Origin of the sequence: Pseudomonas putida, assembly GCF_050990305.1 — a bacterium.
Classification (GTDB): domain Bacteria; phylum Pseudomonadota; class Gammaproteobacteria; order Pseudomonadales; family Pseudomonadaceae; genus Aquipseudomonas; species Aquipseudomonas putida_AH.
This window is the reverse complement of the sequence record NZ_CP158817.1, coordinates 3,437,964-3,493,031: the sequence shown is the minus strand read 5'-3', so window position 1 is coordinate 3,493,031 and position 55,068 is coordinate 3,437,964. Positions and strand designations below refer to the sequence as shown.

The 55,068-nt window shown below is 58.6% G+C and carries 56 protein-coding genes, 3 tRNA genes and 1 pseudogene (2 of these 60 running past the window's edge); 27 read left to right on the top strand and 33 right to left on the bottom strand.

Annotated elements, in window-relative coordinates:
* From ABTV22_RS15750 to ABTV22_RS15715, 8 genes are all read left to right on the top strand, one after another.
* On the top strand, positions 1-318 hold the 3' portion of the coding sequence (locus ABTV22_RS15750) for a transporter substrate-binding domain-containing protein (protein ID WP_433735430.1). It extends 531 nt beyond the left edge of the window; only the last 318 of its 849 coding nucleotides appear in the window; its start codon lies beyond the left edge, outside the window; it ends in the stop codon at positions 316-318.
* A gap of 51 nt (positions 319-369) precedes the next feature.
* Positions 370-1,032: an amino acid ABC transporter permease gene (locus ABTV22_RS15745; RefSeq protein WP_007941741.1), complete on the top strand. Its 663-nt coding sequence runs from the start codon at positions 370-372 to the stop codon at positions 1,030-1,032.
* An 8-nt stretch (positions 1,033-1,040) separates the two neighbouring features.
* Complete coding sequence (locus tag ABTV22_RS15740) at positions 1,041-1,703, top strand: amino acid ABC transporter permease (RefSeq protein WP_433735429.1); 663 nt, start codon at positions 1,041-1,043, stop codon at positions 1,701-1,703.
* On the top strand, positions 1,700-2,494 hold the full coding sequence (locus ABTV22_RS15735) for an amino acid ABC transporter ATP-binding protein (RefSeq protein ID WP_433735428.1): 795 nt from the start codon (positions 1,700-1,702) through the stop codon (positions 2,492-2,494). Before ABTV22_RS15740 ends, ABTV22_RS15735 begins: the two co-directional genes overlap by 4 nt.
* 30 nt (positions 2,495-2,524) lie before the next feature.
* Complete coding sequence (locus ABTV22_RS15730) at positions 2,525-2,914, top strand: RidA family protein (protein ID WP_433735427.1); 390 nt, start codon at positions 2,525-2,527, stop codon at positions 2,912-2,914.
* 146 nt (positions 2,915-3,060) lie between these two features.
* Complete coding sequence (locus tag ABTV22_RS15725) at positions 3,061-3,825, top strand: IclR family transcriptional regulator (RefSeq protein ID WP_433735426.1); 765 nt, start codon at positions 3,061-3,063, stop codon at positions 3,823-3,825.
* Positions 3,826-3,864: 39 nt separating this feature from the next.
* Entirely contained in the window at positions 3,865-5,082 is a 1,218-nt protein-coding gene (locus ABTV22_RS15720; protein ID WP_433735425.1) for an amino acid deaminase, read from the top strand.
* Positions 5,083-5,214: 132 nt separating this feature from the next.
* The gene (locus ABTV22_RS15715; protein WP_433735424.1) at positions 5,215-6,150 is read left to right on the top strand and encodes a sugar kinase; all 936 of its coding nucleotides are present in this window, start codon (positions 5,215-5,217) and stop codon (positions 6,148-6,150) included.
* Between the two features lie 104 nt (positions 6,151-6,254).
* Here ABTV22_RS15715 and ABTV22_RS15710 read toward each other — a convergent pair whose 3' ends face one another.
* Positions 6,255-6,530: a peptidylprolyl isomerase gene (locus ABTV22_RS15710; protein WP_368558263.1), complete on the bottom strand. Its 276-nt coding sequence runs from the start codon at positions 6,528-6,530 to the stop codon at positions 6,255-6,257.
* A 67-nt stretch (positions 6,531-6,597) separates the two neighbouring features.
* Positions 6,598-9,135 (bottom strand): PAS domain S-box protein, encoded by a 2,538-nt coding sequence (locus ABTV22_RS15705; protein ID WP_433735423.1) that lies wholly within the window; start codon positions 9,133-9,135, stop codon positions 6,598-6,600.
* A 119-nt stretch (positions 9,136-9,254) separates the two neighbouring features.
* Between ABTV22_RS15705 and ABTV22_RS15700 the strand changes: the two genes are divergently transcribed.
* Entirely contained in the window at positions 9,255-10,346 is a 1,092-nt protein-coding gene (locus ABTV22_RS15700) for a PilT/PilU family type 4a pilus ATPase (protein ID WP_433735422.1), read from the top strand.
* A gap of 118 nt (positions 10,347-10,464) precedes the next feature.
* Here the strand turns inward: ABTV22_RS15700 and ABTV22_RS15695 are convergent, their stop codons facing one another.
* From ABTV22_RS15695 to ABTV22_RS15660, 8 genes are all read right to left on the bottom strand, one after another.
* A complete protein-coding gene (locus tag ABTV22_RS15695) occupies positions 10,465-12,420 on the bottom strand; it encodes an acetoacetate--CoA ligase (RefSeq protein ID WP_433735421.1) in 1,956 nt (651 codons plus the stop codon).
* Positions 12,421-12,585: 165 nt separating this feature from the next.
* Entirely contained in the window at positions 12,586-13,359 is a 774-nt protein-coding gene (gene hbdH / locus ABTV22_RS15690; protein WP_433735420.1) for a 3-hydroxybutyrate dehydrogenase, read from the bottom strand.
* 7 nt (positions 13,360-13,366) lie between these two features.
* Complete coding sequence (locus ABTV22_RS15685) at positions 13,367-14,758, bottom strand: GntP family permease (RefSeq protein ID WP_433735419.1); 1,392 nt, start codon at positions 14,756-14,758, stop codon at positions 13,367-13,369.
* Positions 14,759-15,043: 285 nt separating this feature from the next.
* Positions 15,044-16,459, bottom strand: coding sequence for a sigma-54 interaction domain-containing protein (locus ABTV22_RS15680; protein ID WP_433735418.1), 1,416 nt, complete (start codon positions 16,457-16,459; stop codon positions 15,044-15,046).
* Between the two features lie 124 nt (positions 16,460-16,583).
* Positions 16,584-18,161 carry an ABC transporter ATP-binding protein gene (locus ABTV22_RS15675; protein WP_433735417.1) on the bottom strand — a complete coding sequence of 526 codons (1,578 nt, stop codon included), beginning with the start codon at positions 18,159-18,161 and terminating at the stop codon, positions 16,584-16,586.
* Positions 18,162-18,175: 14 nt separating this feature from the next.
* A complete protein-coding gene (locus ABTV22_RS15670) occupies positions 18,176-19,198 on the bottom strand; it encodes an ABC transporter permease (protein WP_433735416.1) in 1,023 nt (340 codons plus the stop codon).
* Complete coding sequence (locus ABTV22_RS15665; protein WP_433735415.1) at positions 19,198-20,259, bottom strand: microcin C ABC transporter permease YejB; 1,062 nt, start codon at positions 20,257-20,259, stop codon at positions 19,198-19,200. Before ABTV22_RS15665 ends, ABTV22_RS15670 begins: the two co-directional genes overlap by 1 nt.
* The gene (locus ABTV22_RS15660) at positions 20,259-22,124 is read right to left on the bottom strand and encodes an extracellular solute-binding protein (RefSeq protein ID WP_433735414.1); all 1,866 of its coding nucleotides are present in this window, start codon (positions 22,122-22,124) and stop codon (positions 20,259-20,261) included. Before ABTV22_RS15660 ends, ABTV22_RS15665 begins: the two co-directional genes overlap by 1 nt.
* Positions 22,125-22,346: 222 nt before the next feature.
* Between ABTV22_RS15660 and ABTV22_RS15655 the strand changes: the two genes are divergently transcribed.
* Entirely contained in the window at positions 22,347-23,237 is an 891-nt protein-coding gene (locus ABTV22_RS15655; RefSeq protein WP_433735413.1) for a hypothetical protein, read from the top strand.
* Positions 23,238-23,324: 87 nt separating this feature from the next.
* Here the strand turns inward: ABTV22_RS15655 and ABTV22_RS15650 are convergent, their stop codons facing one another.
* The 3 genes from ABTV22_RS15650 to ABTV22_RS15640 all read right to left on the bottom strand — a co-directional run bounded on the left by ABTV22_RS15650 (position 23,325) and on the right by ABTV22_RS15640 (position 26,009).
* Positions 23,325-23,606: a peptidylprolyl isomerase gene (locus tag ABTV22_RS15650; protein ID WP_175388553.1), complete on the bottom strand. Its 282-nt coding sequence runs from the start codon at positions 23,604-23,606 to the stop codon at positions 23,325-23,327.
* A gap of 183 nt (positions 23,607-23,789) precedes the next feature.
* Complete coding sequence (locus ABTV22_RS15645; RefSeq protein WP_433735412.1) at positions 23,790-24,671, bottom strand: lipase family alpha/beta hydrolase; 882 nt, start codon at positions 24,669-24,671, stop codon at positions 23,790-23,792.
* A 264-nt stretch (positions 24,672-24,935) separates the two neighbouring features.
* Entirely contained in the window at positions 24,936-26,009 is a 1,074-nt protein-coding gene (locus ABTV22_RS15640; RefSeq protein WP_433735411.1) for a 3-deoxy-7-phosphoheptulonate synthase, read from the bottom strand.
* A gap of 622 nt (positions 26,010-26,631) precedes the next feature.
* Between ABTV22_RS15640 and ABTV22_RS15635 the strand changes: the two genes are divergently transcribed.
* From ABTV22_RS15635 to ABTV22_RS15600, 8 genes are all read left to right on the top strand, one after another.
* Positions 26,632-27,075, top strand: coding sequence for a GNAT family N-acetyltransferase (locus ABTV22_RS15635; protein WP_433735410.1), 444 nt, complete (start codon positions 26,632-26,634; stop codon positions 27,073-27,075).
* A gap of 127 nt (positions 27,076-27,202) precedes the next feature.
* The gene (gacA, locus tag ABTV22_RS15630; protein WP_008015884.1) at positions 27,203-27,844 is read left to right on the top strand and encodes a response regulator transcription factor GacA; all 642 of its coding nucleotides are present in this window, start codon (positions 27,203-27,205) and stop codon (positions 27,842-27,844) included.
* Positions 27,845-27,846: 2 nt separating this feature from the next.
* Positions 27,847-29,670, top strand: coding sequence for an excinuclease ABC subunit UvrC (gene uvrC / locus ABTV22_RS15625; RefSeq protein ID WP_433735409.1), 1,824 nt, complete (start codon positions 27,847-27,849; stop codon positions 29,668-29,670).
* Positions 29,671-29,702: 32 nt separating this feature from the next.
* Positions 29,703-30,263 carry a CDP-diacylglycerol--glycerol-3-phosphate 3-phosphatidyltransferase gene (pgsA, locus tag ABTV22_RS15620; RefSeq protein ID WP_433741414.1) on the top strand — a complete coding sequence of 187 codons (561 nt, stop codon included), beginning with the start codon at positions 29,703-29,705 and terminating at the stop codon, positions 30,261-30,263.
* A gap of 63 nt (positions 30,264-30,326) precedes the next feature.
* Positions 30,327-30,402 (top strand) — tRNA-Gly (locus ABTV22_RS15615).
* 46 nt (positions 30,403-30,448) lie between these two features.
* A tRNA-Cys gene (locus ABTV22_RS15610) sits at positions 30,449-30,522 on the top strand.
* 184 nt (positions 30,523-30,706) lie between these two features.
* Positions 30,707-31,183, top strand: a complete 477-nt coding sequence (locus tag ABTV22_RS15605) for a hypothetical protein (RefSeq protein ID WP_433735408.1) — start codon at positions 30,707-30,709, stop codon at positions 31,181-31,183.
* A gap of 393 nt (positions 31,184-31,576) precedes the next feature.
* A tRNA-Leu gene (locus ABTV22_RS15600) sits at positions 31,577-31,663 on the top strand.
* 250 nt (positions 31,664-31,913) lie between these two features.
* On the opposite strand, the gene ABTV22_RS15595 is transcribed toward ABTV22_RS15600, so the two are convergent.
* Positions 31,914-32,834 (bottom strand): universal stress protein, encoded by a 921-nt coding sequence (locus ABTV22_RS15595; protein WP_433735407.1) that lies wholly within the window; start codon positions 32,832-32,834, stop codon positions 31,914-31,916.
* Between the two features lie 271 nt (positions 32,835-33,105).
* On the opposite strand from ABTV22_RS15595, the gene ABTV22_RS15590 reads away from it, so the two are divergent.
* The 3 genes from ABTV22_RS15590 (at position 33,106) to ABTV22_RS15580 (ending at position 35,683) form a co-directional block, all read left to right on the top strand.
* The gene (locus tag ABTV22_RS15590) at positions 33,106-34,179 is read left to right on the top strand and encodes an NAD(P)-dependent alcohol dehydrogenase (protein WP_433735406.1); all 1,074 of its coding nucleotides are present in this window, start codon (positions 33,106-33,108) and stop codon (positions 34,177-34,179) included.
* A 39-nt stretch (positions 34,180-34,218) separates the two neighbouring features.
* On the top strand, positions 34,219-34,461 hold the full coding sequence (locus ABTV22_RS15585) for a hypothetical protein (RefSeq protein WP_433735405.1): 243 nt from the start codon (positions 34,219-34,221) through the stop codon (positions 34,459-34,461).
* Between the two features lie 298 nt (positions 34,462-34,759).
* Positions 34,760-35,683 (top strand): universal stress protein, encoded by a 924-nt coding sequence (locus ABTV22_RS15580; RefSeq protein WP_433735404.1) that lies wholly within the window; start codon positions 34,760-34,762, stop codon positions 35,681-35,683.
* A 53-nt stretch (positions 35,684-35,736) separates the two neighbouring features.
* Here ABTV22_RS15580 and ABTV22_RS15575 read toward each other — a convergent pair whose 3' ends face one another.
* On the bottom strand, positions 35,737-36,300 hold the full coding sequence (locus ABTV22_RS15575) for an N-acetyltransferase family protein (RefSeq protein ID WP_433735403.1): 564 nt from the start codon (positions 36,298-36,300) through the stop codon (positions 35,737-35,739).
* A 222-nt stretch (positions 36,301-36,522) separates the two neighbouring features.
* Between ABTV22_RS15575 and ABTV22_RS15570 the strand changes: the two genes are divergently transcribed.
* Positions 36,523-37,434, top strand: a complete 912-nt coding sequence (locus ABTV22_RS15570; protein WP_433735402.1) for a universal stress protein — start codon at positions 36,523-36,525, stop codon at positions 37,432-37,434.
* Between the two features lie 204 nt (positions 37,435-37,638).
* Here the strand turns inward: ABTV22_RS15570 and ABTV22_RS15565 are convergent, their stop codons facing one another.
* Complete coding sequence (locus ABTV22_RS15565) at positions 37,639-38,382, bottom strand: cyclic nucleotide-binding domain-containing protein (RefSeq protein WP_433735401.1); 744 nt, start codon at positions 38,380-38,382, stop codon at positions 37,639-37,641.
* Positions 38,383-38,643: 261 nt separating this feature from the next.
* Between ABTV22_RS15565 and ABTV22_RS15560 the strand changes: the two genes are divergently transcribed.
* The gene (locus ABTV22_RS15560; protein ID WP_433735400.1) at positions 38,644-39,528 is read left to right on the top strand and encodes a universal stress protein; all 885 of its coding nucleotides are present in this window, start codon (positions 38,644-38,646) and stop codon (positions 39,526-39,528) included.
* Positions 39,529-39,595: 67 nt separating this feature from the next.
* Here ABTV22_RS15560 and ABTV22_RS15555 read toward each other — a convergent pair whose 3' ends face one another.
* Positions 39,596-40,021 carry a potassium channel family protein gene (locus tag ABTV22_RS15555; RefSeq protein ID WP_433735399.1) on the bottom strand — a complete coding sequence of 142 codons (426 nt, stop codon included), beginning with the start codon at positions 40,019-40,021 and terminating at the stop codon, positions 39,596-39,598.
* A 259-nt stretch (positions 40,022-40,280) separates the two neighbouring features.
* On the opposite strand from ABTV22_RS15555, the gene ABTV22_RS15550 reads away from it, so the two are divergent.
* On the top strand, positions 40,281-41,201 hold the full coding sequence (locus ABTV22_RS15550) for a universal stress protein (protein ID WP_433735398.1): 921 nt from the start codon (positions 40,281-40,283) through the stop codon (positions 41,199-41,201).
* 15 nt (positions 41,202-41,216) lie between these two features.
* Here ABTV22_RS15550 and ABTV22_RS15545 read toward each other — a convergent pair whose 3' ends face one another.
* From ABTV22_RS15545 to ABTV22_RS15535, 3 genes and pseudogenes are all read right to left on the bottom strand, one after another.
* Positions 41,217-41,660, bottom strand: a complete 444-nt coding sequence (locus ABTV22_RS15545; protein WP_433735397.1) for a hypothetical protein — start codon at positions 41,658-41,660, stop codon at positions 41,217-41,219.
* Between the two features lie 325 nt (positions 41,661-41,985).
* A pseudogene (locus tag ABTV22_RS15540) lies at positions 41,986-42,187 on the bottom strand (hypothetical protein).
* Between the two features lie 104 nt (positions 42,188-42,291).
* Complete coding sequence (locus ABTV22_RS15535; protein WP_433735396.1) at positions 42,292-43,128, bottom strand: NAD(P)H-binding protein; 837 nt, start codon at positions 43,126-43,128, stop codon at positions 42,292-42,294.
* Positions 43,129-43,306: 178 nt separating this feature from the next.
* On the opposite strand from ABTV22_RS15535, the gene ABTV22_RS15530 reads away from it, so the two are divergent.
* Complete coding sequence (locus tag ABTV22_RS15530; RefSeq protein ID WP_433735395.1) at positions 43,307-43,972, top strand: TetR/AcrR family transcriptional regulator; 666 nt, start codon at positions 43,307-43,309, stop codon at positions 43,970-43,972.
* Positions 43,973-44,037: 65 nt separating this feature from the next.
* On the opposite strand, the gene ABTV22_RS15525 is transcribed toward ABTV22_RS15530, so the two are convergent.
* The 8 genes from ABTV22_RS15525 to ABTV22_RS15490 form a co-directional block, all read right to left on the bottom strand.
* On the bottom strand, positions 44,038-44,322 hold the full coding sequence (locus ABTV22_RS15525; RefSeq protein ID WP_433735394.1) for a hypothetical protein: 285 nt from the start codon (positions 44,320-44,322) through the stop codon (positions 44,038-44,040).
* 207 nt (positions 44,323-44,529) lie between these two features.
* Positions 44,530-44,763: a hypothetical protein gene (locus ABTV22_RS15520; protein ID WP_433735393.1), complete on the bottom strand. Its 234-nt coding sequence runs from the start codon at positions 44,761-44,763 to the stop codon at positions 44,530-44,532.
* Positions 44,764-44,977: 214 nt separating this feature from the next.
* Positions 44,978-45,199, bottom strand: a complete 222-nt coding sequence (locus ABTV22_RS15515; RefSeq protein ID WP_433735392.1) for a hypothetical protein — start codon at positions 45,197-45,199, stop codon at positions 44,978-44,980.
* Positions 45,200-45,271: 72 nt separating this feature from the next.
* On the bottom strand, positions 45,272-46,291 hold the full coding sequence (locus ABTV22_RS15510) for a DNA topoisomerase IB (protein ID WP_433735391.1): 1,020 nt from the start codon (positions 46,289-46,291) through the stop codon (positions 45,272-45,274).
* Positions 46,292-46,365: 74 nt separating this feature from the next.
* A complete protein-coding gene (gene modC, locus ABTV22_RS15505) occupies positions 46,366-47,445 on the bottom strand; it encodes a molybdenum ABC transporter ATP-binding protein (protein ID WP_433735390.1) in 1,080 nt (359 codons plus the stop codon).
* Between the two features lie 3 nt (positions 47,446-47,448).
* The gene (modB, locus tag ABTV22_RS15500; RefSeq protein WP_433735389.1) at positions 47,449-48,129 is read right to left on the bottom strand and encodes a molybdate ABC transporter permease subunit; all 681 of its coding nucleotides are present in this window, start codon (positions 48,127-48,129) and stop codon (positions 47,449-47,451) included.
* On the bottom strand, positions 48,130-48,897 hold the full coding sequence (gene modA / locus ABTV22_RS15495; protein ID WP_433735388.1) for a molybdate ABC transporter substrate-binding protein: 768 nt from the start codon (positions 48,895-48,897) through the stop codon (positions 48,130-48,132).
* Positions 48,898-49,188: 291 nt separating this feature from the next.
* Entirely contained in the window at positions 49,189-50,253 is a 1,065-nt protein-coding gene (locus tag ABTV22_RS15490; RefSeq protein WP_433735387.1) for an NAD(P)H-dependent flavin oxidoreductase, read from the bottom strand.
* Positions 50,254-50,454: 201 nt separating this feature from the next.
* On the opposite strand from ABTV22_RS15490, the gene acuI reads away from it, so the two are divergent.
* The gene (gene acuI, locus ABTV22_RS15485; RefSeq protein ID WP_433735386.1) at positions 50,455-51,438 is read left to right on the top strand and encodes an acrylyl-CoA reductase (NADPH); all 984 of its coding nucleotides are present in this window, start codon (positions 50,455-50,457) and stop codon (positions 51,436-51,438) included.
* Positions 51,439-51,565: 127 nt separating this feature from the next.
* Here the strand turns inward: acuI and ada are convergent, their stop codons facing one another.
* From ada to ABTV22_RS15460, 5 genes are all read right to left on the bottom strand, one after another.
* Complete coding sequence (gene ada, locus ABTV22_RS15480) at positions 51,566-52,642, bottom strand: bifunctional DNA-binding transcriptional regulator/O6-methylguanine-DNA methyltransferase Ada (protein ID WP_433735385.1); 1,077 nt, start codon at positions 52,640-52,642, stop codon at positions 51,566-51,568.
* 87 nt (positions 52,643-52,729) lie between these two features.
* A complete protein-coding gene (gene alkB, locus ABTV22_RS15475; RefSeq protein ID WP_433735384.1) occupies positions 52,730-53,395 on the bottom strand; it encodes a DNA oxidative demethylase AlkB in 666 nt (221 codons plus the stop codon).
* A gap of 5 nt (positions 53,396-53,400) precedes the next feature.
* Entirely contained in the window at positions 53,401-54,105 is a 705-nt protein-coding gene (locus ABTV22_RS15470; protein WP_433735383.1) for a 2OG-Fe(II) oxygenase, read from the bottom strand.
* A 154-nt stretch (positions 54,106-54,259) separates the two neighbouring features.
* A complete protein-coding gene (locus ABTV22_RS15465) occupies positions 54,260-54,430 on the bottom strand; it encodes a hypothetical protein (protein ID WP_433741545.1) in 171 nt (56 codons plus the stop codon).
* Positions 54,431-54,474: 44 nt separating this feature from the next.
* The gene (locus ABTV22_RS15460; RefSeq protein WP_039768744.1) at positions 54,475-54,777 is read right to left on the bottom strand and encodes a DUF1883 domain-containing protein; all 303 of its coding nucleotides are present in this window, start codon (positions 54,775-54,777) and stop codon (positions 54,475-54,477) included.
* Positions 54,778-54,991: 214 nt separating this feature from the next.
* Here ABTV22_RS15460 and ABTV22_RS15455 point away from each other — a divergent pair, with 214 nt between their 5' ends.
* Positions 54,992-55,068 carry the start of a hypothetical protein gene (locus tag ABTV22_RS15455; RefSeq protein WP_433735382.1) on the top strand. Its footprint extends 280 nt past the window's final position, so the window shows 77 of its 357 coding nt (coding positions 1-77); its start codon is at positions 54,992-54,994; the stop codon falls past the right edge of the window.

Here is a 55,068-nt window from a genome sequence, read left to right as displayed (position 1 = left end):
CAGTACGACAGCGTCGACTTGATGTATCAGGCGGTGAACTCGGGACGCGCTGACGCGGCGGCCACCGATCAGTCGTCGGTCAAATACCTGATGGTGCAGAACGCTGGCCGCTATCGCAGCCCGGCCTACGCCTGGAGCCCGCAAACCTACGCCTGTGCGGTCAAGCGCGGCGATCAGGACTGGTTGAACTTCGTCAATACCACGCTGCATGAGGCCATGACTGGCGTTGAGTTCCCGACCTATGCCGCGTCCTTCAAGCAGTGGTTCGGTGTCGATTTGCCTACACCGAAAATCGGTTTCCCTGTCGAATTCCAATGATCCCGTGAGAGCGGGGCGCTGTAATGCGCCCCGCTCAAGGTACTGCCGACCATGAACTATCAGTTGAACTTTGCCGCCGTATGGCGCGATTTCGACACCTTGCTGGCGGGGCTCGGTCTGGGGCTTGAGCTGGCACTGGTGTCGATCGCCATCGGCTGCGTCATCGGCCTGCTGATGGCGTTTGCTTTGTTATCAAAGCATCGCGCGTTGCGGGTGCTGGCATCGGTGTACGTCACGGTGATCCGTAATACGCCGATCCTGGTGTTGATTCTGTTGATCTATTTCGCCTTGCCGAGCTTGGGGATACGTCTGGACAAGATTCCCTCGTTCATCATCACCCTGTCGCTGTATGCCGGGGCGTACTTGACCGAAGTGTTCCGCGGCGGACTGCTGAGCATTCCCAAGGGCCAGCGTGAAGCCGGCCTGGCCATCGGGCTGGGGGAATGGCAGGTCAAGGCCTACGTCACCGTCCCGGTGATGCTGCGCAATGTGTTGCCGGCCTTGTCGAACAACTTCATTTCGCTGTTCAAGGACACCTCGCTGGCGGCCGCCATTGCCGTGCCGGAGCTGACCTACTACGCGCGCAAGATCAATGTCGAGAGCTACCGGGTGATTGAGACCTGGCTGGTGACCACGGCGCTCTATGTGGCGGCCTGTTACCTCATTGCCATGATGCTGCGTTACCTCGAGCAGCGTCTGGCGATCCGCCGATAGGAGGCCCCATGTACGAATCCCCCAGTTGGTTGCATGAGTTGTGGGTCGCGCGCGAGCCCTTGTGGCAAGGCTTTCTCACCAGTGTGCAGGTGTCGGCGCTGGCGATTTTGCTTGGCACGCTGGTCGGTATGTTCGCCGGGCTGGTGCTGACCTACGGCCGGTTCTGGATGCGCGCACCGTTTCGTTTCTATGTCGATGTAATCCGCGGCACGCCGGTGTTCGTGCTGGTGCTGGCCTGCTTCTATATGGCGCCAGCGTTGGGCTGGCAGATCAGCGCATTTCAGGCCGGTGCCTTGGGCTTGACGCTGTTTTGCGGCTCCCACGTCGCCGAGATCGTGCGCGGTGCGTTGCAAGCGTTGCCGCGCGGGCAGATGGAAGCGAGCAAGGCCATTGGCCTGACCTTTTATCAGGCCCTGGGCTACGTGCTGTTACCCCAGGCATTGCGGCAGATCCTGCCGACCTGGGTCAACTCGTCCACCGAGATCGTCAAGGCTTCGACGCTACTGTCGGTGATCGGCGTCGCCGAGTTGCTGCTCAGTTCCCAGCAGATCATCGCGCGGACCTTCATGACCCTGGAGTTTTACCTGTTCGCCGGATTTCTGTTTTTCGTCATCAACTACGGCATCGAGTTACTCGGCCGGCACATTGAAAAGCGGGTGGCCTTGCCATGACACAGACTCAAACCAATGCACAAAACGGCCAACCCTTGCTGGACATTCGCGGCCTGCACAAACGCTATGACCAACTCGAAGTGCTCAAGGGCGTCGACCTGACCATGCAGCGCGGCAACGTGGTGACGCTGATCGGCTCCAGCGGCTCGGGCAAGACCACGCTATTACGCTGTGTCAACATGCTCGAAGAGTTCCAGGGCGGGCAGATCCTGCTCGACGGCGAATCCATCGGTTATGACGAGGTCAACGGCAAACGCATTCGCCACCCGGAAAAGGTTATCGCCCGTCATCGCGCCATGACCGGCATGGCGTTTCAACAGTTCAACCTGTTCCCGCACCTGACTGCCTTGCAGAACGTCACCCTGGGGTTGCTCAAGGTGAAAAAACTGCACAAGGACGAGGCCGTGGCCCTGGCGGAAAAATGGCTGGAGCGGGTCGGATTGCTGGAGCGTCGCGATCACTACCCGGGCCAACTGTCCGGCGGTCAGCAGCAGCGCGTGGCGATTGCCCGCGCGATTGCGATGAACCCCAGCCTGATGCTGTTCGACGAAGTCACCTCGGCGCTCGACCCGGAGTTGGTCAGCGAAGTGCTCAACGTGATCAAGGGCCTGGCCGACGACGGCATGACCATGCTGCTGGTGACCCACGAAATGCGTTTCGCTTTTGAGGTCTCGGACAAGATCGTTTTCATGAACAAGGGGCGCATTGAGGAGCAGGGGCCACCCAAGGAACTCTTCGAGCGCCCGCAATCGCCGCGTCTGGCTGAATTTCTCAAAAGCACGCGGTTTTAAACACTCAAATTTCAATCAGGAGAAACACTCATGAGCATCACTCGTTATGGCACCGGCAGTTCCGCCGCGGGCGGCACGCCTCGTCCTTTCGCCCGCGCCGTTGAAGCCGATGGTTGGCTGCACGTCTCTGGCCAGGTGCCGGCAGTGGATGGCGAGATCATTGTGGGCGGCATCGTCGAACAGACACACCAGACCATGAAGAACCTGATCGCGATTCTCCAGGAGGCCGGTTATGGCCTGGAGGATGTGGTGCGTGCGGGGGTGTGGCTGGAAGATCCACGGGATTTCACCAGTTTCAACAAGGTGTTCGCCGAGTACTTCAAACCTGAACATGCACCGGCGCGGGCCTGTGTGCAGGCGAACATGATGGTCGACTGCAAGGTCGAGATCGACTGCATTGCGTACAAGAAAAAGGCCTGAGACCGCGGTGAGTGCATCGCCAGCAAGCAGGCTCCTACATGGGAACGCGAACATCTGTAGGAGCCGGCTTGCTGGCGATGGCGGCCCGACAGTCGCCGCAGCACTCTGGGGTAAACTCCCGGCGAATTTGAATGGGAACCACTGACATGACCGAAGACACCATCAAGCGCCGGGCACGCGGCCTGGACCGGGCGTTCGATATCCTCGATTTCCTCAAGGAAGTCGGTCAGCCCTTGCGTCCGAACGACATCGCCAACGGCATCGGCAGCCCCAAGTCCACGGTCTACGAACTGGTGGCCTCGCTGCTGGAGCGACGAATCCTGGAGCCGGTGGGCAAGGACGGCCACGTGTACCTGGGCCGGCAGCTGTACTTCCTCGGCCAGGCGCACTTGCGCCATTTCGACCTGACCCGCGAGGCCGATCATGCCCTGCAGGACATCGTCAGCCAGACCCGCGAAACCGCGCAGATGTGCCTGCTCAATGGGCGTAAATACACCGTGGCCTTGATGAAAGAGGGCGAGCGGCATTTCCGTATTTCCTCGGACATCGGCGAGAACGCCCCCATTCCCTGGACCGCGTCCGGGCGTCTGCTGCTGGCGCATTTGAGCGATCAGGACATTGTCGACCTGATCGACCACGACGACTTCATCCTGCCTAACGGCGAACGCCTGCCCCTGGAGCAGTTTCTGCAGGAAATCCGCCAGGCCGGCATCGACGGCTTTTTCTCGTTCGACAGCGTGGCCGACACCTTTACCCATTGCTTCGCCGCCCCGGTCAAAGACCCCAACGGCGTGGCCATATGCACGCTGTGCATCGTCGCCCCGCGCGCCGATGCCAAAACCCATTACGACGACTACCGCCGGGTGCTGATCGACAGTGCGAACAGCCTGGCCCGTCGCATCAACGAATAACAGCGGCTGCCCGCAGCCGCGAATGTGAGGAGTTCAACCATGTCTTCTGCCCCCAATACCGGCAACGTGGATAAGGGCGCTGCCCAGATCGGCGCCAACCTGGCCCGTGACGTCAGCCTGCCGGCCCTTGTGCTGCATCGCGAAGCGCTGGAGCACAACATTCGCTGGATGCAGGCCTTTGTCAGCAACAGCGGCGCGGAACTGGCGCCCCACGGTAAAACCAGCATGACCCCAGCCCTGTTTCGCCGGCAACTGGACGCGGGCGCCTGGGGCATTACGCTGGCCAGCGCCACGCAAACCCGTGCGGCTTACGCCCATGGTGTGCGCCGCGTGTTGATGGCCAACCAATTGGTGGGCACGCCGAACATGGCGTTGATTGCCGACTTGCTGGCCGATCCGACCTTCGACTTCTATTGCATGGTCGATCACCCGGACAACGTGGCCGATCTGGGGGCCTACTTCGCCTCCCGTGGCGTGCGCTTGAACGTGATGATCGAGTACGGCGTGGTTGGTGGGCGATGCGGTTGCCGCAGCGAGCAGGAAGTGCTCGACCTGGCCAAAGCCATCGCCGCGCAACCGGCATTGGCCCTGACCGGCATCGAAGGTTACGAAGGGGTGATCCACGGCGATCACGCCATCAGTGGCATTCGCGCGTTCGCCCAGTCGCTGGTGCGCCTGGCGGTGCAGTTGCAGGACAGTGGAGCGTTTGCGATCCCGAAACCGATCATCACTGCTTCCGGTTCGGCCTGGTACGACCTGATCGCCGAGGAGTTCGAGGCACAGAACGCCGCCGGACGTTTCCTCAGCGTGCTGCGTCCCGGCAGTTATGTGGCCCACGACCATGGCATCTACAAAGAGGCGCAGTGCTGCGTGCTTGACCGTCGCAGCGACTTGCACGAAGGCTTGCGTCCGGCGCTGGAAGTCTGGGCTCACGTGCAGTCGTTGCCCGAGCCGGGGTTTGCCGTGATCGCCCTGGGCAAGCGCGACGTGGCCTACGACGCGGGTCTGCCAGTGCCGTTGCTGCGTTACAAGGCCGGTGTGGTCCCGGCCAAGGGTGATGATGTCGGTGCCTGCAAAGTGACGGCGGTGATGGATCAGCATGCGTTCATGACCGTGGCCCCGGGGATTGATCTGCGGGTGGGCGACATCATTTCGTTCGGCACCTCGCACCCGTGCCTGACGTTCGACAAATGGCGCACGGGGTGTCTGGTGGATGAGCAACTGAACGTCATCGAGACCATGGAAACCTGTTTCTAAGTCCGGAACCGAGGTGCGGCCATCGCGGGCAAGCCTCGCTCCTACGGGGCTTGCGTGATCCCTTGTAGGAGCGAGGCTTGCCCGCGAAGGCGGCCCCCCAGACACCATCGAAACACCAGAGACTCCACACCTATGAGTACCCTAAATCCCCTGGGCCCCAACACCCCGCGCATCGCCCTGATCGGCGAATGCATGATCGAATTGCAGCACCGCGCCGACGGCAGCCTGCAACAATGCTTCGGCGGCGACACCTTGAACACCGCGGTCTATCTGTCCCGGGAACTGGGCACCGCCGGCACCGTGGACTACGTCACCGCCCTGGGCGATGACAGTTTCAGCGATGCCATGTGCCAGAGCTGGGCTGCCGAAAACATCGGCCTGGACATGGTCCAGCGCTTGCCGGGTCGTCTGCCGGGGCTGTACTGCATCCAGACCGACGCCGCCGGTGAGCGACGTTTTCTGTACTGGCGCAATGAAGCGGCAGTGCGCGATTGCTTCACCACGCCGGCCGCCGAACCCATCCTGGCGGCGCTGCCGGATTACGACGTGCTGTATTTCAGCGGCATCACCCTGGCGGTGCTCGGTGTGCAAGGTCGGGAAAAACTGCTGCAGATCCTGATCGAAGCCCGACAGCGCGATGCACGGATCGTCTTCGACAATAACTACCGGCCACGCCTGTGGGCCTCGGTCGAGGACGCGCGGGCCGCTTATCGTTGCGTGCTGCCTTATGTCGACATGGCGTTGCTGACCGTCGATGACGAACAGGCGCTGTTCGATTTTGCCGATTGCGCAGCCGTGTTTGCCGCGTATGAGCAGATCGGCACGCCAGAGGTGGTGCTCAAACGCGGTGCCGAGGCCTGTTTAATTCGTTGTGACGGCGAGTCATTTGACGTGCCAGCGCAGAAGGTCGAGCGTGTGGTGGACACCACGGCGGCGGGGGATTCGTTCAGCGCGGCGTACCTGGCCAGTCGGCTCAAGGGGGGCAGTCCTGTTGAAGCTGCTGAAGCCGGGCATCGATTGGCGAGCCGGGTGATTCAGGTGCCTGGGGCATTGATTCCCAAAACTTGAAATACAACCTCGTGTAGGAGCTGCCGCAGGCTGCGATCTTTTGATCTTGCTCTTAAAAAACAAAATCAAAAGATCGCAGCCTGCGGCAGCTCCTACAGGGGGGATCAATCCCGGAAGAAGACTTGCACCAGGTGATACCCGAACTTGCTTTTGATCGGCCCGTGCACTACCCGCAGCGGTTTCTTGAAGATCACCGCATCGATCGCTCCGACCATTTGCCCCGGACGCACTTCACCCAGATCGCCGCCACGCTTGCCGGACGGGCAGGTGGAGTACTTCTTGGCCAGCACGTCGAAGGCTTCGCCCTTGGCGATGCGTTGTTTGAGCTGCTCGGCTTCTTCCGAGGTTTTCACCAGAATGTGGCGGGCTTGAGCTTTCATGGGGCAGGTACCTGGTAACGGGGGTCAATGCGGGTGACAAAAAGTGCGCGCGCGATTATGCCCGAACTCACTCCGGTTGGCCGATCATCGTGCGAATCTTGTTGGCCAACAGATCAATGGAGAACGGTTTGGCCACCATGTCCATGCCTTCTTCAAGAAAACCCTGACGCTCGGCGGCCATCTGTGCGTACCCGGTCATGAACAGCACTTTCAACTGCGGACGATGCTGGCGGGCGATTTCCGCCAGTTGCCGCCCATTCATGCCCGGCAGGCCGACATCGGTGACCAGCAGATCGACCCGCAGATCGGATTCGAGCAAGGGCAGGGCGGTTTTCGCATCTTCGGCTTCGTGGGCGCGATAGCCCAGCTCCTTGAGCAGGTCCAGTACCAGCATGCGCACCGCCGGATCGTCCTCCACCAGCACCACGGTTTCCCCGGCAATCGCCGGTGGCGCCTCACCGATCACCGGTGGCAGCACATCGACCTGCTCAACGTTGAGCAGGCGTGGCAGGTACAGGCGCACGCTGGTGCCCTGGCCAGGTAGGCTGAACAGGCTAACGTGGCCGCCCGATTGCTGGGCAAAACCATAAATCATCGACAACCCCAGGCCCGTACCCTGGCCGATGGGTTTGGTGGTGAAGAAGGGGTCGAAGGCCTTGGCCAGGACTTTGGGGGTCATGCCGGTGCCGTTGTCACTGACGGCAATCATCAGGTAGTCCCCGGCTTTGACCGGTTCCAGGATATTGATGTCGCTGCCGTCGAGGTACACGTTGGCGGTTTCGATGCGCAGCTCACCGCCATCGGGCATGGCATCCCGGGCGTTGATCACCAGGTTGAGTAGGGCATTCTCCAGTTGGCTGACATCCGTGCTGACCGGCCACACATCCTCTGTCAGTTGCAGCTTGAGTTCGATGTGGTCGCCCTTGGTGCGGCTGAACAGCTCTTCCAGCGAATGGATCAGGTCGTTGGCGTTGAGCGGCTTGCGGTCCAGTGATTGGCGCCTTGAGAACGCCAGCAAGCGGTGGGTCAGGGCGGCGGCGCGGTTGGCCGAGGAGACGGCCGCCTCGGTGAAACGGGAGATTTCCGCGGTGCGGCCGTCAGCGATGTAGCGTTGCATCAGGTCCAGGCTGCCGATGATCCCGGTGAGCATGTTGTTGAAGTCATGGGCGATACCGCCGGTGAGCTGGCCGACCGCTTCCATTTTCTGCGCATGGCGCAAGGCGTCTTCGGCGCGCTCACGCTCGAACATCTCGTTTTGCAGGCGCTGGTTGGTTTCCGCCAACTGCTGGGTGCGGGCGGCGACCCGTTCTTCCAGGGTTTCGTTGAGGTTGCGCAGGGCTTCTTCGGTTTTCTTGCGCTCGGTTTCGTCGATCACGAAGATGTAAAAGCCGTTCACTGCGCCGTCCGAACCGTGGCGCGGCAAGTAGTTCATCAGGGCTTGGCGGATACTTCCGTCACGGTGTGGGGTGCTGATACTGAAACAGCAGGGCTTGCCCGACAGCGCCTGGGCAATGTACTCGGCGCGCAAGGCGTAGGCCTCATCGCCCAAAACCTCACGCACGGTCTTGCCGTAAAGCTCCTGCGGTGTCAGGCCATACCAGTCCAGGTACGCGGAATTGTTCAGGCGAAAACGTTCCTCGCGGTCGACGTAGCTGATCAGGATCGGCATGGCGTTGATGATCAACTGCAACTCGGTCTGGCTCTGGCGCAGCGCCTGCTCGGTGTTTTTGCGTTCGGTCAGGTCCAGGGCGGCGCCGAGGAAGCGGATCGGCCTGCCATGATGATCCTTGTAGCAACGCCCGCGAGCAAACACCCAGCGCAGCTGACCGTCGGGTTGCAACAGGCGATATTCCTCGGCGTATTCGCTGCCTTGGGTGATGCAGTGCTTGATGCTGCGGGCAATCAGTGCGCGATCTTCCGGGTGCACGCCATGCAGGTACTCGCTGATGGGCAGTTGGCCGGCCATGGCCGGATCGATGCCATGCAATTGGGCGAAATGCGCATCGGCAAGAAAGCGGTCCTCACTGATGTCCCAGTCCCAAGTCCCTACCGCATCGGTGGCGGCGAGGGCCAGTTGCAGGCGTTCCTCGGTTTCCTGCTGCGCCTTGAGGCTGGCGGCCGAGCGTTGTTCCAGTTCGAGTGCGATGCGTCGGCGCTCGTTGGTTTCGATGGCCGTGACCAGGATGCCGGCGACTTCGGCGTTTTCGTCGCGGATGGGGCTGTACGTAAGGTCCAGCCAGAAGTCGGAATCCTTGCCGTCGCGTTGCAGGGTGAAGCGCTGCTCGCTGTAGGTCCGCACTTGACCGTGTAGGACCGCGCTGTAAATCGGGTCGGTAAAGTCTTTGAGTTCTGGCCAGACCTGGTGTGTTGGCTGTCCGAAAGCGTGCGGATGCTTGCTGCCGGCCAGCAGGGCGAAGCCGTCGTTATAGATTTGCGTCAGTTGCGGGCCCCAGAGCAACAGCATCGGCATCGGCGAGTGAATCACGATGTCTACCGCGGTTCGTAGGCTCTGCGGCCAGGTGATGGCATCGCCCAAGGGACTGTTCGCCCAGTCCAGTCGGGCAATCAAGGCCTGGGCATCACTGCCGGTAGGTGATGCGTTCATCAAGGTGTCCTGCACATAAGTCGGTGTGGCGGTCTCTACTATGCTTGCTCAGCGCTCACTGCGCAGACCCTGCTGGGGTCATTTTCTGTCAATTGAAGGCTTCGCAGGTGCTTTTTGCCATGGAAATCGATGCGTTATTAAAACGCCTGGCCTGCCAGGATGGCTCTGATCTGTATCTGTCCCCCGGTGCGCCACCCAGCGCACGGTTCGACGGCGTGCTCACACCCCTGTCAGACCACGTGTTCAAACCGAGGGACATCGCGGCGATTGCCGGGTCCATCATGGACGCCGAACAGCGCCTGGAGTTCGACCGTGAACTGGAAATGAACCTGGCGATTTCCCTGGCGGGGATCGGTCGCTTTCGGGTCAATATCTTTAAACAGCGTAACGACGTGTCGATGGTGGTGCGCAACGTCAAGCTCGACATCCCGCGCTTCGAGGACCTCAAATTGCCCGCGGTGCTGCTGGAAACCGTCATGCTCAAACAGGGATTGCTGCTGTTCGTTGGCGCTACAGACTCGGGCAAGTCGACCTCGCTCGCGGCGTTGATCGACTACCGCAATCGTCACAGCCAGGGCCACATTGTCACGATCGAAGACCCGATCGAGTACATCCACCGGCACAAGAAATCGATCATCAACCAGCGTGAAGTCGGCGTCGATACCCGCAGTTTCCATGCCGCCTTGAAAAACACCCTGCGCCAGGCACCCGATGTGGTGCTGATCGGCGAAATCCGCGACCGCGAAACCATGGAGCATGCGCTGGCCTTCGCCGACACCGGGCATCTGGTGATCTCCACGTTGCATGCGCACAACGCCAATCAGGCGCTCGACCGCATCCTCAACTTCTTCCCCGAGGAGCGTCGGGGGCAATTGCTCAACGATCTGAGCAATAACCTCAAGGCGTTCGTTTCCCAGCGCCTGGTACGGACCCGTGACGGTCAGCGCCGGGTGGCTGTGGAGTTGATGCTGGGGACGCCGACCATTGGTGATTTGATCCGGCGCAACGAGCTATCTGAACTCAAGGGGGTGATGGAGAAGTCAGCGGCGCTGGGGATGCAGACGTTCGATGGAGCGTTGTTCGAGTTGGTGGTGGAGGGCGCGATCACGGAGGACGAGGCGTTGAAGCATGCCGATTCGATGAACAACTTGCGGTTACGGCTCAAACTTCACGCCGACGTCGCGCCGGGTGACTGGGGTCTGATGGACTGATACATCCGCCCTTGTAGGAGCCGAGCTTGCTCGCGATGGCGGTGGTTCAGTGGGTATCAATGTTGACTGATACACCGCCATCGCGAGCAAGCTCGGCTCCTACAGGTGACCTGTGTTTTCAGTCTTGCAGTTCGGGGCGGTTGCGGAATTGCTCCAGCGCCTGGGGATTGGCCAGCGCATCGGTATTCTTCACCGTTTGCCCATGCACCACATTGCGCACCGCCAATTCGACGATCTTGCCGCTGATGGTCCGGGGAATATCCGTCACCGCGACAATCTTTGCCGGCACATGGCGTGGTGTGGTGTTGGCGCGAATGACCTCGCGAATCTGCTGTTGCAGCGCCTCATCCAGTGTCACGCCATCGTGCAAACGCACGAACAGTACCACTCGCACATCGTCCTGCCATTGCTGACCGATGGCCACGCAGTCGAGCACCTGCGGGACTTTTTCCACCTGCCGGTAGATCTCCGCCGTGCCGATGCGCACACCACCGGGATTGAGCACCGCATCGGAACGACCGTGGATCATCATGCCGCCATGGGGCAGCTCTTCGGCGTAATCTCCCTGGGCCCAGACGCCAGGAAACTGGCTGAAATACGAGGCGCGCAACTTTTCACCGTCTGGGTCGTGCCAGAGACCGATGGGCATCGCCGGGAAATGCCGGATGCAGACCAGTTCACCCTTTTGGCCGATCACTGGTTGGCCGTTGTCGTTCCACACCTCGACCGCCATGCCCAGGCTTTTGCCCTGAATTTCACCACGGCGCACCGCTTGCCACGGATTGCCATTGACGAAGCAGGAGACGATATCGGTACCGCCCGACATCGACGCCAGGCACACATCCGCCTTGAAGTCGCGGTAAACGTAATCGTAGCTTTGAGGTGACAGCGCCGAACCCGTGCAGAGCAGGGTTTTCAGGCTACTCAGGTCATGGCTGTTCCTTGGTTTTACCCCATTGCTTTGCAACGTTGCCAGGTACTTGGGGCTGGTGCCGAAGACGCTGATACGTTCGTCGTCGATCAGGTCGATCAAGCGCTGCGGTTCCGGATGGAATGGCGAGCCGTCATACAGCACGACGGAACTGCCGACCGCCAGGGCCGAGACCAGCCAGTTCCACATCATCCAGCCGCAGGTGGTGTAGTAGAACAGCCGTTCGCCGGGGCCAAGGTCGCCGTGCAGGCCATGTTCCTTGACGTGTTGCAGCAGCACGCCGCCGGTGCTGTGGATGATGCACTTGGGCACGCCAGTGGTGCCGCTGGAGTAGAGGATATACAGCGGATGGGCGAAGGGCACGGCAACGAAGTCCGGCTCGCCGCCGGGAAGGTAGAAGTCGTCCCAGAGCGTGACATTGGCCTGGGTATTAAAGTCCTCGATGTGGGCTTTGGGCCGTGCGTAAGGCACGACGACTAGCTGTTGCAGCGACGGCAGGCGCGCGAGGATCTCGTTGACCTTGAGGGTCTGGTCAATGTCCTTACCGGCGTAGCGGTACCCGGCACAGCTAATCAGCACTTTCGGTTCGATCTGGCCGAAACGGTCGATCACCCCTTGAGTACCGAAGTCGGGCGAAGAGCAGGACCAGATCGCCCCCAGGCTGGTGGTGGCGAGCATGGCCACCAGGGTTTGCCAAGTGTTGGGCATGCAGGCAGCGACCCGGTCGCCGAGGCCAACACCGGCGGCGATCAAGCCGTTTTGAAAACCGGCAACATGCTCCGCCAACTCCGCCCAGGTCAAATGTTCGCGCTGGCCGTTTTCAGCCACGGCAATCACCGCAACGGCATCGTCGCGGCGCTGCAACAAGTGCTCGGCGAAGTTCAGTGTTGCGCCGGGGAACCACTGGGCGCTGGGCATCTGCGGGCCTTCGACCAGCACCGCATCGGGTTGCTGATGGAAGCGGATGTCGAAGAAATCAACGATCGCCTGCCAGAAATCCTGACGCTGATCGATGGACCATTGATGCAGGGCAGGGTAGTCGTCGAGGTGCAGGTGATGCCGCTTGATGACGAAGCGCCGAAAGGCCTCCATGCGGGTCTTGGCGATGCGTTCGGGGCTGGGTTGCCAGAGTATTTCGGACATGAGTTCGCCTCTTATTATTAATTCATTCAGTCGGCTTTCTGTGGTGAGGGGATTTATCCCCGTTGGGTTGCGAAGCAGCCCCCAAAAATGGGACTGCTGCGCAGTCCAACGGGGATAAATCCCCTCGCCACAGATAAATCCATTCATCACCGGACTCTTGGTTGATTATTGCGCCAACCACCCGCCATCCACATTCCACGCCGCGCCCCGCACTTGGCTACCGGCTTCGCTGCACAAAAACAACACCAGCTCACCCAGTTGCGGCGGGGTCACGAATTCCAGTGACGGTTGCTTCTCAGCGAGCAAATCATGCTGTGCCTGTTGCGGATCGATTCCGGTGGCGGCGCGGTCGTCGATCTGCTTTTGCACCAGCGGTGTCAGCACCCAGCCCGGACAAATCGCGTTGCAGGTGATATTGCTGGTGGCAGTTTCCAGGGCGACGACCTTGGTCAAGCCGATCACGCCGTGTTTGGCCGCGACATAAGCCGCCTTGCCGGTCGAACCGACCAGGCCATGCACCGAGGCGATGTTAATCACCCGACCCCAGCCCTTGGCGCGCATGCCGGGCAGGCTCAGGCGGGTACTGTGAAACACCGACGACAGGTTGATGGCAATGATCGAATCCCAACGCTCCACCGGGAACTCGTCCACCGGCGCCACGTGCTGGATGCCGGCATTGTTGACCAGAATGTCGACACCGCCGAATTCACGCTCGGCGTAGGCAATCATCTCGGCGATCTGCGCCGGGTCGCTGACGTCGGCAGGGTGATGGCCGACCTTGCCGCCGTACTGCGCAACCTCTGCAATAACCTTGGAGGCATCACCGAAGCCATTGAGGATCAAATTCGCGCCAGCCTTGGCCAGGCTCAGGGCGATGCCCAGGCCGATGCCGCTGGTGGAGCCGGTAACCAGTGCGGTTTTACCCGAAAGAGTCGTCATCAATACCTCACACAATGCCAGTGGCGTAGAAAGTGCCGATTACCACGAAGACCGCCAGGGTCTTGATCAGCGTAATACAGAATATGTCTTTGTAAGCTTCGCGGTGGGTCAGGCCGGTGACGGCAAGCAAGGTAATCACCGCGCCGTTGTGCGGCAGGGTGTCCATGCCGCCACTGGCCATCGCTGCCACGCGGTGCAGCACTTCCAGCGGAATGTTGGCAGCGTGAGCGGCACTGATGAACTGCTCGGACATCGCCGCCAGGGCGATGCTCATGCCGCCCGAGGCGGAACCGGTGATGCCCGCCAGCAAGGTCACGGTAATCGCTTCGTTGACCAGCGGGTTGGGAATGCTTTTGAGCCAGTCGGCCAGGACCAGGAAGCCTGGCAGCGAGGCGATCACCGCACCGAAGCCGTATTCCGACGCGGTGTTCATGGCCGCCAACAAGGCACCGCTGACCGCACTTTTACTGCCCTCGGCCAGTTTGCTGCGGATGGCCTGGAAGCCGAATGCCAGCACCATGAGGATGCCGACCAGCAGCGCCGCCTGAACCGCCCAGATCGCCGTGAGTTTGGCGATTTCGGTGGTGACCGGCGCGGCCATGCCCGGCAGGGCCAGGCTGTGAGTCTTGCCGTACCACTGGGGAATCCATTGGGTGAACAGCAAGTTCATGATGCCCACGGCCAGCAACGGCGAAAGGGCGATCCAAGGGTTGGGCAGCTTGATATCGGCGGCGGTTTCCGGCTCGTTGCGCAGATCGCTGCCATAACCTTCACCGGCGTGCTGGGCCTTGTTGCGTTGGCGCTGGAGAAACAGCATGCCGGCGCAGAACACGAAGATCGTGCCGATCACACCCAGCCAGGGCGCGGCCCACGCAGTGGTGTTGAAGAAGGTGCTGGGGATGATGTTCTGGATCTGTGGGGTGCCGGGCAAGGCGTCCATGGTGAACGAGAACGCGCCCAGGGCGATGGTCGCCGGGATCAGGCGCTTGGGGATGTTGCTCTGGCGGAACATCTCGGCGGCAAACGGATACACCGCGAACACCACCACGAACAACGACACGCCGCCATAGGTGAGCAAGGCGCAGACCAGCACGATCACCAGCATCGCCTGGCGGGTGCCGAGTAGGCGAATGGCCGCTGCGACGATGGAGCGGGAGAAACCCGATAGCTCGATCAGCTTGCCGAACACGGCGCCAAGCAGGAACACCGGGAAGTACAGCTTGATGAAACCGACCATTTTCTCCATGAACACGCCGGTGAAGGCGGGCGCGACGGCAGAAGGGTCGGTGAGCAGGACAGCGCCGAGGGCGGCGATGGGGGCAAAGAGGATAACGCTATAGCCGCGGTAGGCAGCCAGCATCAGCAGCGCGAGGGCTGCCAAGGCAATGATCACACTCATGGTGTGTCTCCCGGGATTGTTATTTTTGTATAGGTGAAAACTTGTAGGAAGGGGCTATAGCGAGTTTTGTGCCAAGCCTGTAACTATTTGAAATATAACGATTTAATTTATATTTCAGGGGTTATTAGGAGAGTTATGTCTCTTTTATGAGATTTTTTGCGGGCGAAAAGATCGCAGCCTGCGGCAGCTCCTACAGGGGGATGCATGTATCCGGTGTAGCAGCTGCCGCAGGCTGCGATCTTTTGATCTTGAATTAATTATCTACAAATAGAGAAATGTATCTCTTTATGGAGACTCGGCAATCCCCAACGCCACCATTTTCTTGTACAACGTCGAACGCCCCAGCCCCAACCGCGTCGCTGCCTCGATCACCTTGCCCTCGCATTGCGCCAAGGCGGTTTCGATCAATTGCCGGTCAAAGCGTTCCCGCGCCGCACTGAACGTCTCGTGTTCCACCGGTTCCACGACCAACGGAGCCACGCGTTCAACGGGGGTGAAAGTCCCGATCGCGCCACGGATATCCGCGACCGACAGCCGCAAATCATCGCTGAGCAACGCTGCCCGCTCCAATACGTTACGCAATTCGCGAATGTTTCCTGGCCAGGCGTGTTGGCCCAGCAATGCCAGCGCTTCGCTGTTCAGTTCGTGCTGGCTGCGCAGCTCTTCAAGGATCGCCTCACTGAGGGCGGGCAGGTCGTCGAGGCGATCGCGCAGCGGCGGTACGTGGATCGGCAGGACGTTGAGGCGGTAATACAGGTCGGCGCGAAACTCGCCGCGCTTGATCGCTGCTTCCAGGTCGGTGGAGGTCGCGGCGATCACCCGCACATCGCTTTGAATCACCTCGTTGGAACCCACCGGCTCGAACTCCTTTTCCTGCAGCACCCGCAACAATTTGCTTTGCAGCGGCAGCGGCATGTCGCCGATTTCATCGAGAAACAGCGTGCCGCCCTGGGCAATTTGCAATTTGCCAGCGCGGCCCTTGCGGTCGGCACCGGTAAAAGCGCCTGGGGCGGTGCCAAAAAATTCGGCTTCCAGCAGTGATTCGGGGATCGCCGCGCTGTTGATGCTGACAAACGCCTTGTGCGCACGCGGCGAGACATTGTGGATCGCCTGTGCCAGCAGTTCCTTGCCGGTGCCGGTTTCGCCGAGCAATAACACCGGCGATTCGGTACTGGCACTGCGGCGGGCACGTCGTTTGACTTCCAGGCTGGCGGCACTGGTGCCGATAAAGTGCGCGAAGTTGTACTTGGTCTGCCGCGCCCGCAACAACGAACGGGTTGAAGCCAACTCTTCCTGCATGCTCATGTAGCGTTTGAGCATCGGCGACAGGCTGCGCAGTTCATCGAACAAGGCAAAGCCGATGGCACCGATCACGTCCCCTGCATCGTCGTGAATCGGCAGGCGCATGACCACCAGCGGTTCTTTGGGGGTGTCTTGCATGTCGAGCAGAATGGGCCGACCGGTGCGCACCACTTCACGTAACAGGCTGCCGGGGATCACGCTTTCACAGGCCTTGCCGATGGCGCCTTCGGCCGATTCCAGGCCAAATCGCCGCGCGTAACGCTCGTTCATCCAGACGATATTGGCATCGCGGTCGACGATGACCGTGCCTTCACTCGACTGCTCGATGATCTCGAACAGTGAGCGGATCGCCAGCAGGCGAACGCGCTGGTAGTCCTTGAGGCTTTCGGTGGTGTTCATGAGCACTGATCCTGATTTTTGCGTTACCTGTTCCGGCCCTTCGCGGGCAAGCCTCGCTCCTACGGATTCTCTAATTGCCGTAGGAGCGAGGCTTGCCCGCGAAGGCCGCGCCGCGGTCTAAAAATTATGCCTGCCCCACATGCGCCGCCGCCAACAGCTCCTTGGTGTATGGGTGCTGCGGTGAGTCGAACACGTCGTGACTGGCACCGCTTTCAACCACTTTGCCGTCCTTGATCACGATCATGTCATGGGCCAACGCGCGAACCACTGACAGGTCATGGCTGATGAACAGATAGGTCAGGCCATGTTTTTCCTGAAGCTGGCGAAGCAGGGCGACCACTTGCTTTTGCACAGTGCGGTCCAGCGCCGAGGTGGGTTCGTCCAGCAAGATCAACGCCGGTTTGAGCACCAGTGCCCGGGCAATGGCGATGCGCTGACGCTGGCCGCCGGAGAATTCGTGGGGATAGCGATGGCGGCTTTGCGGGTCGAGGCCGACTTCTTGCAGCGCGCGAATCACCTCGGCGTTGCATTGCTCGGCGTTCAACTGGCTGTGCACTTCCAAGCCTTCGCAGATGATTTGCTCCACGGACATTCGCGGGCTCAAGCTACCAAACGGGTCCTGGAACACCACCTGCATCTGCTTGCGCCAAGGCCGCAACTGTTTCTGTGTCAGGCCATCCAGCGCCTCGCCCTGAAAGCGGATACCACCCTCGGAGTCGAGCAGGCGCAGGATCGCCTGGCCGAGGGTGGACTTGCCTGAACCGGACTCACCGACAATGCCCAGCGTCTTGCCGCGTTGAACGTTGAGGCTGATGCCGTCCACGGCGTTCAGATAAGTCTTGCGCTGAAACAATCCGCCTCCGACGGCAAACTGCACCCGCAGATCGTTTACTTCGAGCACGTTTTCCCGCTGGTCGCGAGGCAACGCTTCGCCTTCCGGTTCGGCATTGAGCAGCAAGCGGCTGTACGGGTGTTTCGGTTCGGTGAAAATGGTTTCGCAGGTCGCCTGCTCGACGATTTCCCCGGCCTTCATCACGCAGACGCGCTGGGCGATGCTGCGCACCAGGTTGAGGTCGTGGCTGATCAGCAGCAGTGACATGCCCAGCCGCTGTTGCAGCGACTTGAGCAACAGCAGGATCTTGCGTTGTACGGTGACATCCAGTGCGGTGGTGGGCTCGTCGGCAATCAGCAACTCCGGCTCGCAGGCCAGGGCCATGGCGATCATCACCCGCTGGCGTTGGCCACCGGACAATTGGTGGGGGTAAGCCTTGAGTCGTTCCTTGGGTTTCTGGATGCCTACCAGCTGCAGCAATTCAAGAATCCGCGCCTGCGCCGCTTTACCCGCCATGCCTTTATGGACCAGCAAGGTTTCGCCGATTTGCTTTTCGATGCTGTGCAATGGATTGAGGGAGGTCATGGGCTCCTGGAAAATCATGGCGATGCGGTTGCCGCGCAATTGACGCAAGCGCTTGGTATCGGCACCGACGAGCTCCTGGCCGCGATAACGGATGCTGCCGGTGGTTTCAGTACCGACTTCGGGCAGCAGTTGCAGGACCGAATGGGCGGTCACCGATTTACCCGAGCCCGATTCGCCCACCAAGGCCAGGCATTCGCCGGGGCGGATGTCCAGGCACAGATTGCGCACCACGGTCTGGCCGCTGAAGGCCACGCTGAGGTCACGGATTTCGATCAGGTTACTCATGTCGGCCGTCCGCATCAGGAGCGAGGGTCAAAGGCGTCACGCAAGGCTTCGCCGATGAACACCAATAAAGAAAGAATCAACGCGAGGGCGAAGAACGCCGTCAGTCCCAGCCAGGGGGCCTGCAGGTTCTGCTTGCCCTGGCCAATCAGTTCGCCCAGGGAGGCACTGCCGGCCGGCATGCCGAAGCCGAGGAAGTCCAGTGCCGTCAGGGTCGAGATCGCCCCGGTCAGGATGAACGGCAGGTAGCTCAGGGTCGCGTTCATGGCGTTGGGCAGAATGTGTCGCACGATGACTTTGCGATCGCTCAGGCCCAACGCCCTGGCTGCCTTGACGTATTCCAGGTTGCGCCCGCGCAGGAACTCGGCGCGCACCACGTCCACCAGTGCCAGCCAGGAGAACAGGGCCATGATGCCCAGCAACCACCAGAAATTGGGCTCGACAAACCCCGAGAGGATGATCAGCAGGTACAGCACTGGAAGTCCTGACCAGACCTCCAGCAGACGCTGTCCGAGCAGATCGATCCAGCCGCCGTAATAGCCCTGCAAAGCCCCGGCAGCGATGCCGATCAGCGCGCTGACGAAGGTGAGCATCAGGGCGAACAGAATCGATACCCGCGCGCCGAAAATCACTCGCGCCAACACGTCTCGCGCTTGATCGTCGGTGCCCAGCCAGTTCACGCTTGAGGGTGGGCTAGGGGCTGGTTTGTTCAGGTCGTAGTTGGGCGTGTCGTCACTGAAGGGAATGGGCGGAAACAGCAGCCAGCCACCGTCCTTCTTGATCAGTTGCTGCACATAGTCGCTGCGGTAATCGGCCTGGAAGGGCAGCTGTCCGCCAAACTCCTGCTCCGTGTAGCGCTTGAACGCCGGGAAGTACCACTGGCCCTGGTAGCTGACCATCAACGGTTTGTCGTTGGCGATCAGTTCGCCACCCAGGGTGAGCAGGAACAGGCCGACAAACAACCACAGCGACCACCAGCCGCGACGGTTTTTCTTGAAGCGCTCAAAACGACGACGACCCAACGGCGAAAGCTTGAACATCAGGCATTCCTCGCGGCGAAGTCGATACGCGGGTCGACCAGGGTGTAGCACAGGTCGCCCACCAGTTTTATCAGCAGGCCGAACAGGGTGAAGATGAACAGTGAGCCGAACACCACCGGGTAATCCCTTGAGACCGCCGCCTCGTAGCTCATGCGACCAAGGCCATCGAGGGAGAAGATCACTTCGATTAACAAAGAGCCTGCAAAAAATACGCTGATGAAGGCCTGGGGAATGCCCGACACCACCAGCAACATGGCATTACGGAACACATGGCCATACAGCACCCGGCGCTCGCTCAGGCCTTTGGCGCGGGCGGTGACCACGTACTGGCGGGTGATTTCATTGAGGAACGAGTTTTTGGTCAGGATGGTCAGGGTCGCGAAACCACCGATCACCAGCGACGTCACCGGCAGCACCAGGTGCCAAAAGTAATCGGCGATCTTGCCCAGGGTCGACAGTGACTCGAAGTCATCGGACACCAGTCCTCGGACCGGGAACCAGTTCAGTGAGGTGCCGCCGGCGAATACCACAATCAGGAACATCGCGAAGAGAAACGCCGGCATGGCGTAGCCAATGATGATCGCGGTGCTGCTCCAGATATCGAAATGACTGCCGTGATGCACGGCCTTGCGGATGCCCAGCGGGATCGACACCAGGTAGGTGATCAGCGTCGCCCAGAGACCGAGGGAAATGGTCACCGGCATTTTCTGAAGGATCAGGTCGGTGACCGTGGCGCCACGGAAGAAGCTCTTGCCGAAATCCAGGCGCGCGTAACTGGTGAGCATCAGCCAGAGTCGTTCGTGGGCCGGTTTGTCGAAGCCGTATTGTTTTTCGATGTCCTTGATCAGTTGCGGATCAAGGCCACGGCTGGCCCGGGACGTGTTGCTCATGGCTTCGCTTGAGCCACCGCCAACGCTGGCGCCGCCAATGCCTTGCAGGTGGGCGATGGCTTGTTCCACCGGGCCGCCGGGGGCTGCCTGGACGATGACGAAATTGACCAGAAGAATGATCACCAGCGTCGGAATGATCAGCAGCAGGCGCCGCAGTATGTAAGCCCACATCAATGCGGTCCTCCGGGTCTGCCGCGACGAATGCGCTCGGCGGTCATTTGCTGGTTGGTCAGCGGCGTGGTACTCACTTCCCACCAACTCTCGATGGCTTCGTCATTGCTGGCTTGCACGTTGGGGATGCCGAAGCGGTTCCACCACACGGTGGAGGTTCCTGGCGGGTAATAGTTGGGAATCCAGTAGTAGTTCCATTGCAGCACGCGATCCAGCGCGTGGGCGTAGCGCAACATGTCGGCCTTGGTATTGGCACGCACCAGCCCGCTGATGAGGGTGTCCACCGCCGGGTTCTTGAGGACCATGTAGTTGTTGGAACCCGGGTCGTTGGCGGCCGCTGAACCGAAATAATTGAACAGTTCGCCCCCCGGAGACGTGGTGACCGGGTAGCCGGTGACGATCATGTCATAGTCGCGGCTCATCAGGCGATTGACGTACTGCGAGGCATCGATGCGACGGATATTCAGGTCGATGCCGATCTGTTTCAGGGTGCGTTTGTACGGCAGCAGCAAGCGATCCATGCCGTTCTGACTGACCAGGAACGTGAATGTCAGCGGCTCGCCGTCGGCGTTGACCAGTTGATCGCCCTTGGGTTTCCAGCCGGCCTGTTCGAGCAGGTCCAGGGCCTGCAACTGTTTATCGCGGATCACGCCGCTGCCATCGGTTTTGGGTGCCTCGAACACTGTAGTGAAGACTTCGTCGGGAATCTGCCCGCGCAGGGGTTCGAGAATTGCCAGTTCGCCGGCATCCGGCAGTTGCCGGGCGGCGAGTTCGGTGTTTGAGAAGAAGCTCTGCTGGCGGATGTACATGTTTCGCATCATCTGCCGGTTGCTCCATTCGAAGTCCCAGAGCATGACCAGTGCCTGGCGTACGCGGCGATCCTGGAACATCGGCTTTTGCAGGTTGAACACAAAGCCCTGGCTCGGTTGCGGGGCTTCGGTCGCCAGATGCGCTTTTTGCAGCCGACCGTCGCTCAGTGCCGGGCTGTCATAGCCGATGGAGTAACCGGTGGCGGAAAATTCGCGGTTGTAGTCGTAGGCGCCGCCGCGCAAAACCTGGCGGGCGACGTCGGTATCGCCGAAGTACTCAATGCTGAAGTGATCGAAATTGTAGAGTCCGCGACTGACCGGCAGATCCTTGCCCCACCAGTCGGCATTTCGTTCGAACGTGATGCTGCGTCCGGAGTCGACCTTGCCCACTCTGTACGGCCCGCTGCCCAGCGGCGCCTCGTAACCGCCGCCACCGGCGAAATCACGGTTCTTCCACCAGTGCTCGGGCAAAACCGGCAGCGTGGCTATATCCAGCGGTAAGGTGCGGTTTTCGTTGTTCTTGAAGTCAAAGCGCACGGTCAGTGGCGACTCCACCACGACGCCTTTGACGTCGGCAAATTGCGTGCGATAGCGCAGGCTGCCCTGGGTCATCAATAGATCGAAGGTGTAACGCACGTCTTGGGCAGTGATCGGCGTGCCATCGGCAAAGCGTGCCTTGGGATTGAGGTAGAAGCGCAGGGACAGGCCGTCGTCGGAGCGCTCCATCTGCTGCGCCACCAAGCCATACACGGTGTAGGGTTCATCCAGTGAGCGTTGGGCCAGGGGCGAGTAGAGCAGGCCATCGATCTGGGAGACGCCGATGCCCTTGTCGATGTAAGGCAAGACATGGTCGAAAAGACCAATTTCGATCGCCGAGCGTCGCAGGGTGCCACCCTTGGGGGCCTGAGGGTTGGTGTAGTCGAAGTGACTGAAGCCGGCAGGGTATTTGGCCGGTTCGCCGTAGACGGTCAGGGCATGTTGCAGTGTGGCGGCAGCGGGTGGCAAACCTGGGAGCAAAGCCAGGGAAAAAAGTAGTGAATATAAAAACAATCGCATTGTTGGCCTTGGCGCGTATGTCTGGGTAACGGCGTTTGAATGGAGATTACCGGGCAGTAGACCACATTGCCATGTTGTCCGGGGATCGGTAGCGTGCTAGCCACTTGTTACCTGTCATTTATGACAGTAGACACAGGGCGTGGGTGAGCGCCATATATTTCAGGCGAATAGGGCATTACGCATCACGATATCCCGGACATGAAACGGTGAAGGAGTCTCGTCATGAACACTGATCCCAAGAAAATTCTTCCTGAAATTAAAGGTGCGCACACCGGTGTTGTTTATTTAAGAGTTATCCCCGATCAATTTAAAGTCATTATCAGAATGTGGGATGGCGCAACCCCTAGGCAAGAGTATGCGTTAAGAATTTTAGGCAGCATTGATGAAGACGGCGTGGGTCATGATCAGTTAGTTTATAGTGACATATTGACGAGGGGTGATATTGAAAAAGGGGAGCTCGAAATCACTCTCTATAAATCACTTCTTTTGAGGCTTATTGATCAGCAGTACTTTTTATTAAAATTCTCAGTGAAAATAAATGGAGTAGAGACTCGCTTTGCGGGGAGTCGCTACATGTTAAAGCACGATCACACGGATTTGACCAATTTCAGCACTGGACAATTGGAAGGGTGGGCCTTGGGTCCAGAGATACAACCAGGTGATGTGACATTTGTAGAACATGAGGGCAAAAAATGCCTCTTTTACAACCCAGATGAAAAAGTCTCTAGGAAAGTCATTATTTCTCGAACATTCAATTTGGTTGAGGGACGGCGGTATATGTTGAATGTGGGGGTTTTTGTGCCACCTGCTCAGCCACTAAAATTCGTGATTATTATTTTGAAGGAGGGCCAGAGAAGCACCTATTGGGCGTTCAGTAGTGGACTTGAACGAGCATTGCCCATTGAGCTTGGCATTACAGCCAAGTCAGCCAGTACCACTGTGGAAATTCTTACCGACGACGAAGTAGGGCCTTACTCTCCATTCATGCTTACAGATATCGGCGTCAGTGAGCACAATCCTCTTAGACCTTGGGATCCTGAGTGGGACATAGAGTGGGAGCCTGGAGGCGATCATCCTGTTAAAGAACCGCATTCGGATTCTCCCGACCTGTGATGTCTCAAACCCCTGAAATGGAAACGCCGCTTATCCAAAATGAAAAGCGGCGTTTTATTTCACGCTTCGCAATAGACTGCGAATCGGTCAGTCCTGGCGGCTGGTCACTTCCAGCAAGTGGTAGCCGAACTGAGTCTTGACCGGGCCTTGCACGACGTTGATTGGTGCGCTGAAAACCACGGTGTCGAATTCCTTGACCATCTGGCCAGGACCGAACGAACCCAGGTCACCGCCCTGACGGCTGGAAGGGCAGGTGGAGTTGGCTTTGGCGATTTCGGCGAAGTCTGCGCCAGCCTCGATTTGGGCCTTGAGTTCGTTGCACTTGGCTTCGCTGGCAACGAGGATGTGGCGGGCAGTGGCTCTAGCCATGGAAATATACTCCTTCAATATTCGGTAAAGTGCTGAGCCTACCGGATTCAGCGAGCGATTTCTCCTGTAGGAACGAGCTTGCTCGCGAAAAACGTGCCGATAACGCGGTCATTCAGACGAGGCGCGTTATCGTTGACGTCCATCGCGAGCAAGCTCTGCTCCTACGGGTGAGCAACATCACGATCAAAGACCGGCTTTTTTCAGGCGCTCGGCGTGCTGCACATACAGGTCAATCGGGTCGACATTTTTTCCGAGCGGGACGCCTGCCTGGCGAAGAGTACCGAGATGGTCCAATGGATAGTCCGAGCGAATGACGGTGCCCAGATGGGAACTGTAGCGACCGACCATGCCATCGTTCTGCCCGGCTTCGGTGATGAAGTATCGGGAAAAGCCGCGCAAGAACCCGTGCAATGGATCAATCGGATTTAAACCACCCTCCAGCAGGTTTTCCGGCAAGGTACCACTCCAGGAGTAAAAGCGGACGCCGTTGACCCGCTCGCAACCGTTGCCACCCCAGGTTTTCGGCAGCCCTTGTGGGTACTTGTCGTTGAATGCAGCGACACTCTCTGTACTCAGCGCGTTCAATGCGGCGATGGCATTGCGTGGGATGCCGCGATTGCCACTGATCAAGGTCAGAAAATCTGTGAACAGAATGGCGACGGTCCCGGCAATCTGCTCGGGCAAGCTGCCAGGTGTCAGGGCCTTGCGCAGGAAGTCGGCCAGCTCGGAACCGTGGTTCGGACCACTGACGGACGTCACTGAAGCCACTGACTGCGGTGCAATTGCGGCGGCATAACGAGCGGCCAATGCGCCCTGGCTGTGACCGATCAAGTTGACCTTGCTCATGCCTGTACCGTGCAGTACCCGATTGATCTGCGCCAGCAGTTGATCGCCTCGTGTTTCATTGCTGTGGGTGGCCGACAGATGGGGAACGAATACCCGCGCGCCGGCGCTTCTGAGGGCTTGTTTAATGTCATGGAAGAGCTCGAAGGTGCCGATTCGTTCGAACCCGAAGAGCCCATGAACCAAGAGGATGGGGTAGTGGGTGTCTGCAGTCCTTTGCATGTGTTTGTCCTTTTTCAGCGATCAGGGAGGTACCTTGCGGCTCACTCTAAAACACAGGGACGTCTGTGGGATGTATGAAAAGGACGCGCAAAGCGGGCGAAAATGGAATAAGAGGATGTTGAAAAGGTGGTGCATACACCCCCTGCGCATTCGTAGGAGCGAAGCTTGCTCGCGATGGTCGTCAATGATGACGCGGACTGATTGATTGCCCGCGTTGTCCAGCCGATTTTCGCGAGCAAGCATTGCTCCTACAGAGATCCGCGCTCAATCATGCTTCGTACGAAGGCGCTGTGCTGCTTGACGTAACAACTGCTCTGTGGCGCCCCAACCCAGGCATCCATCGGTGACCGACACACCGTACTTCAGTGACGGACTCAGCGGCTGACAGCCCTCGAACAGATGACTTTCGATCATCATGCCGATCAGCGAGCGATCGCCCTGAAGGCGTTGTTCAAGTACGTCGTTGAACACCATCGGCTGGCGCAGCGGATCTTTACCGCTGTTGGCGTGACTGCAGTCGACCATGATCCGCGCCGGGATTTTCAGGCGGGTCAAGTCGCTGTGTACCTTGGCAACGCTGGCGCGATCGTAGTTCGGCCCGTTGTGGCCGCCGCGCAGTACCAAGTGGGTATCTGCATTGCCCGGAGTCTGGACAATCGCCGGGTGCCCTTGGCTATCGACGCCGAAATGACGATGTGGATGGGCGGCCGAGCGCATGGCGTCACTGGCTACTGTGACACCGCCGTCGGTGCCGTTTTTGAAGCCCACCGGCATGCTCAGTCCGCTGGCCATCTCGCGATGGATTTGCGATTCGGTGGTGCGGGCGCCGATGGCGACCCAGCTGAGCAGGTCATCAAAGTATCCGGCAGCCATGGGTTGTAGCAGTTCTGTTGCCACCGGCAGGCCCAGCAAGAGCATTTCACGCATCAGCTCACGGGAAAGAGTCAGGCCTGCTGCCATGTCATCGCTGCCGTCCAGGTGCGGATCGTACGCCAGGCCTTTCCAGCCGACCGTGGTGCGAGGCTTTTCGACGTAGGCACGCATCACTAGCAGCATTTCGTCGCTGACCTCGGCGGCGAGGCGGGCGAGGTTGCCGGCGTATTCGAGGGCGGATTTCGAATCGTGAATCGAGCAAGGCCCGACAATGACCAGCAAACGAGAGTCTTCACCCTTGAGGATCGCTCGAACCGCTTGGCGGTGGGCGGCGACTTGCTGGGTCAGCGCGTTGCTCAGAGGTAATTGCTGTTTGAGTTGCAACGAACTGGGCAGGCGCAGGGTCAGCGCTTCGTTGGCAGGGCTCAGGGTGGACAGTGGCAGAGCAGAGATGGACGAGTTCATATTCAGGCTTCCTGGGCTGGCGGCGGGTTCGCTCCCGCGCACTCGGCCCTATTGGGGTGTTCGACAATTGGCCAGATTGGCTACGTGTGTGTGCTTGCCACCTGTGGGTGACCGATCGGAGGCGGCAGGCTGTCCCGAGCGGAGGGTGGTAAATCGCCAGGCGGAAAAACTGTCGTAACGGTAATAAGTGGCGTAGTTCATGTGCTTGATCCTCTGAATGTCTGGTGTGTCGCTAAAAATGTTTAGGGCTGAAAAAGCAAAACCCCCGGTCGGGAGGCCGACCGGGGGTTGAGAATTCTCTGGTGGCGACCCGTTGGAAGTGGGCGCCGTGTGGGTATCAGGCGCGCCAGTGGCTAAACCAATACCCAAAATAAAAGCTGACCGGAGCACAAGCGTCTTTCGCCCAGGCAGCCGCAACCGAGCGCAGGGCGCTGGCGGTACGAAGCTGTAAGAGGGCGTTGAACATGGTGTGTCTCCGATGGATGCGCCGAGCTTACTAGAGCCCGGCACGAGGATTCAATCAGAAAATGCTATCGCGCACCGGCGGCGCTTTCTATCGCTTGAGTGTCCCGTCGGTTGTCACCACACTTCGTGCCTTGAAAAAACAAATCGCGGAGGCAGGATGGAGTTTTCATGGCTTGCGGCCACTGACCGCGATCGGGACTTTGCCCGCGAACTGACCTGTCGCAACATGCTGCGTTATTACATTCAGTTCGACTTGTTGTGGGATGACGAAGCGTTCGATGTGGCTTGGACAGGGCGCGAAAACCGCCTGATCATGAGCGGTGAGCATCGGGTGGGGTATGTCAGCCTGAGTCGAGATGCCAGAGCGTTGTACATCCGCGAACTACAGATCGACGAAGCGTATCGCGGGCAGGGCGCCGGTTCCTGGGCGATCGATCAGATATTTACCTTGGCATGTCAGGAACGGCGTCCAGCATTACGCTTGACGGTTTTTGAGAACAACCCCGCGCGGGCGTTGTATGAAAGAAAGGGACTACAGGTGGTCGGGGCGCACGAGTGCTTTGTGCGGATGCAGCGTGACGTCGATGGCCCGCATCGCTGAAACACGCTTGCTACAGGGCTTTCAAGATAAATGGAAACTTTTTATCTGACGCTTTCCGCTAGGTCTGCCAGATGCTTTTTTGCTAAGGTGTCGGCAACCCAATAAGACCATATCGCGAGGTGTCTGCTTGATTAGGGTGCTAGTGGTCGATGACCATGATCTCGTTCGTACAGGCATTACACGAATGTTGGCTGATATCGATGGCCTGCAGGTCGTCGGCCAGGCTGAATCGGGGGAAGAGTCCCTGCTCAAGGCGCGCGAGCTGAAGCCCGATGTGGTGTTGATGGACGTCAAGATGCCCGGGATCGGTGGTCTTGAGGCCACCCGCAAACTGTTGCGCAGTCATCCGGATATCAAGGTGGTCGCGGTAACGGTCTGTGAGGAAGATCCGTTTCCTACACGATTGTTGCAGGCCGGCGCTGCGGGATACCTCACCAAAGGCGCGGGTTTGCCGGAAATGGTCCAGGCGATCCGCCTCGTGTTCGCCGGGCAGCGCTACATCAGCCCACAGATTGCCCAGCAACTGGCGATCAAGTCTTTCCAGCCGACCAATGATTCTCCTTTCGACGCCCTGTCCGAGCGGGAAATCCAGATCGCATTGATGATCGTCGGTTGCCAGAAGGTCCAGATCATCTCCGACAAATTGTGTCTGTCGCCCAAAACCGTGAACACCTACCGTTACCGCATTTTCGAAAAGCTTTCGATCAGCAGTGATGTCGAGTTGACGCTGCTGGCGGTTCGTCACGGCATGGTTGATGCCAGCCTCTGAACATGACTGAACCCTTCGATCCAAGTGCCTTTCTGTCGACCGTCAGTGGGCGCCCCGGTGTGTATCGCATGTTCGACAGCGAGGCACGCCTGCTGTACGTCGGCAAGGCCAAGAACCTCAAGAATCGCCTGTCGAGCTATTTCAGGAAAACCGGCCTGGCCCCCAAGACCGCCGCGCTGGTCGCCCGTATCGCGCAAGTCGAAACGACCATCACCGCCAATGAAACCGAAGCGTTGCTGCTCGAACAGACGCTGATCAAGGAATGGCGTCCGCCGTACAACATTCTGCTGCGCGACGACAAATCCTACCCCTACGTTTTTCTGTCCGATGGCCAGTTCCCGCGCTTGAGCATCCACCGCGGTGCAAAAAAGGCCAAGGGCAAGTATTTCGGTCCCTATCCCAGCGCCGGAGCGATTCGCGAAAGCCTGAGCCTGCTGCAAAAGACGTTTTTCGTTCGCCAATGCGAAGACAGCTATTACAAGAACCGTACGCGCCCTTGTCTCCAGTACCAGATCAAGCGCTGCAAGGCACCTTGTGTAGGCCTGGTCGAGCCCGAGGTGTATGCCGAGGATGTACGGCACTCGGTGATGTTCCTTGAAGGCCGCAGCAATGCGCTGACCGACGAACTGTCGGCCGCAATGGAAGAGGCCGCTATCAACCTGGAGTTCGAGCGTGCCGCCGAGTTGCGGGACCAGATTTCGCTGCTGCGGCGAGTTCAGGATCAGCAGAGCATGGAAGGCGGGACGGGTGATGTCGATGTGATCGCGGCGTTCGTCAATCCGGGTGGCGCTTGCGTGCATTTGATCAGCGTGCGCGGTGGGCGGGTGCTGGGCAGCAAGAACTTCTTCCCGCAAGTCGGTATCGAAGAAGACGTTTCAGAGGTCATGGCCGCGTTTCTTGGCCAGTATTTCATCAGCAGCCCAGAACGCGACTTGCCGAGCGAGTTGATCGTCAATGTGGTTCACGATGACTTTCCGACATTGATCGCAGCCATTGAAGAGCTGCGGGGTCGCGAACTGACCATCAGTCATCGGGTGCGCGGCACCCGAGCCCGTTGGCAGCAATTGGCGGTGACCAATGCCGAGCAGGCATTGGGCGCTCGACTGGCAAACCGTCAGCACATCACCGCACGCTTTGATGCGCTTGCGCAGGTGCTGAACCTGGACGAGCCTCCGCAACGCCTCGAGTGCTACGACATCAGTCACTCCAGCGGTGAAGCAACGGTGGCCTCTTGCGTGGTGTTTGGCCCCGAAGGCCCGCTCAAGTCCGACTACCGGCGCTATAACATCGAGGGTGTTACCGCTGGAGATGACTACGCCGCGATGCACCAGGCACTGACCCGGCGCTTCAGCAAGTTGAAGGACGGGGAGGGCAAGCTTCCGGACATTCTGCTGGTGGACGGTGGCAAAGGGCAGTTGTCCATGGCTCGCGATGTGCTCAATGAACTGGCGGTGCCGGACTTGATTCTACTTGGCGTGGCCAAGGGAGCGACTCGCAAGGCCGGGTTCGAAACGCTGTACCTCAACGATGCCGCCCACGAATTTACTTTGCGCGGAGATTCCCCCGCGCTGCATTTGATTCAGCAGATCCGCGACGAAGCTCACCGATTTGCCATTACCGGGCACCGCGCTCGCCGTGGAAAAACCCGTCGGACGTCTACGCTTGAAGGCGTTCCCGGTGTTGGGCCGACACGTCGCCGCGATTTGCTGAAACATTTTGGTGGATTGCAGGAGCTGTCTCGTGCCAGCATCGAAGAGATCGCCAAAGCACCCGGGATCAGTAAAAAGCTCGCAGAGTTGATTTATGCAAATCTGCACAGCGAGTAGAATGCCCCCTCACCTCGTAGCCAGTTGTGCCGATGAATATCCCTAATCTGATTACCGTTCTACGCGTCCTGCTCATACCGATCTTCATTTTACTGTTCTATCTGCCTTACCAATGGAGCTACCTGGCGTCAGCCTCGGTCTTCGCATTTGCCGCAGCGACAGACTGGCTGGACGGGTATCTGGCCCGCCGTCTGGAGCAAAGCACGCCGTTCGGGGCCTTTCTCGATCCCGTTGCCGACAAGTTGATGGTTGCCGTTGCATTGGTTTTGCTAGTGCAGGAGCACGGCAATCTGTGGCTCACGCTGCCGGCTGCCGTCATCATTGGTCGCGAGATCGTTGTCTCCGCGCTGCGCGAATGGATGGCCGAACTCGGTGCCCGCGCCCATGTGGCAGTGTCGAATCTGGGCAAATGGAAAACCGCCGCACAGATGTTGGCGCTGGTGATCCTGCTGGCCAATCCGTCGCAGTTCAGCTTCTGGGTGCTGTTGGGTTATGTCCTGCTGATGGTGTCCGCAGGCCTGACATTGTGGTCCATGATCCAATACTTGCGGGCCGCCTGGCCGCATCTGAAGACCGACGTTGAAAAGAAATAAAACTTTTTTGAATCAAAGGGTTGACGGGGCTTCTGGAATCTATAGAATGCGCCACACCAAGACGCGGGAATAGCTCAGTTGGTAGAGCACGACCTTGCCAAGGTCGGGGTCGCGAGTTCGAGTCTCGTTTCCCGCTCCAAGTTTGTACACATTTGATGTTGCGCTACTGACAGCAAATGTTTTGAGGCCGAGTAGCAAAATGGTTATGCAGCGGATTGCAAATCCGCCTACGCCGGTTCGATTCCGACCTCGGCCTCCACTAATAAACGACCCCGTAGATCGATGATCTACGGGGTTTTTTATTGCCTCTGACAAAGTGCTTGATCGGCGAGGGAGTGGCCGTCGGGTTTTCTGCGGGAGGCAACCTGTTGTTCTTCACGCCCATTCACATCTTGTTCTGACGGCCGATAACCCGGTATCTGATCAAAACAAGGAACGCTCGAATGTCCACGATAGACACATTCACCTCAGGTAATAGCGGCTCGGTTTCGATGTTAAAACCGACCAGGGTGCCAACGGATACTGAGGCGACTGTCACGACGTCGGCACCATCTGCCTCAACAGCAGGCATCAAGGTGTCTCTATCGGGCGCTGGAATCCAGAAAGCCACCGGTTCGAGCGGCAAAGACCGTGATATCGAAGAAAGCGGTTTGCCAAAAGACGTTCAGCAGATTTTGAAAATGATCCGCAAACTGCAGCAGCAGATAGCCGAGAAGGTGGCACAGATGCAAGCGGTGATGGCCGATCACCGCTTGAGCCCCGAAGAGGCGAAGGCCAGGGTGAGTTCACTGCAAGCGGCCATCTCGGGTCTCAACGCGGGGTTGATCAGTGCCAATACTGCACTCAGCAAAGCCATCAAGCAGGCAGGTTTGAGTCCCGACCAGGTGCTTAAGACAATGTCATTGGCAATGAAGTCGTAACCCCGCCCGTAGTGATACTCGGCTCAGCGAAATTCTGGAGTTGATTCTGCTGGCTCGTGGGTGAGGGTGCTTCCCACAACTTGAGGGGGGGGAAGTAGAGTCTGTCGATCGCGTACAGGGCGCTGACTTGCTGGAGCGCACACCGTTGCCGCCACAATAAGTACTCTCCCTAGGTCACTGATCTACTGGGATTTTTATGGCGCTTGGAGGGATGGAGGGCTCCGCAAACTCCCCAATCCTGGCGGGTAATCTGAAAAAACCTTCGTAGGTCCATGATTTACGAAGTTTTTTATTTTGGGTTTGCGCAGTATTTAGTCTCGAAAATCGTACTCGCGACCTTGCTTCACCGGGGCGGGATGTATATATTTCCCCCCTCTGATTCACCGCGCTACCGCCCGAATGGCGAAACTGGTAGACGCATGGGACTTAAAATCCCCCGCTCGTAAGGGCGTGCCGGTTCGATTCCGGCTTCGGGCACCATCTAAAATCAAGGGTTTGCAAGCGAAAGCTAATGCAAACCCTTGTTTGTTTCCGGTCCACTATTTTCGACCATTTCCCCGTCGGGCCTACTGCATAACGACCTTCGCGGCATTAAGGATTTGCGGGGTGGCCGCTCCCTGTTCAAATCAGGCAACCGCTCTGGACTCAGAATCTCGCCGACCGCGTGCCTCTGCTGCTTGGTCTGGGCCTCCCATCGGTCATTTGTTGTGCCGGTTACCTTCTACCTCAATCAAATTTCTTCCGGTGAGATCACCCACAAACTGCAGGGTAGCTTGTACAGCAAGTGCTCCACTGTACTGCCCACCAACCGTTCCATGCCACGGTGACCAACGCGGCCCGTGACAATGACATCTGTTTCATAGGCATTGGCATAGCTGCAAAGCACCTTGGCCGGGTTACCCATGATCATGTGCTGACGTTCCGCTGGGACGCCATTGCGTTCGCAAAGATCACGGAATGCATCCGCTTGTGCGTCGAACAGGGTCTTGGCTTTGCCCGAGGAGAAGAATGCCGAACCATTACTGAAGCCGAACTCGTCTGCGCTGATGCTGGAAAGATCATGGGCGTAGATGACGTCGAGTTCAGCATTGCAGGTGGTGGCCAACTTTGATGCCTCGCCCAGAATCCTGTCGTTGAAACCTTCGTATTGGTCATCACGATGAAATGGGTCGACAGCGGCGATGATTTTGCGCGGCAATGCGTGGTGCATATGGCTGACAAAATGCAGGGGTACCGGGCATTCACGCAGCAGATGGATATCCAGCGGGGTAAACATCAGGCGTGACAGCAGTGATTCGTGATCCAGCGCCTTGATCAACACCTCCATTGGTTGTTCCTTGAGGTGAATGAGAATTTCCTGCAAGGGCCTTTCCACCCAGACCACTTCAGTGCTGACGTGAACGCCGATTTTGCGCAACGGCCTAGCCTGGTCTTCAAGCCATTGACGATGGCGCTCGACATAACCCAAGCGCATCTGTTCCAGCGCTTGTTCGTTCACCAACCCGGCGGTCGCCAGCCCTTCAAGATAATCGAATGCCACAATGTGCAGTGCCGCGTCCGAGGCCTTGGCCAATGCGGCAGCCCGGTCGAAGGCGGGGCTGTTTTCCATCAACGGCGAAACGATCAGCATGAAACGTGATTGATCAGACATGACAGATCTCCGGCAGGTAATCGTGCAATGACTTTCCACAACGGCGCGGCGTTGGGCAGTGAAGCCTTACACCTATCCTGCTTTCGACCGGGGCAGGGCGGTTGATCTTTGTCAAAGGGGATTGGGACGGTTGGTGCCATCCGACGTACGGCTGCCCCTAGCCCGCCCAGTGACGAAATTGTTGACCATTATCAATCTCTCGTCCGTCTCGCCGGCGCAGTCTTTGGATTCGCGCTGAGCCTGGGCTTATGCAAGACAAGGAGGGAAGACTATGAAAACCATGAAAGCGGCTGTTTTCGTTGAACGTAACCGGATTGTGCTGGAGGACAAGCCCATCCCCGAAGTTGGCCCACAGGATGCTTTGATTCGTATCACCACTACGACTATTTGCGGAACCGATGTGCACATTTTGCGGGGTGAGTATCCGGTAGCGAAGGGCCTGACCGTGGGCCATGAACCCGTTGGTGTCATCGAGCGGCTGGGCTCGCAGGTGCGGGGCTTTGTCGAAGGGCAGCGTGTGATTGCTGGTGCGATCACGCCAAGCGGACACAGTTATGCCTGCCTCTGTGGTTGCGGCTCGCAAGACGGGCCGGATACCCGCCATGGTTTTCGTGCCACCGGAGGCTGGAAGTTCGGCAACATTATCGACGGCTGCCAGGCCGAGTACGTGCTGGTCCCGGACGCGATCGCCAATTTGTGCCCCATTCCCGACGAACTCAGTGATGAGCAGGTGTTGATGTGCCCGGACATCATGTCCACCGGTTTTTCCGGGGCAGAACGGGGGGAAGTGAATATCGGCGATACGGTTGTTGTGTTTGCCCTTGGGCCGATAGGCCTCTGTGCGGTAGCGGGGGCACGCCTGAAAGGTGCGACGACGATCATTGGTGTCGATGCCGTGGCTGAGCGCATGAGTGTCGCGCGGCAGTTGGGGGCGACCCATGTGGTTAACTTCAAGGACGGTAACGTGGTCGAGCAGATCATGGCCCTGACCGAGGGTCGGGGTGTCGACGTGTCCATTGAGGCTCTGGGGACCCAGGGGACGTTCGAGTCCGCGCTGCGGGTGCTGCGCCCGGGTGGTCGACTGTCCAGCCTCGGAGTCTACTCCAGCGATTTACGAATTCCCCTCGATGCCTTCGCCGCAGGATTGGGGGACTACAGCATCGTCACCACCCTGTGCCCCGGTGGCAAAGAGCGCATGCGTCGATTGATGGCGGTGGTGCAAAGCGGTGGCGTGGACCTGTCGCCGCTGGTGACGCACCGTTACAAACTCGATGATATCGAGGCGGCTTATGAGTTATTTGCCCACCAACGGGATGGCGTGATGAAGGTCGCGATTACGCCGTGAAGATGTGTGGGCGGCTCTCGAAAACCAGTGGAGGTCTCTATGATCATTGACATCACGCAGAAGCCGGCAAGCCATTGCTGGGTCGTGTATTTGGATGCCCTGGAAGTGAATTTCAATAGCCTGGGCGAAGCACAGGCGTTTGTTGGCCAGCTCAAGGCACGTATCGACGCACCACATGCCTGGCCGATTTCCCCTGGCTGGGCAGCCGTTAGCAGATTGATGCCCGACCCTCGAATGGCTTGCGCCAAGGTAGAACAGGTGCACATCGACCTCGTGGAGTAACTCAATGGACCCGCACCGGGCGGAATTCGTGTGGATGACAACCCGATGAGCGCCCCTCGAGCTGTCAGTGGCCGCTGCGGCGCTGATCGTCGCATTGGCCATTGTTGGGGCGACGGTGTACGACGGGCGCCGCATATGCGATCCCAGGCCAGGTGTTGATGCTGGCAATGTGAGCGGGCATGGGAATGTCGTGACGAACATCGCGCAGGCAACTGACAAAAATCAAATGGTCAGAACAGGCAGGCATCAAATTTTGGCTTTACCACTGGGTTGAAATGGCCGGGTGCCGAGGTATCCCATGTCACAAATTCAACGTTTGCTCTTGATCGCTCCTTCAACCATGACGCGTACTCCGGCCTTCGACCGGGCCGCGGCGCTGGCGCTGGCCATGCATTTGCCGCTGCATATCGTGGCGTTCGACTTTTCACAGGCCCTGGCGGTCGCCGGGATGTTCGCCCCAGAACAATTCAGGCTGGCGCGGGACGGCTACTTGAAAGCCCACCGGCAATGGCTCGCGGGGCAGGCCGAAGCGATGAACAAGCAGGGTGTCGAGGTCACCAGTGAAGTGGTGTGGGTAAAGTGTCTGTACGAAGAGATTCTGCAATTCATCAGCGAGATGCCGCTGACGCTGATCATCAAGGACGCCCAGGAAGAGTCGGCGTTCAAGCGCGTATTTTACACACCTCTGGATTGGCAACTGCTGCGTGAATGTCCGCTTCCGGTACATCTGGTGACCACGCCCTTGAATCCTCGACCACGTAACGTATTGGCCATCATTGATGTGCTGCGCGATGAGAATCAAGACCGCGTGTTCAACGGTCAGATTATCGACGCCGCGGCGAAACTGGCCGCGGCGTGTGATGCCAGTCTCGAAGTGCTGCACGTGTTTGACTGGACAGCTGCATACGTTCAGGAGATGGGTTTTGCCTCGTTTGGAGTGGCCACCCAGATCAACGACATGGTGGGCGCCGCTCAACACGAGGCATTCGCGGCCATTGCTGCGCGCCATGGTGTGCCTGCGGAGCATCGTCACTTCAAGGAAGGTGCGCCCGTGGCGAGTATTTGTGAATTCGCCGCCGACCACGGCACGGATGTCATCGTCATGGGCACGGTGCAGCACAAAGGCTTGAGCAAACTTCTAGGCACCACAGCGGAACAACTTTTACATCGAGCACCGTGCAGTGTGCTGGCGATCAAGCCGGGGCACACGTTGCAATCCTGAGGACTGGATCGCCTCGTGATGGACCGTTGGCCGGAACATCGCGAGGCGATTTTTTACAGGTAAAGACGATGGATGACCTGACAGGTGTCGTCGGGATCATTGTGCGTCTCGAAACCCAATGCCTTGGCCAAGTCACGCATTGGCAAATTGCTGGCGGCGTCCACCGAATACATCTGGCGAAAGCCGTTTTTGCGAGCTGCGTTGATCAAATGGCGCATCAGTATTGTGCCCAGGCCTAAATGCACCCATTCGTCGGCGACCGTAACAGCGCATTCACAGGCATCCTCGCGGGTCGCCGCATAGCGGCTGACGCCGATCTCGACCAGTTGACCGTTGTCGTGGACCAGTGCGATGTACGCCAGGCGCTGTTTATTGTCGGTGTCCATCAACTGATTGAGCATCTCAGCGCTGGGCTCGTTGACCTGCGCGAGAAAACGCATATGCCGGGATTCGGGAGACAGTCGTTTGATGAAGGCGTATTCACGGTCGCGATCCTTGTTCGTGAGCGGCCGGATCAATACGTGACGGCCGTCCCTGAGCGCTTCGATCCAGTATTGACCGTCGACCGCGGTGTAGCTGGCCGCAGCCTGATCATTGTGGTCTTTGACGGTGAGCATGGGATGTTCCTCCAATGCGGTTTTGACAGTTGGCCGGCGGGAAAAGGCCGCGTTAGATGCCTTTTTACGCCGCTGTCTGCGCGAAAATTTGATCTGGATCAGAGACGGGTGTCGGGGGCATCAATTCAAGCGTGTTTGATGTAAATCAACCCGCCAGAGGTAGCAGGGCGCAGTGTTGAAGCATGCCTGCACGTAGAGAGCGGGGGCGAACGGAGGTGTGTGATGCGTCAATATCAACGGTTGCTGTTGATCGTCGATCAAAACCTGCAACAGTCCCCTGCAGTGCGGCGGGCCGTGGCGCTGGCCAAGGCCGCCGGGGCAAACTTGGATGTTCGAGTCTTTGTCGAGCCCACACCGATAGTGCATTTGTGGGAGGAGAAGGTCGACGATGCAGAGCAGCAACGCTACGTACATCGCTACCGTCGCTGGGAGGCCGAGGAGTTCGATCGACTAAGCGACCTGGATCTGGAAGTGACGGTCAAAGTCGTCTTTACCACCCATCCGCTGTTGGACATTTTGAGGACGGTCGAAGATCTAAAGCCAGACCTGCTGATCAAGGATGTAACCCTTGAACCGGTGCTGAAACGGGTGTTCATCACGCCACTCGATTGTCACCTGTTGCGTGAGTGCCCGGTCGCCGTGCACCTGGTCAGCCATGTCAGGTACAGCTTACCCCACCGGATCGTGGCGGCCGTGGACCCGTTCGACCCGGCGACACAAATCAGCGGTTTGAATGACGCCATCATCCAGACGGCCAATGCTCTGGCCTTGCAATGCGATGCACCCTTACACCTGCTGTACGCCTATGACTTATCGTCTGTCTTCAACAGCGACGCGCCATTGGCCGGGGGAGGTTGGGGCGTGGACTTTATCGAGCAGTTGCGTCAATCGTTGCACCAAGCGTTTGTGACATTGGCGCAACGCTACGGCGTGCCGCCTGAGCGGCGCCATTTCATCATGGGATTGCCGGTACCGGTGATCAATGGATTCGTCGAAGAGTTTCTGGCCGATGTCGTGGTGATGGGCGCTGTGCATCGGGTCGGGATCGACCGGCTGATCGGTAGCAATACCGAGCGGGCGCTGTACTCGGTGCCGGGGAGTATTCTGGCGGTCAGGCAGAGCGTTAGGGAGTGAGCACGATCGCGCCGCTGAATTGACCGGCCTGCAACCGTTCCAGTGCCTGATTGGCATCGTTGGGGCAAAATGGGCAACGTCGCAATGTCCATTCTGCGGCTAACGAGCAGACTTAAGCCTGGCCCTACGGGTGTGGGACAGTGGCTTGGGGATTAAAAGCAAAAGCCTGTGTTGGCTACTGCGTACTCCTCATGATGGAAAGTGTCACCTCAGGGGACGGTGGCAACCCACAATCAGTTGCTTGAGCCCGTCCATGTTCAGGATGTTGACGTCTCGCCCGGCGATTTCCACCAACTCTTGATCACGCAAGTGCGCGATTCCACGGCAGACGGTCTCCAGGCGCAGGCCCAGGTAGGAGCCGATTTCCTCCCGACGCATTTTCAGAACAAAGCTGTTGGAAGAGTATCCGCGTGAATTCAAGCGTTGCGACAAGTTCAGCAGAAAAGCGGCCAGACGCTCGTCGGAGTTCATATTGCCCAGCATCAACAGCAAGTCGTGATCCTGCACGATTTCCCGGCTGAGGATTTTGTTCAGGTTGTGCTGCAGCGTAGGCAGTTCACGGGCGAGTTTTTCCAAGTGCGCGAAATGGATGGGGCAGACCTCGCTGTCCTCCAAGGCAACCGCATCACATGTATGCGAATCGGTGCTGATGGCGTCCAGACCGAGCATTTCACCCGGCATCTGAAAGCCGGTGACCTGCTCGCGACCGTCGACCGAGAGAATACTGGTCTTGAATGAGCCGATCCGCACGGAGTACAGCGAACGCAGTGGATCGCCCGCGCGATAGAGCGTGGCGCCTTTTTTAACTTTGAAACGCTGCACGATCAGTGTGTCCAGGCGCAAGACTTCCTGAGGACTCAGGCCAAGCGGCAGGCACAGCTCCAACACGCTGCAGTTGGAACAAGCGGCTTTGAGGTGATGGTCGCGATACGTTCGAGTTTCAGTCATGTGAAAGCCCTGTATATCCGCTTGTAAAGCATAGATTCTTGAGTTCCCCGGGAAGGGATATTGGACCGTAAATGCTTACGGATCGATGAATGGAATCATGTCAATCGACGTTGCACGGTGACCGCCGCCAGGCTTGCAGCGCCATGGCATTGAAGTTTGAGTTAAATCAAGTGTCAGCGATGGCAGGTCCGCACAATTACATGAAGTGTTATCAGCCGGAAGGCGACTTGAGTCGAATGTGCATCTGACTGGAGCCACGTCATGAGCCAGTATCAACGGTTGCTGCTTATCCTTGACCCGACCCTGCGTGATTCTTCGCCCGTGAATCATGCAGCCGCACTGGCGAAGGCCAGCGGTGCGAGTTTGCACCTCGCGGCACTGATACCGTCGTTCAAATGGTTATCTTTGCTGGAGGAAGGCGATCGCACACTGGCGCGGAAAAACTACCTGCAGGACCATCGAGACTGGCTTGAGGGCCAGGCCAGAAAACTGCGCGACAGGGGGATCGATGCGACCACTGAAGTGGTTTGGGCCGAGGACCTGAAACAGGACATCCTTGAACACGTCGTGCAACTGCAACCCGATCTGTTGATCAAGGAGATCGTGCATGAGTCGGCACTCAAGCGCGCCATTTTCACACCTCTGGACTGGCATCTGTTGCGCCATTGTCCAGTCCCTATTTTTCTGGTGGGAGGGAGTGGATTCCTGTTACCACGCAAAATCGTGGCGGCGGTCGAGGTGTCCGCCGGGGATTCAACCGACAACGTGTTGAATGAGCGGATAATCAAGCAGGCCTCCAGCCTTGCCATGCAGTGTGAAGCCGAGCTGCATTTGCTGTACGCCTGCGACATGACGCCCGATTATCTGGCTGGCATGGGTGGCCTGACGTTCGGTGACCTAGCCAAAGTGCTGCGCAAGGACTTGGAAAAGGCCTTCCTGAGGCTGGCCGACCATTTTGGTGTTCCCAACGATCGTCGACATTTCATTCCAGGGCGTCCGGTTTCGACGCTGAGCGAGTTTGCCAATGAACACAAAGTGGATGTGATTGTAATGGGCAGAGTCCAGTCCCATGGAGTGGGGAAACTTCTGGGCAGCACGACCGAGCATATTCTCTATCAAGTGCCTTGCTGCGTTCTGGCGGTTTAATTCGAGTCGGTGCGTGTGGAGGTCGCCCTCGAGTCGACATTGAGTCCGATACGCACCGGACAAAGGATTATTTGCGCTTCCAGTACTTCTGCATTTCCAGAAACAGAAAGGATGCGGTCCAGGTGATCATTACCAGCCCGGTCAGGGCCTGCAAACCGGTCAGGTACTTGAGGTTGCCCTCCGGCGAAATATCGCCGAAGCCAATCGTTGTGTAGGTCGTGAAGGAAAAGTACACGCAGTCCATCAATGAGCCGTCGAAGTTGCCCGTCAGGCTGCCCCATCCAGCGGAGTGCACCATCAGGTAATACACCAACGCGAAGCACCAGACCTCTATCGCGTGGGCCAGCAGGGCGCCAAATACGCCGACAACAATCCTGAAGCGGCTCCACAGCTTTAGCCGTGGCAACCAATCATTCAGACGTAACAGGCATTCGTAGTGGATCACTACCGTCATGACGACCACCAGTGTATTGATCAGCATGACGACCAGCATGGCAAATCTCCAATGATGACGGGCTGAGGCTCAAGCGCTCACCGATCTGTGTTGCGCGCGCATGAGCCATTCATGGCGAAGTCGCTGATGTGATTGCCGGTCAATGCTTTCTACGCCTTGGGACGGGAAAATCGTTGAGGTATATCAACAAGGGCCGCTTGATCTGACAGCCATGCTGCCTGCGACTTAATTGATAAAAATCAGAGCTGCCGCTGGATAACGCCGGATACTCGAATAAGGTTTGAAGGAGCAGCATTCGATGCTCAAACTGAAACGCATTCTATTGATAGCGCCAAGCGAAATGACCCTGACGCCGGCGTTCGCCCGAGCGCGTGCCTTGGCGTGTGCGACCGGTGCGACCTTGCACATCGTCGCATTCGATTATGTTCAAGCACTGGCGGTCGCCGGCTTGCTTGACCACGATTCGATGGCACAGGCACGGGAGGGATATCTGCAGGTGCACCGCCAATGGTTGGAGCAGCAGGCGCGGTTGCAGCGCGGTATCGGAATGCAGGTGACTACGGAAGTACTTTGGACGAAGTCGAACTTTGCCCACTTGCTTGAGTATGTGAATGACTTCCATCCGGATTTGATTATCAAGGATACCCATCATGTTCCGGCGCTGGACCGAGCCTTCCACCGTCCGCTGGATTGGCGACTGTTGCGCGAGTGTCCAGCCCACCTACATTTGGTCACCAGTGAGGTAAATCCCAAGCCATTGAAAATTTTGGCGGCGATTGATTTGTCTCATCTGGAAGAGCTCACGCAGGGGCTCAATGATCGCATACTCGATCTGGCCTCGACGTTAGCGGCCAGTTGTGGTGCCGCACTGCATGTACTTAACGTCAGCCATTGGTCAGTCATGAGCGACGCGTCGCGGAGTGTGCCGACGGGCAGTCTTGATGACAGTTTGAGGGAGGCGGTTCAGGATGCCCAGCAAGAGGCTTTCGATGTGCTTGCCGAGCGCTACTGCATTAAAAATACACGCCGGCATTCACTGACGGGCATTCCCCATAAGGTCATCACATTTTTCGCGAAACACAATGCCTTTGACATGGTCGTACTCGGCACCGCCTATCACGACGGCCATGACGCATTTATGGGGACTACGGCTGAAAGTGTATTGAACCAGGCACCGTGCAGTTTGATGGTCGTCAAACCGTTGCTCGCTTCAAGCTGAACGAGGCACTGTCGATCATTTGCAGGCAATACTGACGGCTTTCTCGGCACGCTGGATTTCTTGCTTGACGTCCGTAGTGATTCGCTGCTCTTTGAGCTGTTGTCCAAGGAAGGGTTGATCGCCGCGCGACTTCACTTCTGCATCCGTTGCTGCGACTTGTGCTTGCACCGTGGCGGAGTGCTGCGAAATGACGGATTCGACTTCTTCGTTGGTTTTAGCGGTATCCAACGCGTTGATGAGCTTGCCCACTTCGGCTTTTTCCGCTTCGGCGTAGTCTTTGACAGACAAGCCGGCAGCCATGGCCCGCGCCTGGATCTCTATGCTCTTGAGGCGCTCTTGCGCGACCTTGCACAGCTCATCTTGTCGCTGGGTCTTGTTGGCTTCCCAGGTGCTTAATCCGTACGTCAAGCCACCCATCAGTGTCACGACGACAGCAACCCCAATCAATCCGCCTTTCACGGTCAGTTACTCTTAAAAGGAATGATCTGCAATTCTATTTTAGAGTTGAAAGACTAGCCCAGGATGTGGATGAAGGGTGCCAACTGCATCGCAGGCAAGCAAAAGATCCCAATGGCAAGCAGTGTCCGGTGGGATCAAAAAAACGTTGTTCGCTGCGCGGCAGTGCTTAGCCTTCAGATCCACTATCCGCTTGTTTCTTCCTATCGTCACCGGGGTTCGAAGCCGCTTAAAGGCAAAGTTACTGAGTGCCTGACGAATGGGAAATTGAAAAGCCCGGCGCTGGACGCCGGGCTTTTTACACGCGTGTGTTACTGCTTGGGTCGATTCAATCACTCGTGAACGATTCAGTCTTGCGCCGTTCACTGCCGTTGGAATTGCCGCTGTTTATCAACCTACGTTCCAGCAAAAATATTTTGTAAAGCCTGCCGGTCTGATGGGTCCAGTTGATGCTCTCGCTCCTTGAGTTCGAGCAGGATCGGACTGGACCACTGGCGATAGGTGTGCTCGGCACGACGAATGGATGACATCTCTCCCTCCTTGATCAGGCTCCTGCCAATAAAGGCGCCGCAGTTCAATACGAATGAGACCCTAGCCAAGGAAGTCGATTGTCGCCAGTGCAGCACGTCGGCGCTCAAGCCACTTTGCCCCAGACCCCCGTTGCCGCTGTACGGCGGACATAATCAGAAAAGTCTTTCGCTGGTCGTCCAAGTGCGCGTTGGACGCCATCTGTCAGTGGTGTGTTACGCCCGTCAAGCACGGTGGTGAACAGGTACAACACCAGATCGATCAACTCGGATGGCAATTGTTCCTGTTCCAACGCAGCACGATAGGCGTCTGGCGGCATGGCGAGGAAAGTGATATCGCGTTGGGTCGCCCGGGCGATCTCGGCTACGGCGTCGGCAAAGGTCAGGGCTCGCGGTCCTGTCAATTCATAAAGTTGCTCTGAATGCCCCGGTTGGGTCAGCGCGGCAACTGCGATGTCGGCGATGTCTTCGACGTCGACAAAAGGTTCTGCGATGTCGCCTACCGGCAGTGCCAGTTCTCCCTGCAGGATCGGTTCGAGGAAATGCGCTTCGCTGAAGTTCTGGCAGAACCAGCTGGCGCGCAAGATGGTCCAGTCGACACCGCTGTTCTGCACGACGTGCTCGGCCTGTTGCGCTTCCATTTCTCCACGTCCCGACAACAGCACCAGCTTGCCGACGCCGTTTTTGACAGCCTGATCCGTGAACGCCTGGATCGTTTCAAGGGCGCCAGGTACCGCAATGTCCGGTTGAAAGGAGATGTACGCCGCTTGAACACCCTCAAGGGCCGCCGCCCAGGTGGACCGATCCTCCCAATCGAAGGGCGGGGTGGCGCCACGGGAACCCAGGCGCAGGTTGTGGCCGCAGGCCTGCAGTCTTTGAGCAATACGACGTCCGGTCTTGCCGTTGGCGCCGAGGACCAGAATGGTTTGCTGATTACTGTTCATCGCGTTCATCTCCACTGATAATGTGAGTAATGCTCACGTTTAAAAGATGATAAACCCTCATGTTCTGTCGTCAATCAATGGAAAATGGATCCCGACATACGGTCATGGCCTATTGGGTGCGGGGGCTGGCGGTGCTAAGGTGAGTTAACGTCATGTTTTTAGTTCGGGAAGTGCGACCGTGCGCAGGAAAACCACAGAAGTACTCCAGGATTCGAGTCAAGAACCCACTCGACGCAATCCCACGCAACAACGCAGCCGCGAACGCCAGGAGCGCATTCTCTGCGTGGCGACGCAATTGATCGCGTCCAAGGGCAGCGATCAGCTGAAGATGAGTGAAATCGCGGAGCGCTCCGAGATCTCGATCGGCTCTCTGTACCAGTACTTTCCCGACAAAAGCTCGGTCATTCGCACATTGGCCGAGCGCTACAACATGGAAAGCCGCTGCTGTATCGAGCAGGCGCTGGGTGCGGTCGAGGATGTGTCAGGCTTGCAAGCGGCCTATTCGGGCTTGCTCGATCAGTATTACGAGATCGTTTTGGCGACGCCGGCGATGCGCGATATCTGGTCCGGCATGCAAGCGGACAAGCAGTTGTTATCGCTGGAACTGGAGGAGAGTCGCATTGCTGGCGGGATACTGGCCGAGGCGATGCTGCGGGTTTACCCGCACAGCGATGCGCAGCAAGTTCGGGAGTCGGCGTTTCTGATCTGGCATCTGGGTGAGGCGACCATGCGCCTGGCGATCTCCTGCGGGCCTCAGGAGGGGCGTGATTTGGTCGAGGCGTTCAGGCGCATGTCGGTGCGCGAGATCATGCAGCCAGCCTGCACAAACACAACGCCTGAGTGACGGATGCTTGGCAAGCCTCAGGCGGTTAAATCGAATCCTCTCGACTCAACCGCCGAAGCGGTTGCCTATACGAAAGGTTGGCCGGTAAAACCACGGGGCAATCTTTGCAGGCCGGGCAGGGCGGTCAGGCGCTCGGTCCAGGCTTGGCGCCAATCAGCAACGGATCGGGTGGCTCGGGCTTTACGTGAGGCGCGGCGAGCGGCGTTGCGTTGGTCTTTACGTGCCTCTTTGTAGGCGTCGGTATTTCGGCAGCTCCTGCATTTGACCCGATTGAGTTCGCGGGTCGAGACGAGATTGCTGCCTTTGTGACCGCAGGCCAAGTGCCCGCTGACGTTGAAGTGAGTGACCATTGGGACGTCTCCTTGTGACGTGTGGTCGTTTGACCTCCCGTGGCCAGGTGACGTTCGTTATTTTCTTCGGCGCAAAAAAATCCCGGCATCTGGCCGGGCGGGGGACAAGCATGAAGCTGTCGGGCAGGCACCCGCTCGGTGACGAATTCGTCGCCGATCATGCCTGCGCTGGCAAACCGACTCTTCGCATCAACTGTCCGGATCGACTCATCTGAACCGTGGCAGCGGCCGATCGATGGGTTTGAGCGATGACAAGGTATTGCGGATGATCGGGGTATCCTTTTCGATTTCGTTCAGGCGATCGCGAATCCTGAGGGCAGTCGGGTGTCCGCCGCCTTGATGATCGACCCAGTCAGCAATCTCCTTGCACGCCGCAGCCAGGCGAACCTGACGGGAATCGAGCAGGGTGAGCAGGGTGGTGATGGACTCTTTTTCGGACATGGGAAACACCTCCGTTGAAGACACCTGGCAGGGCATATGCAGGAGCAGCCGACGATGCTCGATTGCTTGTGATGGGTCGCTAACGATGACGTGTGCCGACAGACTGCACACGTCGTTCTTTAGTCCATCGCGAGCATGCTCGCTCCTACAATGATGAAGCGTTGGTCCTTCAGATCTTTTCAGTATAGGCCCGTAAAAGGCCCGTGAAGGCTCATCAGCCTTGGCGGGCCGTTACTTGTGACCTGGCATTCAGCTGCCGGCAAATGCGTTGGGCGTCGTCCTCAAGATCGTAACCGTCACCGATGAAACCGTTGGTGCGGGTATCGGCAATGCGGTACCAGACGGCGGCTTCAGGGGCGGGATGACCGGTTTCTCCAGCGCGTCGGCCATGAATGATGATCTTGTTGCAACGCTTCACGACGAATATGTCTTCCATGGCTTCACCGCGGCTGATTCGTGTACAGATCAACTATAGAAGTCATTTGTAATCGTGCAAAAAATAGGCAGGTCAATTCGTCGGCTCACTCGCCAACTTTTCCAGTAACAAGGCCAGCCCGACTTCTTCGGCACGCAGGCCTTTTCGCGCTCTCGGCCTGGGCAATCCGGCCAGTGCACCGAGCGCAAACCCTTCGAGTACCGCCGGATGTATGTAGCACTTGCGGCACACCGCAGGCGTGTTGCCCAACTGGCGGGCGACGCTTTTTACCATTTCCACGACCTGGCGTTTCGCTTCGGCTTCCGGTTGCCATTGCAATGTACGCAACATCGCCAGTGCCAGGACGCTGCCGGCCCAGGTGCGGTAGTCCTTGGCGGTGAAGTCCGCGCCGGTCAGGGTTTGCAGATAACCGTTGACGTCGGCGGACGTGATGGTGTGGCGCTCACCGTGTTCATCAAGGTACTGGAAGAGGTTTTGTCCGGGAATGTCCTGGCAACGTTTAATAATCCGCGCCAGCCGACGGTCCTTCACGGTGATTTGATGTTCGATGCCGCTTTTGCCGCGAAACTGAAACAGGATCGCGCTGCCGTTGATTTCAACGTGACGGCTGCGCAAGGTGGTCAAACCGTACGAGCGGTTGTCCCGCGCGTATTGCGTATTGCCGATTCGGATCAGCGTGGCGTCGAGCAAGGTGATGACAGTGGCCATGACCTTGTCTCGGTTGAACCCCGGCGCTGCCAGCAGCGCTTCGAGTTGCGTGCGCAGTTTCGGCAAGGCCAATCCGAAATCCCGCAGCCTTGAATACTTGTCGCTGTCGCGAACTTCCCGCCAGCGCGGGTGATAGCGGTATTGCTTGCGACCGCGAGCGTCGCGACCGGTGGCTTGCAGATGCCCGCGCGGGTCGCTGCAAATCCACACATCGGTGTAGGCCGGTGGCACTGCCAGTGCGTTGATGCGCTGAATTTCGACAGGGTCGGTAATGCGGTGGCCGGACGGGTCGAAATAGCAGAACTTGCCGCGCCGTTTCTTGCGGGTGATACCAGGCAGCGTGTCATCGACGTAATGCAGGTCGGGCGGCAGCGCTTCGGGCATGGCGATTGTCCTGGGCGAAGATCTGGGGTGGTTAAAGCCATTGACCCCACGCCAGCGCAGTCGTGCCGATGTCTTTACGCCAGAACGGCCACCGCCTTGATCTGAGCCCAGAGTTGTTGCCCGGGGTGCACATTCAACTGGTCGCGGGAGAATCGGGTGATCCGCGCCAGCAAGGGTGTTCCCGCCGCATCCAGGCGCACCAGCACATGGGCGGCGTTGTCGGCCCCCATTTCGCTGACCACGGTGACGGGTAGACGATTGAGGATGCTGCTGTGTTCTGCGTTGTGCAGGCTCAGGCTCACATCCCGCGCCTGAACCTTGCAGCGCAAGGCCTGGCCCGGTGTCATCGGCGTATGCGCCACACGAATATTCAAAGGCGTGTCAGGCAGTTGCAGGGTCAGCAACTGGTAGTCGGTGTCATAGCGGCTGACCCGACCTTCAATGACGACGCCAGCGTCATCGCCCAGCGCCAGCGGTAAATCCAGGCGGGCCAGGGTCTGGCCGATGGGGCCGCTGGCCAGCGCCTTGCCGTCGCTGAGCAGGACGATATGGTCGGCCAGCCGTGCCACCTCATCCTGGGAGTGACTGACGTACAGCACCGGGATATCCAGTTCGTCGTGCAGACGTTGCAGGTAAGGCAGGATTTCGCCCTTGCGTTTGGCGTCCAGCGCTGCCAGCGGTTCATCCATCAACAACAGCTTCGGGCTGGTGAGCAGGGCACGGGCAATGCCGATGCGCTGCCTTTCACCGCCGGACAGGTGCTGCGGATGGCGATCGAGCAGGTGGCCGATGCCCAGCAATTCGGTCGCGTGGGCCATGTCGACCCGACGCTGCTGTTTGGGAATTCGTTTCAGGCCGAATTCCAGGTTAGCCAGCACCGACAGATGGGGGAACAAACTGGCTTCCTGAAACACGTAACCCAAGGCTCGTTTATGCGGTGCGACGAAAATATTCTGGTCGCTGTCTTGCCAGACTTCATCGTTGACTTGAACAAAGCCTCGATCGGCTCGTTCAAGGCCCGCAATGCAGCGCAGGCAGGTGGTCTTGCCCGAGCCCGAGTGACCGAATAGCGCAGTGACGCCACGACCGGGCAATTGCAAATCGACGTCCAGGGCAAACCCCGGGTAACTCAGCTTCAGGCGCGTTTGAATCATCGATCAGCTCCAGCCCGCTTTGGTTTTTCGGCTGGAATAAAGCGCCAGCAGTACCGCAAAGGAGAACACCAGCATCGCCCCGGCCAGCCAATGGGCCTGGGCGTATTCCATGGCTTCGACGTGATCGTAGATCTGCACCGACACCACGCGGGTCTTGTCAGGAATGTTGCCGCCAATCATCAGTACCACACCGAACTCGCCGACGGTATGGGCGAAACCGAGGATGGCCGCCGTGATGAAACCGGGGCGGGCCAAGGGCAGGGTGACGCTGAAAAACGTGTCCCAAGGATTGGCGCGCAAGGTCGCAGCCACTTCCAGTGGGCGTGTGCCAATGGCGGAAAAGGCGTTTTGCAGCGGTTGAACCACGAACGGCATCGAGTACAGCACCGAACCGATGACCAACCCGGCAAAACTGAAAGTGAGGGTGCCAAGCCCCAGTGACTGGGTGAACTGGCCGATAAACCCGTGAGGGCCGAGCGCCAGTAACAGGTAAAAACCAATCACCGTGGGTGGCAGCACCAGGGGCAGGGCGACGAACGCCCCGACCGGGCCGCGCAACCAGGATCGGGTGCGCGAGAGCCACAACGCCAGTGGTGTGCCGATCACCAACAGGATGACGGTCGTCAGGGACGCCAGTTTCAGGGTCAGCCAGATGGCGGAAAAATCGGCACTGGTGAGCGTCATTTAGAGTTGGTAACCGTAAGACTTGATGACAGCAGCGGCTTTCGGGCCTTTGAGGTAATCAACCAGTGCCTTGGCGGCCGGGTTGTCTTTACCCTTGTTGAGGATCACTGCGTCTTGTTTGATCGGATCATGCAGGGCGGCGGGGACGATCCAGGCCGAACCGCTGGTGACTTTGCCGTCTTTGTAAATCTGCGACAAGGCCACGAAGCCCAACTCGGCATTGCCGGTGGACACGAATTGATAGGCCTGGGTGATGTTCTGGCCTTCAACGATCTTGTCCTTGACCTTGTCGGTCAGGCCTTCTTTGGCCAGCACCTGGGTTGCCGCCAGGCCATAAGGCGCCGCTTTGGGGTTGGCGATGGACAAATGCTGGTACTGGTTATCGCTCAGTACTTTGCCCTTGGCATCGACATAACCTTCCTTGGCGGACCACAGCGCCAGGGTGCCGACCGCGTAGGTAAAGCGCGAGCCCTTGACCGTGTCGCCTTCTTTTTCCAGTTTTTCCGGGGTGGTGTCGTCTGCCGAGAGGAACACCTCGAACGGTGCGCCATTCTTGATCTGGGTGTAGAACTGACCGGTCGCGCCGAACGAGGTCACCAGTTTGTGGCCGGTGTCTTTTTCGAAATCGGCGGCAATGGCCTGAATCGGTGCGGTGAAGTTGGCGGCGACGGCCACCTGGACTTCGTCTGCCTGGGCAGAACCGAAGGCGAACACAGCAATCAAAGTCGCCAGGCAAGTCGGGGCAAAACGTGAGGCACGAATGGTCATGAAACGGCTCCGTTATAGGCAGGTGTTACGAGGGGGTGATTCGTTATGTAGCTGAATATATAGCGAAATGCCTGCAAACGGAATGTGTTGTACCGGCTGTGCTTGGATCTAGGATGCAAACACTTGACTGTGGCGAGGGGATTTATCCCCGTTCGGCTGCGCAGCAGTCGTAAAGCAATCTGGTTGTATGCCGGGTTCTCCGCAGTTGCAGGTATTGGGGCTGCTTCGCAGCCCAACGGGGATAAATCCCCTCGCCACAGATATCTGCCCGGCCGCTAGTTATTCGCTTGTTCAACGGCCAAGCAATTTCGCCAGGCCTTCTTCGGCTAGCTTTCGGGTCAATTGCGCAGTCGACAATTCAACCCCCAACGTAAACGCTTGCCCGGCCCAAAGGTTACTGAAATCCGCTTCGCCCTTGGCCCGCAACGGCATCAGTGCGCCACCGGCCAGTGGGAACGCTGGAGCCATGGCACTCATCGGTCCCAGTTCGCGCATCACCCGATTGAGAATGCCCCGTGCCGGGCGCCCGGTGAAAAGATTGGTGATGGCCGTTTCGCTTTCCTGCGCGGTGCGCAGCGCCTTGTGATGCGACGCGCTGACCTTCGCTTGCGGCGTGAACAGATACGCCGTCCCCACTTGCACCGCCGAAGCCCCCAGCATGAATGCCGCCGCGACCCCCCGAGCATCGGCGATACCGCCAGCAGCGATCACCGGCACTTTCACTGCATCGACAATCTGTGGCACCAGGGCGAAGGTGCCGACCTGACTGCTCAGGTCATCGCTGAGAAACATCCCGCGGTGCCCACCCGCTTCGTAGCCCATGGCGATGATCGCATCGCAGCCATGCTGCTCAAGCCAGACGGCTTCCTCGACCGTAGTGGCCGATGACAGCACCTTTGCCCCGGTGGCCTTTACCCGGTCCAGCAGGGATTGCTCCGGCAGGCCAAAGTGAAAGCTGACGACTTCGGGGAGAAATTCCTCGATGACGTCGCAGCCAGCGGCATCGAACGGTGCACGGTTGGACACTGGCGTCGGGGCCTCGAAATCGACACCCAGTTCACGGTAGTAGGGCTCCAGCAGATGCTTCCAGTCTTGGGCGCGTTGCTCATCAACGGGCGGTGGTTGATGGCAGAAGAAATTCACGTTGATCGGGCGCTGAGTGTGTTGGCGGATGACCCTCAACTCTTCGCGCAATTGCTCGATGCTCAACATGGCCGCGGGCATCGAACCCAGGCCGCCGGCGTTGCTTGCCGCGATGACCATCGAAGATTGGGTGGCGCCCGCCATGGGAGCCTGGATGATCGGCAGTTCGATCCCGAGCAGATCAAGAATGCGAGTGTCTGGCCATTGGCTCATGTAGGGTGCTCTCCGAGGGTGAAACCGGGCGGTGACCGTAGAGACAAATTTGTAGCAGCATGACTGATCCGAGGCCAGTCATGTTTCCTCTTGCAAGCCGAACATCGGGTTCGATGAATTGGCTTAAAGTCGAGTACGGGAATTTTTTGCGATATGGTATTTAAATACCCATCACAATCAGTGAACGCACCGGAGGCAGTCATGTTTCAAGGCATTTTGATCAACAAAGACGACAGCGGGTACCGAGCCACTTTGCAGCAGATCAATGACGATCAACTGCCCGAGGGCGACGTGACGGTCCGTGTGGCGTATAGCACCTTGAACTTCAAGGATGGCCTGGCGATCACCGGCAGCAGCCCGGTGGTGCGCAAGTTCCCGATGGTGCCGGGGATCGATCTGGCGGGCACTGTCGAAACCAGCGGGCATCCGGATTACAAGGCGGGTGATCAGGTATTACTCAACGGCTGGGGTGTGGGTGAAGGGCATTGGGGCGGTCTTGCGCAAAAAGCGCGTTTGAATGGCGACTGGCTGATTCCGTTGCCCAAGGCATTTACCGCCGCTCAAGCCATGGCCATCGGCACCGCTGGCTACACGGCGATGCTGTGCATCCTGGCGCTGGAGCATAACGGCGTGACGCCGCAGCAAGGTGAAGTACTGGTCACCGGCGCCAATGGTGGCGTGGGCAGTTTCGCCATCGCACTGCTGAGCAAACTCGGTTACCGAGTGGTCGCATCCACCGGTCGCACTTCGGAGCATGACTACCTCAAGCAATTGGGTGCCACTGAAATCATCGATCGCAGCACCTTGTCCGAACCGGGCAAACCCTTGGCCAAGGAGCGCTGGGCGGCGGTTATCGATTCGGTCGGCAGCCACACCCTGGCCAACGCGTGTGCCAGCACCAAGGCCAACGGCACTGTCGCCGCCTGTGGTCTGGCCCAAGGTATGGAATTCCCGGCGTCTGTCGCACCGTTCATTTTGCGTGGTGTGACCCTGGCCGGCATCAACAGCGTGACGCAACCCAAGGCCAAGCGTGTAGAGGCGTGGGGGCGGCTGGCACGAGATCTGGATTTCAATCTGCTGCCGCTGATCAGTCACGAAATCGGTTTGAGCGAAGCCATTGAGGCGGCGCCGCGCTTGCTGGCAGGGCAATTGCGCGGGAGGGTGGTGGTTGACGTGAATCGCTGAAGGTACGTGGATCTCTGTTGGGGGCGAGCTTGCTCGCGATGAGCCACAGAATTTCGCGGGGTATCAGGCACCCAGCGTTAACGTTGACCACCATCGCGGGCAAGTCAGGTCGCCGCATCGCTCGCTCCTACAAGGGTGAAGTGGTGTTCTCGCGTTCCAGCAACTGCCGCTTGCGTTCCACCCCCCAGCGATACCCCGACAGATTGCCATCGCTGCGCACCACGCGATGGCAGGGGATCGCCACCGCCAGGCTGTTTGCGCCGCAGGCTTGTGCCACGGCGCGAACCGCTTTGGGGGCACCGATGCGCAGGGCGATATCGGCGTAACTGGCCGTGCTGCCGACCGGGATCTCCCGCAAAGCCTGCCAGACGCGCTCTTGAAAGGCCGTTCCGCGCACATCCAGTGGCAAGTCCAGGCCCAGGGCCGGCGCTTCGATAAAACCCACTACCGTGGCGATCAACTGCTCGAAAGCCTGATCGGCGCCGATCAAGTTGGCGCGGCGAAACTTGTCCTGCAGATCACAGACCAATTGCTGAGGATCATCACCCAGCAGAATCGCGCACACCCCGCGTTCGCTTTGCGCCACCAAAATCGCCCCCAGGGAGCACTGTCCCACGGCAAAGCGTATATCGTTGTTCTGGCCAGCGTCGCGGTAATCGGCGGGCTTCATGCCCAGTACCTGATCCGCAGCCTCGTAGAAACGACCATTGGAGTTGAAGCCGGCATCGTACAGGGCGTCGGTGATTGAGCCTCCGTGCGCCAGTCGCTCCCGTACCCGGCGTGAACGATGAGCCGCAGCGTAGCCCTTGGGTGTCAGGCCGGTGACCGCCTTGAACACCCGATGGAAGTGAAAGCGGCTCAACCCTGCGGCCTGGGCCAGTTCGTCCAACGCTGGAAGCTCCTCGGCGGTTTCGATCCGACGGCACGCGGCGGCCACCGTGGCGGCATGTTGGGCGGCCAAATCGCTTTGATCCTTCGTCGCGCGTTTGCTCGGGCGGTAACCCGCCGCTTGAGCCAGTTCGGCGGTGTCGAAGAATTCGACATTCTGCGGTTTGGGCAAACGCGCCAGACTACTGGGGTTGCAGTAGATCCCGGTGGTTTTCACCGCGTACACGAACTGCCCGTCAGCCTGGGGATCGCGGGCGATAACAGCGGCCCAGCGTGGATCGTTTTCGGTGGTGATTTTTGTCGATTGGCTTGTCATGGCTTTTCATCCGTTGACCCGTTTGCCGCAGATTAACCAGCTGACAGTCGTCCGACACTCCGGCGCTTGCGGTCAAACTCCAAGGCATCATTTTGCACGTCGAAAGGTAAAGTTGATCCGCTGCTCGCCCAAGCGCGGGTGCTGACCGTCCTTGATCGGCAACACGCCGTGATAACGCAGGCGATCCACGCCACCCCAGACCACAATATCGCCATGCAGCAACGGCACCCGCTGACTCTTGTCGCTGCGCACGAAACCGCCGAACAGGAACATGGCCGGCAAACCCAGCGACACCGAAACGATAGGTGCGGCGTAGGACTTTTCGTCTTTGTCTTGATGCAATGACATTTTCGCGCCAGGGACATAGCGATTGATCAGGCAGGAGTCCGGCTCAAACTCCATGAATCCCGCCTCCCGCGCGGCCGCCTGTGCCAACTGGAAAAACACTTCGGGCATGGGCGGCCAGGGCAGGCCGGTTTGTGGATCGTTGCGGGTGTAGCGATAGCCACTGGAGTCGGTGGTCCAGCCCCAGGTGCCACAGCTGCTCAAACCTGCCGACATGGTAAAACCGCCTGGCGTAACCATTTGCCGAAACGGCGCGACCACCAATACCGCCTCCAGTGCCGGTAGCAAGCGGTCAAGCCAGGGCAGGGCAAAGCCTCTCAAAACGTAGGACTGTTCGCCGATTTGATCGCGTCGAGGCTGTTGCTCGGGTTCCGCGTGCGCAAACAAGTCAAAGGTTGTCGGGTTCATGCTGTTCAAGACGCATCGTGAAAGATGATGCCAAGGGTATGCCGTTTTCCGCTGTGCAGGCGACTGACACCGTGGCGCAGGGTCACTCGGTAGTAACCGCGAGTCCCTTTGACGGGGCGCTGGTTGACCGCAAAGATCAGGCCGTCGCCTTTGTTCAGGTCGATGACTTGCGGGCGTGACTGCATGCGGGGACGCTGTTCGGTCAGTACGAACTCGCCACCGGTGAAGTCTTCCTGCGGCTCTGACAGCAAAATCGCCACTTGCAGTGGGAAAACGTGTTCGCCGTACACATCCTGATGCAGACAGTTGTAATCCTGAGGCCCGTATTGCAGCAACAACGGCGTGGGGCGCTGCTGACCGGCGGCATGACAACGTTCGAGGAAAGCGTCATGGCTTTCAGGAAAGCGGCTCGGCAAGCCCATCTGCTCATGCCAGCGATTGGCAATCGGTACCAGGCGTGGGTAAAGCGCACTACGCAAGCGAGCAACGAGTTGAGGCAATGGGTATCGGAAGTACTTGTACTCGCCGCGGCCAAAGCCGTGACGGGCCATGATCACCTGCGAGCGAAAGGGGTCGGATTGAGCGTACAAGGCGCTGATGTCATCACAGGCGTTGTGGCTCAACAGCGACCGGATGACTGCGCAGCCATCCTGATCCAGTTGTTGTTCCAGCGATATCCAGTCGAGTTTGTCCAGATATCGCTCGCTCATCGACGGGCCTCGCGGTCCGGTGGCATCAATAGGCAAACGATGGGATGGGACATTGCGCTGACTCCTTGACCCAGGGGTGAAGTGGTCAGTCTATGACGCGCCGGGGAATGGAACACTCCGGCGCTTGCGGTCGAATTTCAACGTCGGGGTGGTGTTACAGGGCTTTGCTGACACTGATGTCGCTGATGACGTCTTCGCCCTGGCCGTGCAGGGCCTCCAGCGCAGCCTTGGCCTCTTGCTCGGTGCCGTTTTCCAGCTGGGCGAATTCGAAGCGGCGTTCGCCGTTCAGTTTGTACTTGATGACGTATTTGGTTGTCTGGGCCACGGCCATACCTGTCTTTCTCTCTGTTTAAGAGCGGGAAATGTCACTCAGCTCAGTTTCGAGCTGGAGCGGCGGATGATCTTGATCGAATGGGTCAGGGTCGGTTTGCGGGTCACGCTGATCGCCCGACGGCTGACTGTGTCGATGGTGATGTTCCAGAAACCGGTGCTCGGCGCTGTGATGCGAGCCGGGAAAGTGTCGAACGCACCACCGTGATAGGTGTGGCGGCCGCCATTTTTGAAGCTGCGGAAGTTAGCGTCGTTCATCAGGCGGATGTTGCACGTCTGCGAACATTGAATGACGACGATGTCGTCCTCGTTGAGGTGCTCGCGCTGGTGGATAAATTTCATGGGCGCCTCCAGAAGGGCTTTTTCTACAAAATCAGAACGATAGCAAGGGTCGATTGGCGCGCAGTTTATCAGCCCCGAGGCTTTATTATCCGGCTGTCGTGGTTCGCATTGGCAATTAAAAACGGCTATCGCGCATTTGATAAGCGATAAAATGCAGTATCGCCGGAGAAAAAACCGATCTGCGCGGTCGGAGGGTCTTTAACGGAGGTTTCGTATGAAGTGGTGTATGTGGGGCCTGCCATTATTTTTGGCAGTCAGTGGTTGCGCCAGTGTCGAAGATATCAACGAGTC

What these genes read in the sequence shown, in the direction of transcription:
- ABTV22_RS15745 (WP_007941741.1), top strand. Translation starts at nt 370, where the DNA reads ATGAACTATCAGTTGAACTTTGCCGCCGTATGGCGCGATTTCGACACC.
- ABTV22_RS15740 (WP_433735429.1), top strand. Translation starts at nt 1,041, where the DNA reads ATGTACGAATCCCCCAGTTGGTTGCATGAGTTGTGGGTCGCGCGCGAG.
- ABTV22_RS15735 (WP_433735428.1), top strand. Translation starts at nt 1,700, where the DNA reads ATGACACAGACTCAAACCAATGCACAAAACGGCCAACCCTTGCTGGAC.
- ABTV22_RS15730 (WP_433735427.1), top strand. Translation starts at nt 2,525, where the DNA reads ATGAGCATCACTCGTTATGGCACCGGCAGTTCCGCCGCGGGCGGCACG.
- ABTV22_RS15725 (WP_433735426.1), top strand. Translation starts at nt 3,061, where the DNA reads ATGACCGAAGACACCATCAAGCGCCGGGCACGCGGCCTGGACCGGGCG.
- ABTV22_RS15720 (WP_433735425.1), top strand. Translation starts at nt 3,865, where the DNA reads ATGTCTTCTGCCCCCAATACCGGCAACGTGGATAAGGGCGCTGCCCAG.
- ABTV22_RS15715 (WP_433735424.1), top strand. Translation starts at nt 5,215, where the DNA reads ATGAGTACCCTAAATCCCCTGGGCCCCAACACCCCGCGCATCGCCCTG.
- ABTV22_RS15710 (WP_368558263.1), bottom strand. Translation starts at nt 6,530, where the DNA reads ATGAAAGCTCAAGCCCGCCACATTCTGGTGAAAACCTCGGAAGAAGCC.
- ABTV22_RS15705 (WP_433735423.1), bottom strand. Translation starts at nt 9,135, where the DNA reads ATGAACGCATCACCTACCGGCAGTGATGCCCAGGCCTTGATTGCCCGA.
- ABTV22_RS15700 (WP_433735422.1), top strand. Translation starts at nt 9,255, where the DNA reads ATGGAAATCGATGCGTTATTAAAACGCCTGGCCTGCCAGGATGGCTCT.
- ABTV22_RS15695 (WP_433735421.1), bottom strand. Translation starts at nt 12,420, where the DNA reads ATGTCCGAAATACTCTGGCAACCCAGCCCCGAACGCATCGCCAAGACC.
- hbdH (WP_433735420.1), bottom strand. Translation starts at nt 13,359, where the DNA reads ATGACGACTCTTTCGGGTAAAACCGCACTGGTTACCGGCTCCACCAGC.
- ABTV22_RS15685 (WP_433735419.1), bottom strand. Translation starts at nt 14,758, where the DNA reads ATGAGTGTGATCATTGCCTTGGCAGCCCTCGCGCTGCTGATGCTGGCT.
- ABTV22_RS15680 (WP_433735418.1), bottom strand. Translation starts at nt 16,459, where the DNA reads ATGAACACCACCGAAAGCCTCAAGGACTACCAGCGCGTTCGCCTGCTG.
- ABTV22_RS15675 (WP_433735417.1), bottom strand. Translation starts at nt 18,161, where the DNA reads ATGAGTAACCTGATCGAAATCCGTGACCTCAGCGTGGCCTTCAGCGGC.
- ABTV22_RS15670 (WP_433735416.1), bottom strand. Translation starts at nt 19,198, where the DNA reads ATGTTCAAGCTTTCGCCGTTGGGTCGTCGTCGTTTTGAGCGCTTCAAG.
- ABTV22_RS15665 (WP_433735415.1), bottom strand. Translation starts at nt 20,259, where the DNA reads ATGTGGGCTTACATACTGCGGCGCCTGCTGCTGATCATTCCGACGCTG.
- ABTV22_RS15660 (WP_433735414.1), bottom strand. Translation starts at nt 22,124, where the DNA reads ATGCGATTGTTTTTATATTCACTACTTTTTTCCCTGGCTTTGCTCCCA.
- ABTV22_RS15655 (WP_433735413.1), top strand. Translation starts at nt 22,347, where the DNA reads ATGAACACTGATCCCAAGAAAATTCTTCCTGAAATTAAAGGTGCGCAC.
- ABTV22_RS15650 (WP_175388553.1), bottom strand. Translation starts at nt 23,606, where the DNA reads ATGGCTAGAGCCACTGCCCGCCACATCCTCGTTGCCAGCGAAGCCAAG.
- ABTV22_RS15645 (WP_433735412.1), bottom strand. Translation starts at nt 24,671, where the DNA reads ATGCAAAGGACTGCAGACACCCACTACCCCATCCTCTTGGTTCATGGG.
- ABTV22_RS15640 (WP_433735411.1), bottom strand. Translation starts at nt 26,009, where the DNA reads ATGAACTCGTCCATCTCTGCTCTGCCACTGTCCACCCTGAGCCCTGCC.
- ABTV22_RS15635 (WP_433735410.1), top strand. Translation starts at nt 26,632, where the DNA reads ATGGAGTTTTCATGGCTTGCGGCCACTGACCGCGATCGGGACTTTGCC.
- uvrC (WP_433735409.1), top strand. Translation starts at nt 27,847, where the DNA reads ATGACTGAACCCTTCGATCCAAGTGCCTTTCTGTCGACCGTCAGTGGG.
- pgsA (WP_433741414.1), top strand. Translation starts at nt 29,703, where the DNA reads ATGAATATCCCTAATCTGATTACCGTTCTACGCGTCCTGCTCATACCG.
- ABTV22_RS15605 (WP_433735408.1), top strand. Translation starts at nt 30,707, where the DNA reads ATGTCCACGATAGACACATTCACCTCAGGTAATAGCGGCTCGGTTTCG.
- ABTV22_RS15595 (WP_433735407.1), bottom strand. Translation starts at nt 32,834, where the DNA reads ATGTCTGATCAATCACGTTTCATGCTGATCGTTTCGCCGTTGATGGAA.
- ABTV22_RS15590 (WP_433735406.1), top strand. Translation starts at nt 33,106, where the DNA reads ATGAAAACCATGAAAGCGGCTGTTTTCGTTGAACGTAACCGGATTGTG.
- ABTV22_RS15585 (WP_433735405.1), top strand. Translation starts at nt 34,219, where the DNA reads ATGATCATTGACATCACGCAGAAGCCGGCAAGCCATTGCTGGGTCGTG.
- ABTV22_RS15580 (WP_433735404.1), top strand. Translation starts at nt 34,760, where the DNA reads ATGTCACAAATTCAACGTTTGCTCTTGATCGCTCCTTCAACCATGACG.
- ABTV22_RS15575 (WP_433735403.1), bottom strand. Translation starts at nt 36,300, where the DNA reads ATGCTCACCGTCAAAGACCACAATGATCAGGCTGCGGCCAGCTACACC.
- ABTV22_RS15570 (WP_433735402.1), top strand. Translation starts at nt 36,523, where the DNA reads ATGCGTCAATATCAACGGTTGCTGTTGATCGTCGATCAAAACCTGCAA.
- ABTV22_RS15565 (WP_433735401.1), bottom strand. Translation starts at nt 38,382, where the DNA reads ATGACTGAAACTCGAACGTATCGCGACCATCACCTCAAAGCCGCTTGT.
- ABTV22_RS15560 (WP_433735400.1), top strand. Translation starts at nt 38,644, where the DNA reads ATGAGCCAGTATCAACGGTTGCTGCTTATCCTTGACCCGACCCTGCGT.
- ABTV22_RS15555 (WP_433735399.1), bottom strand. Translation starts at nt 40,021, where the DNA reads ATGCTGGTCGTCATGCTGATCAATACACTGGTGGTCGTCATGACGGTA.
- ABTV22_RS15550 (WP_433735398.1), top strand. Translation starts at nt 40,281, where the DNA reads ATGCTCAAACTGAAACGCATTCTATTGATAGCGCCAAGCGAAATGACC.
- ABTV22_RS15535 (WP_433735396.1), bottom strand. Translation starts at nt 43,128, where the DNA reads ATGAACAGTAATCAGCAAACCATTCTGGTCCTCGGCGCCAACGGCAAG.
- ABTV22_RS15525 (WP_433735394.1), bottom strand. Translation starts at nt 44,322, where the DNA reads ATGGTCACTCACTTCAACGTCAGCGGGCACTTGGCCTGCGGTCACAAA.
- ABTV22_RS15520 (WP_433735393.1), bottom strand. Translation starts at nt 44,763, where the DNA reads ATGTCCGAAAAAGAGTCCATCACCACCCTGCTCACCCTGCTCGATTCC.
- ABTV22_RS15515 (WP_433735392.1), bottom strand. Translation starts at nt 45,199, where the DNA reads ATGGAAGACATATTCGTCGTGAAGCGTTGCAACAAGATCATCATTCAT.
- ABTV22_RS15510 (WP_433735391.1), bottom strand. Translation starts at nt 46,291, where the DNA reads ATGCCCGAAGCGCTGCCGCCCGACCTGCATTACGTCGATGACACGCTG.
- modC (WP_433735390.1), bottom strand. Translation starts at nt 47,445, where the DNA reads ATGATTCAAACGCGCCTGAAGCTGAGTTACCCGGGGTTTGCCCTGGAC.
- modB (WP_433735389.1), bottom strand. Translation starts at nt 48,129, where the DNA reads ATGACGCTCACCAGTGCCGATTTTTCCGCCATCTGGCTGACCCTGAAA.
- modA (WP_433735388.1), bottom strand. Translation starts at nt 48,897, where the DNA reads ATGACCATTCGTGCCTCACGTTTTGCCCCGACTTGCCTGGCGACTTTG.
- ABTV22_RS15490 (WP_433735387.1), bottom strand. Translation starts at nt 50,253, where the DNA reads ATGAGCCAATGGCCAGACACTCGCATTCTTGATCTGCTCGGGATCGAA.
- acuI (WP_433735386.1), top strand. Translation starts at nt 50,455, where the DNA reads ATGTTTCAAGGCATTTTGATCAACAAAGACGACAGCGGGTACCGAGCC.
- ada (WP_433735385.1), bottom strand. Translation starts at nt 52,642, where the DNA reads ATGACAAGCCAATCGACAAAAATCACCACCGAAAACGATCCACGCTGG.
- alkB (WP_433735384.1), bottom strand. Translation starts at nt 53,395, where the DNA reads ATGAACCCGACAACCTTTGACTTGTTTGCGCACGCGGAACCCGAGCAA.
- ABTV22_RS15470 (WP_433735383.1), bottom strand. Translation starts at nt 54,105, where the DNA reads ATGAGCGAGCGATATCTGGACAAACTCGACTGGATATCGCTGGAACAA.
- ABTV22_RS15460 (WP_039768744.1), bottom strand. Translation starts at nt 54,777, where the DNA reads ATGAAATTTATCCACCAGCGCGAGCACCTCAACGAGGACGACATCGTC.